This window comes from Bacillus norwichensis, from assembly GCF_014836955.1.
Classification (GTDB): Bacteria; Bacillota; Bacilli; order Bacillales; family Bacillaceae_C; genus Siminovitchia; species Siminovitchia norwichensis.
Genome location: NZ_JACSPV010000013.1, coordinates 54,114 through 108,312, shown reverse-complemented (window position 1 = coordinate 108,312; position 54,199 = coordinate 54,114). Strand labels below are relative to the sequence as shown.

Sequence of the window (54,199 nt, the reverse complement as noted above, 5' to 3'; positions counted from 1 at the left end):
ACTTGAGCAGTGGTTCTCTGGCCTTCCCAACTACATCAAGGCTTATTTGCCAATTTCTCTCTGCGAAAGTTGAGTTACTAAGATTATACAATCCAGTACTAGAAAAACTTTTAAAAACAACAATTTGTTGTATAACTACTTTACAAACAACATTTAATTGTTTATAATCCCGAATAAGGGTACTTTATGTTCCTTTTTGTTGTTTGATAGAGTTTTTTGCCCATGAAGGTAGAGGGGGTGACATTAGGTATCGCATTATTCTGAACCATCAAAACAAAAATGTCAGCGTAAGGGGGTTAATAATTAAAGGCTTCCTATAAACATTTACTTTTTTCAATACAGAAAAAATAGTATCGATCATATTTGTTATACGACATTACATTTATGGCTTTTTAATTAAAATAAAATTCGGAGGTTTATTATTAATGAAAATCTTAAACCGTGTCGCAAACAAACAACTAACACCCAGCTTGAGAAGAAGGTTTGAAGTAGTGGAGCCGGCAACCATTGGGCATCATCTACATTATGGTTTTATGGATAGCCGGGTTCGCTCCATGCTGCAAGATGTCAAGGTAGTAGGTACGGCATTTACTGTGAAAACGAACTCCAATGATTCAACGATGGTTCATAAAGCGGTCAGTCTTGCTGAAGAAGGAGACGTGATTGTCATTGATCGGACGGGAGACACCAAGCATGCCTGCGTTGGTGAAATGGTGGTCTATGCTGCGAAGTCGAGAAATGTGGCAGGAATTATCATCGACGGGCCATGTACAGACATTCAAGCGATTCGTGAAATCGGGGTGCCAGTATTTGCCACTGGCCTTTCTCCTATCACAACCAAGCTTTATGGAATAAGCGGCGAAATCAATACAATCATTCAATGTGGCGGAGTAGCGGTTAAGCCTGGTGATTTTATTATAGCAGATGATAATGGTGTATTAGTGCTTTCTCAGGATCTAAACTACGAAGAAATTTTGGAAAAGGCGGAATTCAGCGAAAGAAACGAACCGAATTTCAAGCGCCTCCTGGACATGGGGAAACCTTTAAGCAGTATTACGAAAGCAGATCAATTGCTGGAGCAAACCAATGATGAATATAAGGAGAGCGATAGATGAAAATGAAAGTTTTTTTCATTCCCCTTGTATCATTTATGGTTCTCATCAGTGGCTGCGGAAAGAATTTGACTGCCAATGAAAAGAAAGAGTCAATCAATCATCCGGTAGAATTAAAACTTGGAACAAAAATGCCGGATGAGTCTGTTGAAGGGAAGGCTTTTAACCTATTTGCCAATCTGGTGAAGGAAAAAAGTAATGGTGAAATCATTGTTGATGTATATGCCGCTGAACTATTGGGAAAAGGCAAGACCCAAATCGATAATATGTTAATGGGCACTCAAGATATGTATGGAGAGGGCGCTACCTATTTCGATGATTTTGATTCTAGGGTTCAGGTAAGCAGCATCCCATTTTTATTCAGGGATTTTGAACACTTTCAACAATACAATACGGGGGAATTGGGGCAAGAAATCCACGATCAAATGATTTCTAAGGGTGTTCGCTTCTTAAATACGGAAAGAAATTTTGTTCGGGGTCCATACCGGGTTTTACTATCCAAAAAACCTATAAAATCTGTTGAAGATTTAAAAGGATTGAAAATCCGTTCATTCGAATCGGAATTCTATTCACAGGCTTATGAATCAGTAGGTGCTAATCCCACGGTTGTGGCCTGGACAGAGACGTATTTAGCTATGAAACAAAATTTAGTGGATGCGGTCACATCACCCATATCTTTGGTTTGGTCGATGAAATTTACAGAAGTGGCCCCTTATATGACAATCATTGATGAGTATCCGCAGGATATCGTGATTGCCATAAGCGAAGACAAATTCTCCGAGCTTTCTAAAGAACACCAGGATCTCTTGATCGAGGCGGCAAATGAAGTGGGAGTGGAGGCTGTTAAGCTATTGGAAAAGGAAGTAGAAGAACATCTGAGGTTAATGAAGGAAGAACATGGTATTGAAATCTTTGAGATTGATAGAGACGAATGGCTGGAAGCTTTCTCCGGCTTTCACGAGCAGGTGGAGGAAAGCGGCGTATTCCCCAAAGGATATCTTGAAAAGATCAAAGTGATCGAGTAATGAAGGTGACATGTATGAAAAAAATAATTCATGCAGTAGCAAATATATATCTGGCCATTGCTTTTCTATGTTTACTGGCTTTGATCAGTGTATTGACGGTAGAGATTATTTCCAGATATTTTTTGAGCAGTTCCATCATCTGGTCACAGGAATTTTTCTCCATACTCATTTGCTGGATTACGTTTCTGGGGTTTGGCAAATTGGTCGTTGACCGTGAAGACATTTCCATCACGTTCTTGGTGGACAAGCTTGATCCTGTAAAAAGAAAAATCGTCAATGCCGTCAACGCTTTTCTCTTAATGATGACATCCGGTGTGATGTTGGTCTATTCTATCAATTTAACCATCAACCATCTTAACAAAAAGACGATTATTATGAAAGCGCCAACATCTTGGTTTTATGCACCGTTGGTATTGTTGCTAGCATTGGTTGTTTTAACGTCCTTGCATCATATCATGTTAACGCTCAAAACCTGCAAATCACAGGAGGGGGAATAAGTCATGGTATTGGCGCTCACATTGTTTACCGTATTTCTGTTATTGTTGGCGATCGGCTTTCCAGTTTCTTTTTCCATGGCTTTATCCACTTTGGCCGCTTTAATATTGGGCGGGTATACACTGGATGTTCTTTCCTTGCAGTTAGTGGAGGGAATCAAAGGCTATACCCTTCTTTCGATTCCACTTTTTATCATTGCTGGCAACTTGATGAATTCAGCTGGAATTACTCAAAGGATTTTTGATTTTTCCAATGCCCTGATTGGCCACATACGGGGCGGGTTGGCTCAAGTCAATATTTTTGCCAGCGTCATCTTTGCGGGAATATCGGGAACGGCGGTTGGGGACCAGGCAGGGCTCGGGGCTATTGAAATGAGGGCTATGGTAGGAAAGGGGTATGAAAAGCCGTTTAGTGCATCTCTGACGCTCGCGTCATCCGTCATTGGCGCTATTATACCGCCTAGTGTGCCCTTAATTGTATATGCATATTTAGCGGAAGTTTCAGTTGAAAAGCTATTTATTGCGGGAATCATTCCGGGGCTGCTCATCGCCGTTGCATTGGCACTTTACGTATATGTTGGGGCCACACGGGGCTATATTGTCACCCCGTCACCGGAACCTTTTTCAGTGAAATCACTTAGTCATACTTTTAAGGATGGATTTTTTGCATTGCTCGCTCCTGGTGTGATTCTGGGCGGCATGTTGGGGGGCATTGTCACCCCGACAGAAGCCGGTGCCATTGCGGTACTTTATTCTCTATTTTGTTCGATGATATACAAAGAATTGAAATGGGACTCGTTGAAGGAAGCTTTGAATGCCAGTGTAGGTTCTACAGCGCTCATCATGTTTTTAATTGGCATCGGCACCGCCATGGGATGGATCATATCAGCGGAACAATTGCCGTATATACTGTCCGATTTTTTGCTGTCACTAACAGAGAACAAATATATGATGCTGTTGATTATTAATATTTTATTGCTCATCCTTGGCTGTATTATGGAAGGCATCCCCATCAAATTAATTATGCTGCCTATTTTACTGCCCATTATTGACAGCTTGGGGATTGATCGGATGCACTTCGGCATTGTGATGTCATACAACTTATTGCTGGGAATGATCACCCCACCGGTAGGATTAGGGCTATATGTTATAAGCCGGGTTGGTAAGGTTTCCATCGAAGAAGTTGTCAAAAGCCTATTGCCGCTTTACTTGCCATTAATCATCATGCTTGTCATTCTGACTTATTTTCCGCAGCTGTCACTTTGGCTCCCTAGTCTATTGGGTTAATCAGCAGGTTTTGAAAAATAAAAACCTAGTTTTTAGATTGAAAAAATTATATTAAGGAGAGGTAAACATGAAGGTTGCAGTTATTCAGTTAAATTCCAAGTCAGACAAACAAAATAATTTGCAGACTATATCCATTTTAATAAACCAAGCAGCCCAGGGTGGGGCTGAACTCGTTTCTTTGCCCGAGTATTGCAACTTTTTGGGGGAAGATAGTGAGAAAATAAACCATGCCGAACACGTACCGGAAGGTGAAACGACAATACTTTTAAGCAATTTGGCCAAACGACATAAACTGTTTATCCACGTTGGAAGTATTGTAGAAAAGTATAATGAGGAAAAATCCTATAATACTAGTTTTGTCATTGATCCCAGTGGTAAGCTGCTAAACAAATACCGAAAAATTCATTTATTTGACATCGGTATCAAAGGATTACCCTCATATAAGGAATCAAACACGATTCAAAGCGGAGAAAGTCCCGCAATGGTTCAGCTGCCTTTTGGCAAAGCCGGATTAAGTATTTGTTACGACTTACGCTTTCCAGAGCTTTATCGCAACTATGCACTGCATGGAGCAAGGATTTTATTTATTCCGGCAGCCTTTACACGTTATACGGGAATGCTCCATTGGGAAGTCCTTTTAAGAGCGCGTGCCATTGAAAATCAGTGCTATGTCATTGCGGCTGGTCAATTCGGAAGCTACTTGCCTGGAAAGGAAAGCTACGGAAACAGCATGATTATTGACTCGTGGGGAACTGTGATTGCACGGGCATCTGAAAAAGAAGGAGTCATTATGGCCGACATCCAGGAAAATATTGTACATGACGCCAGAGAAAGTATTCCCTGCTTTGGACATCGAAGACCGGGACATTATGACAAAGTGCCTGTTATATAAGAAAACTCTCACCCCTCTCTTTTAACAAGATCCCCGGATTTCCAATCTCGGGGATCTTGTTTTGGTGCGTCCAGCATGGGTGCAGTCTATAGGGGGCAAGTCCCGAACTGTGAAGGCAGAAGTAACAATGGTGCAGCTACTATGCTTTAGCAGACACCCCCAGAAAGTTCAAAAAATTTGATGAATGGATTAAGAAGAAGACTACGCATGATTGAGTGGAAACAGTGGAAGACCCCAAAAACTAGAAAATTGATAGGTTTAGGAGTCCCAGTAGCAAAAGCTTATGAATGGGAAACTCCCGAAGAAATACTGGAAAATCTCACATAGTCCAATTCTTCACAAAACCCTTGGCCTTTCCTATTGGAAAAGCCAAGGGCTCAAAAGTCTATATGAACGATACGAATTTCTACGTCATACTTAATTGAACCGCCGTGTCCCGAACGGTATGCACGTTGGTGTGAGAGGTCGGGGGTTAATCCCCCCCCCCTCCTACTCGATTATAGTGAACTCTGTTTATTTGTTTATTTAATTGCTTAAGTATTTTAATGTTATTCAATTGATAGCCGAGCTTTTGCTTCAATGTCTTTTTTCATCATATATGATCAGTATTTTTTAATTCTGTTTTAGAATCCATAGAAATCAAGTATATCGCTAATAGCACTAACGCCATTCCCACGATATGAATCCATAATAAATTTTCCTTTAAAATAATGGATGACAGTAACACAGCACTTATGGGCAATACACCTGTTAATACACCTGCTGTACTAGCTGGAACTTTTTCGATTCCTTGATACATAAGGATAAAAGCGATAACTGTAACTACGATCCCAAAATACAAGATCATTCCCCAATCTTTTATGGATGCTTCAGTAAATGGAAAGCTTGTGGCTATATATATAGCAAGAGGTAGAAAAAGAATCGCTCCAAATATACTAACCATAGTAGAAATTGTAAGTGGTGTGACTCTTTTTGAGATAGACTTGCCAAAGATAATAAATAATGCTTCCCCTATAACGGCGCCAATGATTAACATGTTTCCTAGTAATGGGGCTACACCACGTTCAACGCCGGAAAATGTTCCAGATATATTAATCGCTAAAGTTCCAAAAAACGCTAGTAAAATACCTATTACGGCACTTCTGGTTGGTTTTTCTTTCAGAATTAAGAAGGCAATGATAGCAACAACTGCAGGCAGGGTACTTGTGATGATCCCCCCTTCCATTCCGTTCCAGGAACTCTGCCCATTTTTCTTGCGATATCTGCATAACTACCATCTTTTTTGTCAGCTTCATGTCTGATATCCTTAATTTCGGCCACTGTCAATATCTCCTAAAACTTCCTGCTAACTTATCCCAATAGGAAGTATGCTTTTATTTTGGATTGTTGACAAGTGGTTTTTTCAATTTATTGTGCCATAAACAAATTTTTCGGAATTTGATGAAGGCATCTTGGTACTTTCTGAAGGATGATCCAAAAAATTAAATATATGATTCAAGCACCATCATCAATTTTGTTATAATAGTTTCATATTTTTAGAAGGGGGAGACAAAGGTGGCTCATTCACAGATTAATCCCTTACTGATTCAGATGCTGACCGGCAAAGATGCGGGAGAATCGCCAACGAGGAGCGCGTTGCCGGGTGCTTATGTAAGAGAAATTTTTCGAAATAAAGAGCAGTTGTCGCCGATTTATGAAAAGAATCATCATATGTTTACATGCAAAAGTTGTAGTAGAAAAGGAAAGTATGATGTCGGCATATTATCTGTGAACTCGGAAGAAGTGGTAAAAGACGGGGACACACAGAAACATATTCAAATGACTGGGTATTTTCGCTGCAAGCATTGTAATGAAGCTGGGAATTGGGAGCTGCCCAACAGCATTTTAATCAGTATCATGGTCGGTTCACTTCCATTATTGGGGGGATCAGAGTCGAATCCCAATGTTTCCTTTGGGAAGAATCAGCTTTTTGATGGGACGTCGCACCAGTATGCAACGGATGCTGAAGAGCATCTTTTACAAATACTAAAGGAAAGTCCTGGAGATGCTTATATTTGGAATCGGCTGGGTAATTTGTATCAGAAAGGAAACCGCCCGGAATTAGGAGTAAGTGTATTTGAGCACTCCGTCAGGCTTGATCCAAAACAAGTTGAATCCCACTACACATTAGGAGATATGCTGGCGCAAATCGAGGATTTTCCAAATGCAGGCTATCATTTCCGCCAGATGCTGCTACATGCGAGGGAGTACAAAAGACTACCTGCAGAAAAGTTAAGGGACATGCTTGCTATAGGGTTAAGAGAATTATTCATAATGTCAGACCACACGGATGGGGAAGTCTCCATTTTGCCGACACCGGAAGAACTTGAAGCGTCTGCCCAGCAGGAAATTCAGCCCGGGCCAATTGTAGGCATGGAAATGGAAGTTTTTCCGGATGATGTTGAAACCTTCTATCCGCTCGCCGAAATATTTATGGGCCTCCGCGCTAAAGAAATTCCATTAAGGGAAAGAACGCTTAACGTGCCCAAGGTATCTAAGGCGCCAGTAAAAAAGAAAAAGAAAAAGCGGAAAAGGAGAAAATAACCGGGCGGTGCCTTTCCGGTGCCCGCATTATCCGGGAGATTGTCATACATGATCTTTTTAAGAGGGCTTGATGCGAAATTGGTGGAACGACCGATGGCCCTCTGAATAAGGTTACGAAACTTTTAAGGGAGAAAGATGAGTAGTTTTAGAAAAAATATCATCCCTCTTTTTAGCAGGATAATCCCCAAGATTGGAAATCCGGGGACTTTTTTAGTGCGGCTAACCTGGATATCTCCGGTGATGTTGAATTTGAAGGAAACGAGCGGCAACGAATTAGCCTTACGATGCTGTAAAATTTTAAGTAAAAGAATATATAATAATATCAACGGAAGGAGTTGATATTATTGCCAAATATTAAACCCGTTTCTGATCTAAGAAATTATAATGAGGTTTTAAAGGATGCTGCTGCAGGAAAATCTGTTTTTAAAAAGAAAGATGGTCGAGGTAAGTTGACTATTCCTGAGATTGAGGAATATGAAAAAAATCAAGCTACAATTCAGCTATTATCAAAACTTCTAGAAGCAGAGAAGAGGATTAAATCCGGGGATAAATGGCTGACTGATGAACAAGTTAAAAGAAATTTGGGAGTACATGCAGTGGGAGGGGGAAGGAGTTGATCCAAAAATCTAACTTATTCTTGTTTATCGAAGGCTTATAGGAATATATTGATCGAATGATATAAAAACATCCATTCTCTGCAAGAAATGGACTGAATCACTTTCCAATTTGAACAAAATAGTAGCTTTGAAAATTTCAAGAAAAATAAAGTTGAATAATTAGACAAATTAAACAGCTTGTGTATAATGGGTGTCAAAGGTACCGGTTAGTAAGTATTGGATACATGGAAATCAATAGACAATACTGTGCGAAGTGAACTTTATAATAGGACAAAAGAATTGTGATGTGTGAGTTTCACAGGGGCATAACGTGTAAAAGAAATGCTGGCATGGTTCAAGTGTTTCTTTATGTATGCGTTTTCGTTTATGGGAAGGAGCTGTGAGAAGGCATTATAATAAGAACAAGGTGATTTGAATTTGGTAAGTGCTCTATCTTGAATTACAACCAATCGAATATCGAGTAAATGGCGAAATGGTTGGACCAGCAAGGGAGGTGAGGCTGATGTGATCAAACGTACATATGAAAACCCTTGGATTATGGAGTCGTGGAGGACTAAATCCAAGGGTTTTTTATGTCGGAGTATACCGACTAGTGTTAGTATATCCTTTTCAAAATATATGAGTAGGAGGATTAAGATTTGAAAAGATTGGACGAATATATCATTCAAATGGAAACAAAGTGTATTCTGAATCATTATGATGAAAGTGGCAAGCTGTGTTCGATCGTCGTTGAGGAAGAAGAAGTGTATGAAGTGAACGAAAGTCCTCTTGCGATTATCAAAAAAAGCATCCAATATTACGGGGGCAGTCTGAATGGAGCGATTTTAAGCGCAAAGGAAGTGTTGGGCAACATAAGTATGCCACCTGTTATGATCAGTGGAAGCAAAGGGATTTATTGGTTCCCCAGCAAGTCCATTGCGCACGAAGATTGCGCATGGTTTTCAGTTGATCATATCAGAGACTATGAACCTATTGAGGATCGGATGCTCAGAGTGAATTTTTACACTGGCCCCTCTATTACTATTGACAGTACATATTATCGATTTGACAAAAAGGTCAATAGAGCGCATAAATTCAAGAACATCATGGAAAGAAGAGCCCATAGTAAGTGGCTCTATCTGCACATACCCACGAAGTCATTTAGCATTATAAGAGATGGGGCTAGAAACCACTATAGGATTGCGGAGAAAAAGGAGTAAGGAGTGAGGGACAATGGTGGGGGCTGTTGTTCCTTTTATTATTATTGATATAAGTTGAGATTTGCGTTTTTTCTGGATCAAATTTAAACATGTGCAACAGATTTCAAAGATTTGGATAGAATTTCGTATTCTGGACAGCAATTTCCGGTTTTCGGATAAAATTTTCGTAATCCGGATAGTAATCTCTAGTTCTCGGAGAGAATTTATGAGATCCGGGACAGTAATCTTCGGTCCGCGAACAGAATTTTCATATCTAAATAGTTAATGTTTTCCAATTGTAGTCGTATATATCGGGTTTGTTCCTAACAGTACGCCACCGCGGGTTTGTCAAATAAAGTGTGTAAGTTCCAATTTACTCAAGGTACTTTAACACCCTATCTTTTAGCTCATCATGAAGAAGAAGTTGGTTCATAACCATTGCCCAGTTTTGGATGTGGCCACCTTCCCATTTGGTTTCGAGTTCTTTTACCCGTAAAAATAATACTTTTAATAGAGCGTTCTCGTTTGGGAATGCTCCTTTTTTGGTCACTTTTCTGAAGCTGGAATGGATACTTTCTACTGCGTTGGTTGTGTACATAACTTTACGAATGGCACTTCCATAATCATAAAGTTGCTCAACATGGTGGAAATTTCTTGTCCAAACGTCAATAGCTCCTGGATATGCAGCCCATTGTTGTTGAAAAGATTCAAAAGCACTTAGGCAAGCCTTGAGGCTTGGTGCACCATAGACTTTCTTTAGGGCTTTGGTGAATGCCTTATAATCCTTACTAGGAATGTATTTAACGGAGTTACGAATCAAATGAACCATACATCGTTGTACAATGACATCTGGAAAAATAGCACGTGATCCTTCTTCCAAACCACTTACACCATCCATGGATATAAAGAAGATATCTTCGACGCCTCTTGCCTTGATTTCATCGAAAATCTGCATCCATTTATGCTTACTTTCCGTTTCATTTAACCATAAGCCAAGAATTTCTTTATCGCCCTCGATTGTGTATCCAAGGATTGTATAGACGGCATATTTCTTTGTCTCATATTGATTGCGAATGGTTGTATACATGCAGTCAACGAAAACAAATGCATAACATTCTCTTAACGGTCTGGCCTGCCATTCCTCCAGTTCAGGAAGCACTTGATCTGTAATATCGGATATCATTTCATGAGATACTGAAAAACCATAAATGTCTTCAATAGTCGATGAAATATCACGCTGCGACATTCCGCGTGCATACATGGAGATCACTTTACTCTCAATTGCAGAAACATCCTTTTTACGCTTCGGTATCAGTTCAGAATTAAAGGACCCATCACGGTCTCGGGGCATCTTAATATCTACTTCACCTGAAGCTGTTTTGATGGATTTCTTTCCATACCCATTGCGTCGGTTTTCTGTTTCTTTTTCTCCTTTATCATTGGAATCATAGCCCAAATGATTATTCATTTCGCCCTTTAACATCGCTTCAAACAGGGGACCGAATATATCCTTCAATGCATCCTGCATATCTTCAACAGATTCTGGTTGATAATCTTCAATAATTTTATTTGCTAACTTAACTGATTTCGGGTCTCGCTTTGACTTCGTCATTACCTAACCTCCTATCAATTTAATTCCATTCTATCAAAATTAAAAAACTGTGTAAGCAAGAACCGTACGCATTCTTTACTTACACAGTTAATATTACACTCCCGCCACCGCTAAGAACAAACCCGATATTGCCCCTTCTCTTTTTGTCTAATGCCTCGATCAAATCTTCATCTGTCTTTTCATTCTTTACACAATCTTAATGTAACTTCCTTTTCTTTACACAATCTTAAAAAAGTCTTACAGAACATTTATATTTATTTAACATTACTTCTCTACTATTTAGTTAACACTCGTTTACACATAGTGAAACGCGTACTGCAGTACGTGTCCGGTTTGGCGTGAGGACGGGTTAAATGCCCAATAATCCGGAAACTCTTTCGAAAATAAAATAGCTGAGAAGGAAAGTGAGAGATGAAAAAGGTACTCTTGATTTCTCAAAATTTTTATCCGGAGATTGGCAGTGCCGCGAACAGGATGAAAAATATCTATGAACTCCTCAAAAACAAGGGTTATTTGGTTCAAGTGCTGACGACGGAGCCATCCTACCCGAATAAAAAAACATATGAGGATGCTTCTTTTTGGGATGATGAAGATTTAAACAATGATCGGCATATTACCCGTATCCCAATCAGAAGTCGCAAATATTCCGGGAATTCCGTGAGCCGCTTATTTTATTATCTGGAAATGATGTGGAGGATGATTTTCGCCATCCTGAAAGACCGGCAGCAGTATGATGTGATTTTTGTGTCGTCTCCGCCGATCTTTGTGGCTCTTGCGGGGCTATTGGCAAAATGGAAATTTAAAAACAAGCTTATTTTGGATATACGAGATTTGTGGCCTGAATCATTGAAAGGTGTGGGAGTGTTTCATCATCCCTTTATCATGTATATATTTTCCATGATTGAAAGAATCCTTTACCGAAAAGCCGACTTTATCATCATCAATAGTCTTGGTTTTCAAGATTATATAAAAAAACAGCTGGGGCCTGTTTCAGCGGAGATTGTGTATTTGCCCAATGCAGCACGCCAATGTGAAATGGCAAGTCAAACCGTTGAAAAGGCGCGTAATCAGGTGATTTATGCAGGGAATTTGGGGCGGGCGCAAGATGTTTCCTTGTTAAAAGAGCTAGCTGTCAAACTTTCGGAAAATGATATCGGCCTTACGGTGATCGGTTACGGGGTCGAAAAAAATCAATTTTACGAATTTGCACAGCAGAACGGTTTAAAGAACATCTCCTTTTTATCACCTACAACACGCAAGAAATGTTTAAACCTAATCGGGCAATCAGATGTAGCCATCGTTACATTAAAACAGAAGGACGTGTTTCACACGGTGCTTCCCGGAAAAGTGATAGATTATATGACTTGCAAAGTTCCAATCGTCGGCTCTGTCTCGGGATTTTCCAAATCATTGATAGAACAGGAAAAAGTAGGTTTGGTCAGTGAGGGCGGGTCAGCAGCCGATCTGTTTCATAACATCATCTATTTATTGAAAAGCAAAGAACTGCGCCAGGAAATGTCAAGAAATGGCGAAGCCTATATCAGTAAATCTTTTATATGGGAGAAAAATATTGAGACGCTTGTCGATTGCATTGAAAAGTAAATGGATAAGGCCGGGATGGAAATATGAAGAAAAAAGTTTGTATGTTTGTATGGAATCATTTCACGAATGATGCCCGTGTGTTGAGAGAGTGTACGGCACTGTCGACAAATGGTTATAAAGTGGATCTCATTTGCATCCATGATCCGAATGAAAAGGGATTGCCTCGATATGAGGAAAGAAGCCCTCATTTTCATGTCTATCGTGTGAGAAGATATCCAGTTGTCTGGGACCTTTTCCAAAAAGGGATCCGGCTTGTTCGGCAAAATAAAATGATGCTCATTCCCTTATTGGCTGTGGGTGGTGCTTTATTGTTTTATGCGCCTTACATTACTCTCATTTTGTTCTGTCTATTAGTATTGCTCATGCAGAAAAAAATTCGAACGCTCTGGTTGAGGGGGGGCATCTTTTTAAGAATGACTTATCACGGTTTTAAAAAAGATTATGATATTTATCATTCAAATGATTTAAATACCCTTTCTCAAGGATATATTTGTGCAAAATGGAGATTTCGCAAGAAAAAGCTAGTGTATGATTCCCACGAAGTCCAAACGAGCAGAACGGGTTATGACTCGGCGCTGTATGGAAAGATGGAGAGCTTTTTCATTCGAAAAATAAACACCATGATCGTAGAAAATCACACAAGGGCTGAATATAGCGAAACTCTTTACGGCTTTTATCCAAACGTGGTTCATAATTACCCTTTTAGAGAAATACAGAAATCGGCGGAAAAAGCGCCATTGCACGAACAATTGGGATTGCCGAAAGGTGAAAAGATTCTGCTGTACCAGGGAGGCATTCAAACAGGACGGGGACTGGATAAACTCATTAAATCGGCCCCCCTGTTCAAGGAAGGGACGCTTGTACTCATTGGTGATGGCAGGCTCAAACCGGACCTGATCCAACTGGTACAAGAGATGAGTTTGGAAGAAAAGGTGAAATTTTTGCCTAAAGTACCGTTGGAAGAATTGCCCAAATATACGAGAAACGCTTATCTCGGGTTTCAGGTGCTGAATAACGTTTGCTTTAACCATTATTCCGCATCATCCAATAAATTATTTGAATACTTGATGGCAGGCGTGCCTGTGGTGGCTTGCGATTTCCCGGAGATTAAAAGAATTGTAGAAGGGGAACAAGTCGGATTATGTATCGACTCGCACAGTGAGACAGAGATTGCCAGGGCCGTCAACGAGCTGCTGGAAAATCAAGCTTTATATCGCAAGCTTGCGAACAATTGTATAGGGGCAAGACAAAAATACAATTGGGAGCAGGAGCAAAGAAACTTTTTATCCGTATATGACTATTTAATCGCAAACTAGATAACTTGAACAAAAGATTTTCGGTGTATACAGAATCAAAATGAAACATGTGCAACAGAATTTCCAGTCACGGATAGTAATTTCGAGTTCTGGACAGTATCCGCCGGAAACGGACAGTAAATCCGTATTCTGGACAGTAATCGCCGGAAACGGACAGTAAATTCATATTTTGGACAGTATTCTCTAGCCGCGGACAGTAAATCCGTATTCCGGATAGTATTCGCTGGAAACGGACAGTAAATTCATATTTTGGATAGTATTCTCTAGCCGCGGACAGTAAGTTCGTATTCTGGATAGTATTCGCCGGAAACGGACAGTAAATTCATATTTTGGATAGTATTCTCTAGCCGCGGACAGTAAATCCGTATTTTGGACAGTAATCGCCGGAAACGGACAGTAAATTCATATTTTAGACAGTATTCTCTAGCGCGGACAGTAAATTTATATTCTGGATAGTAATTTCCGTACTATGAACAGTAATCTGCTATTTTCATAAAATTGGAGGAATTCAAATGAAGGTATGTGTAATGGGATTGGGATATATAGGATTGCCGACATCCATCATGTTTGCGCGTCATGGTGCGGAAGTGGTTGGAGTGGATGTGAAAAAAGATGTTGTCACCAAGCTGAATTCAGGTGAAATCCACATCGAAGAACCGGGGTTAAGGGAAGCATTGCTTGAGGTCATTGAAAAAGGGATGTTTAAAGCTTCACTGAAACCGGAAAAAGCAGATGCTTTCATTATATCCGTTCCGACTCCCAACTTGCGCGATCCACACCAATCATGCGATTTGACCTATGTATTGGACGCATTGAACCGTATCCTTCCTTGCATGGAAAAAGGAAATACCGTGATTGTGGAATCGACGATTTCTCCCAGAAGCATGGATGATCATATCAAACCGGTCATTGAAGCTGCCGGATTTGTTGTAGGGAGAGACCTTTTCCTCGTTCATTGTCCGGAAAGGGTTCTTCCAGGTCAAATTATGCACGAACTCATTTACAACAACCGGATTATCGGCGGCATCACACCGGATTGTACCGAAGCCGGTGTGAGAGTCTATTCCATATTTGTCCAAGGTGAAATGATCAGGACGAATGCCAAAACGGCTGAAATGTCCAAGCTGATGGAGAACACCTTCCGTGATGTCAATATCGCATTGGCGAACGAGCTGACCAAGGTTTGCGATCAATTGGAAATTAATGCTTTAGATGTCATTCAAATGGCAAATAAACATCCGAGAGTGAATCTTCATCACCCGGGTCCCGGTGTCGGAGGACACTGCCTTGCCGTAGATCCCTATTTCATTGTTTCCAAAGCGCCTGAAACGGCCAAAATCATTCAAATGGCACGCAGTGTGAACACCTCCATGCCGGCCTTTGTAGTAGAGAACATTAATGCTTTAATGCAGAAGGTGGACGGAAAAATTATCACATTGTTCGGCTTGACCTATAAAGGAAATGTGGATGACATGAGAAAAAGCCCGGCAATGGAAGTGCTGGAAAGACTGAAGTTCGAGGGAAGATACGGCGTAAAAGCGTATGATCCCCATGTCAATAGCCGACTTGTTACCAAAGACATTCGGGAAGCGGCAGCCGATTCCGACTTGATTGTTGTGCTAACTGATCACGATGAATTTAAGGAGCTGGACTTTTCCCAACTATCGGGTATGGCAACTAAACGGATGTTTGACACGAAAAATGTCGTTCAAAATCGTTCGGAAGTCTTTCAATATATCAATTTCGGCAATCTCTATCATTTCAAAAAGCAAACCATGGTGGGAACACGTTAGTCGTGTGTCGTATAGTACTGCTGGAAGGAGTTTTTCCCGGCAGTACTAGGACGTCCTGTCGCTTCGCTTGCACTAGGACATCCTGTCCGTCGAAGCTGAACAAAGCAGATACTTTTTTCGGTCTTATATTAAGGAAGACTATACTGTCTTCAACAGTAAGAAAACCCGGGAGTCTGATATCGTGAAAAACACTTTTGATTATATGGAAAAAAAGGAGCATGTCGACCTTATCGAAAATTGGATTTGTGAGAAATCGAAAGGCGGTCTCATTTTAAAAATTGGATGTTCCCAAGGATTGGATTCCAATTTTATGGAAGGGGAAAGAGACAGCGGGATTGATCTCTCCGAACAATCGGTTCAATGTGTGAATCCACTGCTTGATCATGAGGGCCCGTCAGACTGGAGCTGCAACAATATGATGACAGATGATGTTGAAGATAAGACATTTGACTCCGTGATTATAAGGAATATCTTCCAGTATGGAACGGGTGCCCGGAAATTAGTGGAAAAAGCTTTTGGATTGTTAAATGAAGATGGCCGCCTTGTCATAACGGTATCCTATGAATCAGACCGTTCATTGAAACTTTTTTATGCAACAGAAGTCTGGCAGTTTCAAACGGAATCTCTCCAAATTATTGAGATGCAATTTTTCGGCAATGGGATAGGTGCTGTTTTTAAAAAAGTTTCCAGGGCATGGCCGCTGCATCGGGATTTGAATAGCACTCCGATAACAATGGAAGAAGCATGGCAGCAGGAAAAGCAAGCCAGCATAGACCGGATCATGAAAAATATTTACTTGCAGGAACATTTGGAAGCAGCTTACTCGAGAGAGGAAAAGCTGCTCATTTCTTACAAGGAATTATTGCGAAAGTATCAAGCGCTCAGCAACTCCAAGCTTGGAAAATTTGCTTTATATTATTGGAAAAAACGCAGAAGTCTTTTTGGGGGGAAATCAAGTGGATGAAGCAGCGATTGACAGAAGAATATCCACATTAAAGCATTTAAAAAAGAAAATAAGAGAAGAAATCAACGAAGACCGGAAAACGCTTATGGATCAATACGGCGCTGTCTATGAAAGCAAGTATGATTTCCTAGATGCATCGATCGGCAGTGTAAAAGATAGAGGAGCCTATTTATCCTATAGGAATCAAGTATCGGACAAACACTTTTTCGAAGAGATCAAACCTTTGCTGGATCAAATTCCGGATAGCAACGGCAGCCGGTTTTATGAAAAAATCAAAGCGAATATCGGAATTATTTGTGATGAGTTTTTATTTCATTCTTTTCAGGGAGTCGCCAACTTTATCTATATAGAGCGGGAAAGGTATAAAGAGATACGGGAAGATCTGGATGTTCTTTTGGTTGTATCAACGTGGAAGGGAATCGATTCAAAATGGAAAGGGCTTGGAAATCCGAACATCCGAAGGCACAGGGAAGATTTGCAGAGAATCATCGACTATTTCCGGGATAGAGGAACGAAGATTGTATTTTACTCTAAGGAAGACCCTGTAAATTATCATGTTTTTCTAGGAATTGCCCAAAAGTGTGATTATATCTTTACAACAGCGGAAGAAAAAATAGACTGCTATAAAGCGGATTGCGGCAATGAGAATGTGTTTTTGCTTCGTTTCGGCGTCAATCCCAGCTACCATCACCCAATTGGCATGCGAAAATTTCCAAAAAGGAAAGAAGTGTTATTTGCAGGCTCTTGGTATGAAAAATACCCTGATCGTCAGGAAGAGACGAGAGTGTTGTTTAACGGCGTATTGGAGGCAGGCAAAGATTTAAAAATTATTGATCGGAATTTTGAGTTGAAATTGGAGCAATTTTTCTTCCCAGAAGAGTATTTGCCGTATGTTTCCCCTTCGATCCAACATCAATATTTACAAAAACTCTATAAACTGTTTGACTGGACTATTAACCTGAACAGTGTGAAATACAGTGATACGATGTTTGCCAACAGGATTTATGAAGTGCAGGCTTTGGGGAACAATTTGCTTTCCAATTACAGTATCGGGGTAAACAATCAATTTCCGAATGTGTTCACCATTCATAATGAAAAAGAAATTCAATCGGTTTTTGAGAGCTTTACGGAGGAAGAAGTTTATCAACATCAGGTTTGGGGCATACGAAGGGTCATGTCTAAAGAAACGAGCTATCATCGAATAGAAGAAATGCTTGAAAAAATCGGCTTTAGGACCGGAACGAAGAATCGAAAAGCAGCGGTGATCGTGAAGGAAAAAACACAGGCAGTTTGTTCAGCATTTAACAAGCAAACTTATCCGTATAAAAAGCTTTTTGCAGAAAATGAAGTGAATGAAGAAACCTTAAAAGAATATGATATCATGGCTTTTTTTGATTCCCATAAGGAGTACGGAGAGTTTTACCTGGAAGATATGATCAATGGATTTAAGTATACAAATTGTGACTATATTACGAAGGATGCGTATGATGAGGGCAATCAGCTGGTGGAAGGCACCGAACATGATTATGTGAATCAAATGAAAGATAAATACAGAACTGTGTTTTGGAAGGACGCCTTCCCCTTATCCACATTATTGAAAATGGAAGGAACTGTCCATATCGAAAATGGATACAGCATCGACAGATTTGAATTTTATAGCAAAAAAATTGAAAAGGTCATTCAGCCAAAAGAATATAAACTATCCGTGATTGTCCCTGTTTACAATAATGGGGACCACTTGCTTAACAAATGTTTTTTGAGCTTAAAGAGAAGCACTATGTTTGATGATATGGAAATTGTCATGGTGGATGACGGATCGACGGACGGTTATACGCCCGGATTCGTGAAAAGAATAGCAAATGAATATGCCAATGTAAAAACCTTTTTCTTTGAAGAGGGAGGCAGCGGCAGCGCGTCGCGCCCAAGAAATAAAGGCGCCGAGTTGGCCACGGCGAATTATATCGCGTATCTTGATCCGGATAATGAAGCGATTCAAGATGGATATTATCACTTATATAAAGAAGTGCAAGGCGGGCGCTATGATATGGCTGTCGGCAACATGGTCCGCTTGGCTCATGATGAGATGCTGTTTGACTATTATCAGACAGCCATTCAATATAATGGAAGCAGCGTGATCTCTGGGAATGTGCATCACTATTTAAGTAGCAGCCAATTTAAGGCCATGAGCATTCAAGCCTTAGTCGTGCGGAAAGAGGTCATCGTAAACAACGGCCTGGAAATGGTCGTCGGTGCCGCGGGCCAAGATACTCTCTTCTTTCACGAGCTACTTTTGCACGCCCGCCGGACAAAAGTGATTAATTTACCCATTCACATTTACTATGCTGCTGTTTCGGGGTCCACTGTGAATACCGTGACGAAACGTTTTTTCGAAAAATATTACCTGCTGGAGAATGCGAGAAAAAAATTCCTCGAAAAGCATGGTTTACTCGAGGAATACATGGAGAAACGATTTAACTATTATTTTAAAAATTGGTACCTGAATAAATTAAAAAACGTTAGAGAAGAAGAGGCCTTCGCATCGGTAATGGTCCTAGAGAAAATTTTTGCGCTGTACCAGGATCACATAGTTTATGAGGATGAAGAGCTTGCCAAATTTAAAAGCATCCTGATTGAACAGGATTATGAGCAAATTTTGAATGAGTTTGTTGAAGACCATCAAAAGGCAATGGTATCCTGACACATTGGAGGGAAATGATTTCTGAAAGAGCCTGTTCATAACGTACGATTATGGAACATATTTTAGTGACATAAAACAAGGGGCTGATCATCATTGAATAACAAAATCAAAGTCATGGCAATTTTCGGAACAAGGCCTGAAGCCATCAAGATGGCTCCGCTTATATTGGAACTGGAAAGACGGCCGGAAGATTTTGAAACGATCGTGACCGTAACGGCCCAGCACCGGCAAATGCTGGATCAAGTACTGGAAATATTTGATATTCAGCCGGATTATGACTTGAACATTATGAAGGACAGGCAAACTCTTGCAGGGGTGACAACGGCTGCACTTACGGGTTTGGATGAGGTTATGAAAAAAACTCAGCCTGATATTGTGTTGGTGCATGGCGATACAACAACCACTTTTGCGGCCAGTTTGGCTGCTTTTTACAATCAGGTTCCAGTTGGCCATGTAGAAGCCGGATTAAGGACCTGGAATAAATATTCCCCGTTTCCGGAAGAAATGAATCGCCAGTTGACAGGCGTGATGGCCGATCTGCATTTCTCTCCGACCCAACAATCCGCCAATAATTTACTGGAAGAGGGAAAAAAAGACGAAACGATTTTTATTACCGGAAATACGGCCATAGATGCCCTGAAAACAACAGTAAGGGATGAATATACGCACCCGGTGCTTGAAAAAGTCGGGTACGACCGCCTCATTCTGTTAACGGCCCACCGGCGGGAGAATCTGGGAGAACCCATGAGAAATATATTTCGGGCCGTCAAGCGTCTGGCAGAGGACCATCCTGACGTCCAAGTGGTCTATCCTGTTCACTTAAATCCTGCAGTGCGGGAGACTGCGAATGAGATTTTGGGAAACGATCCCAGAATTCATTTAATCGAACCGCTGGATGTGGTTGTCTTTCACAACTTCGCGAATAAGGCCTATTTGATACTCAGTGATTCCGGCGGGGTACAAGAAGAAGCCCCGTCATTGGGAGTTCCTGTCATGGTATTAAGGGATACGACGGAGCGTCCAGAAGGAATCGAAGCGGGGACTTTGAAACTAACCGGACTTCAAGAGAGGACGATCTATCAATTGGCAAATGAACTATTAACAGATCCATCAGCCCATGAAAAAATGGCCAAAGCGGTTAATCCATACGGGGATGGGGAAGCATCAAGACGTATTGCTGAAGCGATTCGCTATTATTTTAAACAAACGGACAAGAGGCCGGTTCCGTTTTCGGGAATTTCCAGTTTACGGTGATACTGGAATTGGTCTTACCTGTTCCGTTTCTAAGTTGATATATAAAGATTCCAGTGACAACTTTCTAGTAGTATGTTAATCTGAAAAAAATGAACAATTTACCCACTGGAGGTGCCTTTGAAAAGGGCTGAGATCAAAGTGTTTGACTTTGGGACTCCTGGAACCTGATCCAGTTCGTACTGGCGGAGGGAAGTGGCAAAACGTAAATCAATTGTATGTTATACACTGTTTACATGAAGCGCTGCTTTCTTTTAGGAAAGCGGCGTTTTTTTATTTCCTAAGTTTACAGATTCGCACTGTTGTTCAATTGCTTCAGCACTTTAGCTTCATTCAGCAGAACCCTTCCATTTCTGTAAATGGTATGGGGGTTTAAACCTCGCTAAATAAAGTTGAAGTCTCCGGCGGATGCCACAGATTTTCAGAGGAACTTATCGAGTTAAGCTCGATAAAATCTGGGCGAAAATCCGCTAATGCGCATTTGATTGACCCATAAGGAGTGGAGATATTGAAAACATATGACCATATTATTATCGGCGGCGGTGTAATTGGCTGTTCTATTGCCTATCGGTTGGCTAAGGAAGGCTTAAGTGTGGCTATATTTGATGCAGGTAAAGCCGGAAAGGCCTCTATGGCAGCTGGCGGTATGCTGGGGGCGCAAAACGAGTTTGAGCGGGAGAATCCATTGTTAAAAATGGCACTGGAAAGCAGGATGATGTTTCCCACCCTTCGCGATGAATTGCTGTTTGAAACGGGCATCGATATTGAATTACGAACGGCTGGCTTAATAAAAACAGCCGCCACGGAATCGGAGCGGGATGATTTGCACCGGCAATTTCGCTTTTTATCTGAAAAAGATCCATCCATTCAGTGGCTTGAGCCGAAGGAAGTGCCGGAAATCGAGCCTTGCATGACGTCACGAACAGCAGGTGCGATTTTACTAGAAAAGGACCATCAAGTAAAAGCTCCACTGCTCGCTCAGGCTTTTTTGAGAGCGGCAAAGAATTCTGGCGTACATGTGTACGAGGAAACGAAAGTTCGTCGACTCGTGATTCAGCAAGATCAGATAACTGGAATCGATACCTCAAGTGGCTGGTTCCATGCAGCTCAAGTTTTGGTTGCGGCTGGTGCGTGGAGCAGCAGTCTCTTGAACGAAACAGGCTTTTCCCTGCCGGTCATTCCCGTTAAAGGCGAATGCCTATCGATTCGTTTGGCCGGCCCTGCACCGGTTAAAACCGTTTTTGCTGTTGATGGCTGTTATATTGTCCCAAAGCGAAATAAAGAAATGCTAATCGGAGCAACGTCACTTCCCGGTTCCTTTGATACGTCTGTAACAGCTCGTGGCATTCTCTCTCTTTTGAAGCGGGCTTCCCGCCTGTTGCCCGTGCTTCAAGATGGAGCAGTCGAGCGAACCTGGGCCGGTGTGCGTCCTCAAGCGGCCGATCATTTGCCGGTCATGGGTTCTCACCCGTTTATCGAGGGTTTGCATATATGTACCGGACATTACCGAAATGGTATTTTGTTAAGCCCTATTACAGGTATACGAATGAAGGAGTACATTAAAGGCTGTCAGAAGGCGAAAAAGGAGCTTACCCCTTTTGCACCGGAACGGTTCTCTGTTAAAAGTCAGGAATGAGCAGACCTGGTATGGCTATGGAGTAAAAAGATGCTTGCCAGCCAAAAAATTTGACACTCAATTAGTTCTACACAAGTTGAATCAGTTTTGCCTCTTAAGGCATATTCCTATAAACGGTGTTATCTGGCAGGCTTGGCTTCTGTGTTCTCCGCCATTATTTTCTTTATATCAAGTACATAATTGGTGCTATGAAAAAATACCAAAGCTGATGTGAGACTAAGAGCCAATTCTGCGGTTTATTGAGTAAATATATTTTGTTATTACCTAAAATTGAATATAAAGGAATTAAAAAAGCCTCAACCCGTTAACATTTGGATTGAGGCCTATTCCATTTTTCACTAAGGTACCTCTTTGATTTTCTTCCAAAGGGTTGTCCGGCTGATGCCAAGCTTGTTTGCAACAATGGTTTTGTTGTTGTCGAATTTTTTGAGAAGCTGGTCATAGATCTCCGTTTCCATTTCTTGTAAGCTTCTCACCCTTACTCGAATATAATCATCCGTTATAGCGTCTTCTTCTAATTTTGGTTGAAAGGCATGCTTGATCATGGTGAGGGGGACGTCTTCATGGAGATGCTGTTTGATTGTGATGATTCGTTCAATAAAATTCTCCAGTTCTCTAATATTGCCTGGCCAGTTGTATCTCTTAAAGTCTTCTTTCAAATGATTTGTACAGTATATGATGGCATTGCAACACCCGATATTTTTCCCTCCGATGATTTATCATCTTATGTTGTCCAAACTTATCGTGACAATGAGAAGAATGAAAAACTGTATTATTCGCTCGAAAAAAAGACATGTTATTTTCTATTTAAGGCAGGGTCATATGTTTTTTGCTTTCATCTTCCATTATTAGGGGGATGGGATCATTATAAACTTCAGACTTATCAAGAGCATATCTTTAATGCTATACTTGAATCAAAGGGCTACACATATTGTTACCTTGTGAAAACATTATTTGGAGGTCTGGTAAATGAGTAATAAAGAAAATGTTATTTTAATTGCCTCCGCCCCAAAAGAATATGGAAAGAAAGTTATCACCAATCGAATGAATCAAATGAAGCAGGACCGCGCCAATTTAAAAAATAAACTTGCACACATTAAAAGTTTATCACGACATATCAAATAAACTAGCCAACAAATGGACTCACTTTACATTACTGTAAGGTGGGTTTTTATGTTTAATCCACAAATGGGGGTGAACTTGAAATAGGTGCCTTTCATTCTTCGAAATTTTCGAGAGTGGACATTTTATGCATGAGATATTTCTCTCTGTTCTAAAAAAGTTGCGGCGGCTCCCATATTACCAACACCCGCTCTACCATAAACAAGTGTCATATTGCGCTTAGCTAGTTCTTTTCCTAGTTTTTTATATAAACCTCAGATGTCTCGTTACTGGAACCGCAAAATGCAGTTATCTTTTTCATTACAAAAAATCCTGATGCTTTGTTAAACTTTAACAAACTGGAATTTTAGGAGTGAGGAAAATGGATGTTAATGAATTTCAACAATGGGTAGATGATTATTATAAGAATAGGGGCTGGTCAGAATTAGATATTTTCATTCGAATCGGCTTTTTAGCAGAGGAAACGGGAGAAGTAGCACGGGCTATAAGAGCCCTTGAAATTGGAAGAGACCGGCCAGATGAGGCAACAGAATCATTCGAAGAGAATAGACAAGCGTTGGTAGAGGAGTTGGGAGATGTATTAGGTAACGTTATGGTAATTGCGAATAAATATAACATTTCTTTGGAAGAAGTATTTCATTCTCATAAGACGAAGCTTTCAAAGCGCTACTCTGATGAATAAGCTTTATTAAAAGTATCTTATTCGCTGAATGTCCACAATGAAGATATGCAAACTTTACTAATCTACTTTTTTCCTATTTCCAAATGATTCAAAATGACTAATTTTCATAATAATTAGTGGCGCAGTAGCGCTGTTCGAACGTTTTTTAACGATGCTCATGCCGTTTAAGTGAGATGAATTCTCATTTATCTGTTGACTCTTTCTCGGGTGATGCTATAATGAAATACGAGCTCAGGTGATAACGATTATCATTTTCGTTAAAATGGGGCAGGTGAACTTGGAAAATGTTATCTGGTTAAGTTTGGATGTAAGGCTACTAGTTATTAGTAGATATGCAGTTTGACATCAGACATATTGTCTGTTGGCGGTCCTTATACGGATTTCATTTTACATATTTCAACGGATTAAAGGAGAATCAACCAATGAAAAAGTGGACTTTGTTCATCATACTTATGGTGATGGCGGTTGTTTTTGCAGCTTGTGGTTCCAAGGAAACAGGCGAAAACAGTGGGGAGAAAGAGAAGAAAGAGCCGGAGAAGCAGGCGGAAGAAGTAACCATCAGTCATGAATATGGTAATGCAACAATCAAGAAAAATCCTGAAAAGATTGTTGTCTTCGATTTTGGTGTGTTGGATACATTAGATGAATTGGGAATCAAGGTAACTGGATTACCGCAAGCAACACTCCCTGCTTATCTTGAAAAATATACAGGAGAAGAATATACAAACGTTGGTAGCTTGAAAGAGCCGGATTTTGAGGCAATCAATGAAATAAAGCCAGATGTCATCTTCATTTCTGGACGCCAAGCTGATTTGTATGACCAATTTGCAGAAATTGCTCCTACTGTATATATGGGAGTCGATACTAATAGTTATATGGAATCCTTTGAGAAAAACATGAATACAATCGGTGAAATTTTTGGTAAGGAAGACCAAGTCAAAGCTGAGTTGGAAGATGTCGAGAAGCAAATTTCAGATGTAAATGAAAAAGCAGGGTCTATGGATAAAAAAGCGCTTATCGTTTTGGCCAATGAAGGTAAAGTGAGCGCTTATGGATCTAAATCAAGATTCGGTTGGATCCATGATGTTCTAGGATTTAAAGAAGCTGATGAAAATATCGAAGTGTCCACACACGGACAAGGAATTTCTTTCGAATATATTCTAGAAACAAATCCTGACATTCTGTTTGTTATTGACCGAGGTGCAGCAGTTGGCGACGATGAGGCACCAGCAAAAGACGCAATCGAAAATGATCTAGTGAAAAAGACAAAAGCGTATGAAGATGGAAAAATTATCTACTTGGATGCAGACTACTGGTATCTTTCTGGTGGAGGACTACAATCTATTAAAGCAATGATCAAAAGTGTTGAAGAAGCGTTTTAATCTCTAAAGGTTTTGTTCAGCGTGTCAAGGCTGGATAAAATTGCTCAACAGTTGAAAAAGCCATATATCAATTACCCCCTTTTATATGGATCCGGCAGAGAGAACAATTCGTTCTTCTCTGTCGGATTTTGTGTTTGCGTAAGGGCGTGGCAGGGACCTCATATTCACCGATTTGTAATCTAAATCTAGCATCCTACCAACTTGCAATAGTGCCGTTCGTAATATAAAGCTACTAAATTTTGTAGATGCTGCTTAGTATAGTTTACCTTTCGTCAGTATCATTGCTTTTCCTCCTACCACAACTCTTGGATTATTTTTATTTATTAATTTTGTAATGATATTAGAAGGTCTGTGCATACTATAACCCTGTAGGAAAGAGTACTCTTGATTAAACTTAGTTAATACGTGGTTATGAAAAAGATAATAGGTTAAGGCACCATTCGAAGTACCTGTTGCAGCTTCTTCATCAATACCATAAAGTGGGCAAAAATTTCTACTTTCTGCTATACCTTCTTTTGTATCAAGCGTAAATGCATGGACTCCTCCCACTAAATTGATCTTTGTAAATTCAGCAAGTGCTTTAAAATCGGGATTTAGAGCGTACAAAGCATCCTTTGTTTTTATTGGAAGCATGATATCCCAAAGACCAGTGCTTGCCGCCTGAGGTACTAGATTAAAATTTACATCCCCTATTTGGCTTTTATCAATTTTAAAAAGGTCAGATAAATAATCATAATCATCAAATACTTTCCCTAGCTTAGGTTCAGCTTGCTCCATCATTATAAATGATTGATTCACCTCAACAGAAAGTGTTCCAGCGAGTGTTTTTATAAAATAAGTATTGTTGTCTTCAATAGCATGGCTGTCCAATAGAGCTTTGAAGGAGGCAATGGTAGCATGTCCACAAAGTTCAACTTGCGAAGTCGGTGTGAAAAACTTTATTTCGAAATTTTTATTGTCTATTTTTTTGACAAACGCTGTTTCTGAAAAGCGAACTTCTGCAGCAAATTTTTGCATAAACTCTTCGTCTAAATTTTCATGGATTACTACGCCTGCTGGATTCCCGCCAAATTTTGTTTCTGTAAAAGCATCGATTACATAATATAGCAATTATAAATCTCCTTTATTTAGTAAATTCAAAAAATCTGTGTCTCTGTTAGAAGTATTAAAATAGAGACACAGATCATTTAACTTTGACAAATTTATCAACCAATCTAAAACTTAAATATCGAAAAAACCCATCCTTTTTACATCATTTAAAGCATAGAGATAATCGTCAATCATGTAGTCTTTAAATTTTGTCTTACTAATATCTGGAAGTCCAGCAAAGTAAGACGCTAGATTGTATAAACGATCGATATTTCCACCTATATAGCATCCAGATATTTTAATAAAGTCATCTGTTTCTAAAATAACCAACGAACCGATGGTAAGTATTGTATCTATATCTGTGACATACTTTCTTTTTGTAGATAACTGAGAAAACTTTATCTCGTGAATACTTGTAATTTTTCCTTGAAGGAGTTGAATGATTGCTTGGTCATAAATGCCATAAATTCCACAAATTTTTTCTTCGGAAGGTATTTCTCCTTTGATTAAAAATGGTTGCAGATCAGGGTCTGATAATTGTATTGATAAGGCTCCTAATTCCGAATGAAAAAAGTCATCGACCTCGTTTATTGTCCAAGAAGGAACTGTTTTTTGGGTATGTATAAAAAGCTCATATTTATCCATATTATAACCCCTTAGGCGACTTAATGTCCTGCTCCAATAACTTTACAAATCCCGTGAGAATGAGGAGATTTGAATGTGGATTAATATCCATTTACTTTCCAGTATCAGCTTTAACAACCTTGATTCATATTAAGTCCATCCAATGTTCTTTTTAAAATATTCGATTCAGTGTAAGCCGGGTGTTGGGATAGTACTCGTCCTTTGCTGTTTCCATTAAGAGTGGACATCAATGGTGAAAAATACTCGTCATAAGTGCCATTTTTAAAAGCAGTCACCGATGCGGTAAAAGATCTCCACTATCCTAGGTTTTCGTCAAAGCCAATTATTGATGGGGGATAGCCGCATGGCATACTGGTTTTCAAAAAGCCTCAAATATGAAAGCAGGCTCCTCGTATCCCCGAATTGACTATGACCGCCGAGAAAATCATTTTCTACTGATTTTTTCGACGGTCACTTTAATGAACATTTCTTACACTCGTTCATATTGAATGTGATGGAGCTTAGCAAATATGCCATCAAGGCGGAGTAGTTCGTCATAGCTTCCTTGTTCGGCAATGCCATTTTCGGTGACAACGACAATTCTGTCCGCATTGCGGATGGTCGCCAACCGGTGGGCGATAATCAATGTTGTTCGGTTTTGGGCTAGTTCATTCAAAGCGCTCTGAATGATTTTTTCTGATTCTGTATCAAGGGCGGAAGTCGCCTCGTCTAATATCAGGATTGGCGGATTTTTTAAAAACGTCCGGGCAATGGCGATACGTTGCTTCTGGCCTCCAGACAGTTTCAATCCCCTCTCACCAACCTCGGTTTCATACTTTTGCGGCAATGTATGAATAAATGTTTCCAAATGGGCTCGTTTTGCCGCTTCATGAATTTCTTCATCGGTTGCGTTTAAGTTCCCATAGGCAATATTATCTCGGATGGTTCCTGCAAACAGAAATACGTCTTGCTGGACAATCCCGATTTGTGATCGAAGAGAATGCTTAGTGACATCGCGTATATCCAAATGATCGATGGTGATTTCCCCATGATTGACATCATAAAAACGGGGGATCAATGAACAAATCGTCGATTTTCCAGCGCCCGAAGGTCCTACGAAGGCAACGGTCTCACCTGCTCTAATGGACAAATTGATCCCTTGCAGCACAGGTTGCTGCGGGTCGTATTGAAAGTGGACATCATTAAACCGGATATTTCCTTGAAAAGCAGGGGCAACGATGGCATTCTTTTTATCCTGAATGTCCGGTTGTTGGGCAATTAAATCGAGAAATCGTTTGAATCCCGCCATTCCACGGGGATAAAGCTCCATTAAGGCACTGATTTTGTCAACAGGTTTCATCAATACATTGACATACAGGACAAAGCTGACTAATTCCCCATATGACAGCTGTTTTTGGAAGGTCAGCCAGGCTCCAAATACCAACACGACAAGTGTCACAAATCGTGTCATCATATAAATGTTGGATGTGGTAAAGGCCATCACTTTATAGGCAGCCAACTTTGCCTTGCGGAAATTCTTGTTGTTCTTATCAAAGCGCTTTTGTTCAAATTGTTCATTTGTGAATGATTGTACAACTCTGGCGCCGGAAACACTGTCTTCAACACGTGCATTGATATCGGCTATCTTCGTGTACATCTGTCCCCAGGCCCTGTTCATGCGAACGTTGCAAAAGGTGATGACCCAAACAAGAAACGGTACGATGAAAATGGTCACCAATGCGAGTTTCATATTTATTGAAAACATGATTAAAAAAGTACCTACAAAAGTCATAATGGCGATGAAAAAATCTTCCGGACCATGGTGAGCAAGCTCCCCAATTTCAAAGAGGTCATTACTGATCCGGCTCATAATATTGCCAGTCTTCGTATTATCAAAAAATCGAAAAGATTGCTTTTGAACATGATAAAAAAGCTCTTGACGCATATCCGTTTCGATATTAATGCCTAATTTATGGCCCAAATACCCTACGATATAATGTAAAAAGGTGCTTACTAGGTAGACTAACAGCAGTAAAAAGCTGACTGTCACAATCATGGACCAGTTCCCGGTTGGAAGTAGCTGGTCAATAAATTTTTGCACTGCGATTGGAAAGGCCAATTCGAGAATGGCAACGATTACCGCACTGGTAAAGTCCACAATAAATAATCTTCGGTGTGGTTTATAGTAAGAAAAAAATTGGCGTACCAACTTTTATTCAGCTCCTCTCTTTATCTCAGAATCGTATCTTTGGCAGTATGAGCTGTTCTTGCTCGCGGAAAGGAAATTTAGTATAAAAAGGAGCTGCCCCCATAGGTTGACTGTTGTTTTTGCGCATAGCAGCTTTATGTCTATCATGTTAATTCAAAACATTTTAGTCTTTAAAATTGTTTTTGATAAATTCTGCTTCCTCACTTTGAGACATGATTCCAAATGCCTTGCCAATTGTACCGCCTTGGTAGGTCCAAAAATAGTTGTGATCTTCATCGGCTTTGGAGAAGTCTTCATTTTTCCATCTATCGAGGATGTCAAGGAGACTTTCTTTTCTGTCAAAATTGCTTGTAGAAACGATTTCAAAAACATCGTTAATGGTTTCAGGGATCATCGGAATCGCTCCCCATTTCTGCTCGGCTCTCACCTTCTGATGCGTCATTTTGTGCATCACGTCAATCACTTCTTCTTGGGTGGAGTTCCTATCAAGATCAACCTCGTAGCTTATTCCTTCAATTTTCTGTGTTTGTTCGATGAATTCTTCTTCTGTGACACCTACAGCCGTTGCCTTTTCCTTCACTTCAAGATCTACTTTCTCTTGTTTGCTGGATAAATATTGGAATCCTCCATATCCAGCAAGAATCAATACAGCTGCGGAAACCGCAATCAAGACAAATATCCGTTTCAAAGTGAATACCCCCGATTCCATAGTGGCTTTTCATTTGAAATGATAAATCTAATTAAACATTAACATCTGCAAGAGATTTTTGATACCCAAATATTATTTCTTTACTATTGGCTTTTGCTTAGGATTTCGCAGGCAGGCCTTTCGGTTTGCATGAAATTGTTCCAGGCCTAATTGCATCCTTTGTAGTTTTGGCTATAGTAAGCTTAAAGCATTTCGAGGATGAAGATGTTACCGCATATTATATTTCCATGAAAGACATCGGGGTAAATATATCTGCCAGTGTAACTTCGTCAGCTAAATAATTATAGAGCGGTGAGTCATGTAATGAGGGATAAAATTGGCTGACATAGGCAAGAATGAGAATGGTGGAATAACAAGGTCGATTTGATTCGTTAACCGTTGATATTCGGCGTTCTTCTCAAAGAGTTTGATAAACTAGTTGTTACTTGAAGAAACAGTAGTGACTTATGAACGTATTCGTTAAAAGAGATGGAAACACACCGCCCACTCGTTTTATTGAAATTGTAGAGGAACGGTGCTGCAATCTTGGCTTCCAGAATGTTTGTGGTCATCAATGAACCGGGTGTCATGATAGAAATTCATAAATTAACAGCGGAAATATATGGGGAAGCGAAGACTTCAGTTACCATAATGAGAGGAAAAAGGCAGATCTTCTCTTCCTTGGTAGGAAGCATTAATGGTTCAGTGGAAGATCTTTCCTAAAGCGTTTAAAAAGAAATTAAATAGGGCCTCTCCCAAGGAGATGGAGAGGCTTATTGCTTGATAAAAGTATTAGTACTGTAGAAAATCTCTTTAAATCGTTCTTGTATAAAAATTATTGCGAAATGAAATCTCGGTATAAATTCCAAACCTCTTCTCTTCTTTGTTCATATTTTTCACTATCATATAGATTTTGTTCAACTAATAAGCCATCAATGAGAGTGAAAAAAAGTGAAATCAGTTGTTCAGTATCCTCATTTTTAATCCATCCTTCTTCTCTTCCAATCTGGAAAAACTCGGATAATTGAATTGAAATTTCTTTTTCTAATTCTTCAAAGTCCTTTCTTAAAATTTGAAGTAGGGAAGCTGGGGGATGCATTAATATTTGCTTTAAAATAATTTGCCAAGAAGCAATATTATTTGAATCTGTGTAAAAATAAAAAAAAGCTCTAATGACCTCATCAATCGGTTTTTTCCTAAGTTCTAAGACAAGTTTCATTAATGATTCACGTTCTTTTAATTTTAAATCTTTTATAATACTAAGGAAAAGTTGCTCCTTAGAATTGAAGTGAGAATAAATGGAAGGTGTTTTAATACCTACTTTTTGAGCGATATCCTTAAGAGTAGTTCCTTCATAACCATATTTAGAAATGTAAAATAATGCTGTTTTCTTTATCTTGTTAACTGTTTGGCTCATCAATTGATCCTCCTCTTCACTTATTATAAATAATATTGCTCTTCCTAACAAACATTAGGCATAAAAATATAAAAAAATTAAAGTTAAATCTTTTTTTAAAAATGACATTCGCATGATTTTCTTATGAAAAAGCCCGGTATAATCGGATGTTATAGTTAATTAGTCATTTCATCAATTCTTTATTTCCGATATAACTAACTAATAATAGTTAGTTTACAAGTAAAAAACATAGTGATATACTCTATCGTACATCACTAATAATTCCAACTAACTAATATAAGTTAGTTAGAATCTATTGAGAAAATAACAACATTGAAAATAGAACTAAAGGAGGAATATTTTATGTGACTTTTTTTCTGCATAAAAGAAAGGGCTATCATTTAGTAGGAATGCTTAAAACTACGTATACAATCTGTTTGGAGTTAATATTCAGATTATTTAGGTAAGGGGAGGCATATATGGCTGCTATTAAAAAAGAACTTCTAGAGGCTAATGAATGGGTAAATGATGAAGATGATGTAGTAAACGACATAAGAAAAGTTGATCATTGGTTACTTTTTGGAATCGGCATATTGCCACTTTTGGTATTTTCTATCTGGTATTACATCGTTTATTAAAAAATAGATAAGGTAAGGGAGGAGAACAAGATTAGAGATAGAGCAGATTACTCTAGCAGCGTTTTACCTATTCCATCAAAAGCTAGACATGCTGGACCAATAACAATGTTTTGGCTATATGCTGGGGGAAATATTATATTAGCTTCATTTGTACTAGGGAGTACTTATTCAGAGTCATTAGGATTTATCCCAGCGGTGATCATGACTATTGTCGGAAATTTAGCTGCATATACTATTTGTGCGTGGTCAGCACAAAAAAATGTTAAATATGGTATCGATGAAATCGTCTCTCACAGACCGGCGTTTGGTTATTATGGTTCAGTCTTTGGAGTCTTTCTAATTCTAGCTATTACCATTGGATGGACAGGAATTTTATCGTCGCTGATGGGATCAGCTGGAGAATTGTCTGTTACTATTTTAACGGGTTCCAGCGGTTTCGCAGGAGAGTATTATGCTTATGCTATCGTAGGTGGAATTATAATTCCTATAATTCTATTACTTATTGATCCCAAAATAGGTTTCAAACTCTCAAATATAACTGTACCTATTATGCTAGCTTTTAGCATCTATATGTTAATAAAACTGTTAAGTGCAGAGAATCTTGCAGCGTTGATAAGTTTTAAAGCAACGCGAGAGACTAGTTGGATATTTGCATTTGAAGCCATATTTGCATACGCAGTTGTGTGGCTGCAATATATAGGTTCTTGGAACCGTATGGCTAAAACTGAAAGGGGTGGTGTTTGGGGAACATATATTGGTTTAGCCTTAGCAGGAATGTTGCTTGGAATTGTGGGTGGAATGGCCACAATACTGACAGGTGAAGTAGATCCAACTCTATGGATGCTTGAACTTAATTTAAGCGTTATGGCATTTATTTGTATTATTGCTGGTACGATTACAACGATTACTATATTAATATATTCCGGAGCTATGTCTCTATTGACTGTATTTCCAAATTTAAACTTTAGAATTGTTACCGTTTTAATCGCATTACCAGCATTGCCATTTATCTTCATCGGTTCACTGCGCGAAGCTTTTGATTTTATTTTGATTTTTGGAGCTATGCTAGCAGGACCATATTGGGCGATTATATTAATTGATTATTTCTTATTAAGAAAGCAAAAAATTAATGTAAAAGCTTGCTTTGACAAAGAAGGACCTTATAAGTATTTTAAGGGATTTAATCCTGTTGCTATTTTTTCACAAATCGTTGGTATGATTGTTTGGCTATTCCTAGGCGGTTGGATGACAGGGTTTACATTTATTACTAGTTCTATTGGGATGACTTTGTTTAATACGCTTGGAGCTACATTACCTGCAATAATCGTCTCAGCACTTGTTTATTATGGACTGACGAAATTATTTCTAAAAAAATATAGTTTTGGAGATTATCGTTATTCCAAAAAAAATCTTGGAGGGGTATTAAATGAAATCAAATGATACTTGGAGCTCAGTTTTACATAAAGGACCTGCAACATTTTTAAATAGTCCTGTTATGGAGCCAGATCAAAATAAGATAAAGAAAGAAGGAGTAAAAGCAGCCATACTTGGAGTTCCATTTGATGGCACAACCATTACCCGTACAGGTTCTTCCATGGGACCAAGAAAAATACGTGACGTCTCATCGATGACCATCCCTTATCATTTTGATTATGATGTAGATATTATGGAAACATATAATATTCGCGACTGTGGGGATGTAGACGTAAAAATTGGAGACGCTTTCGGCACAATTGAACGTGGTGGAGAGAATGTAATAGAGATCTTAAAAGGTGGAGCTCTGCCAATTCTGGTTGGTGGGGATCATGTTATTACTGTTACTTCAACAAGAGCGTTGAACCAATTTGATCCAACTAAAAAATATGGTTTCATCCTTTTCGACTCTCATTTGGATACTGCCGAAGATGTAGGCGGAGATCCGTGGAACCATTGCTGCCCTGTACCTAGAACAATGGAGTTGGATTGTTTTGATCCTAAAAATGCCGTCATTATTGGTGCAGGTGGACCAATGAATCCCAAAGCTGAGCTTGAATATGTGAAAGAAAACGGAATATCCCTATATACAATGAGAGATATTTATAAAAGAGGTATACAAAAAGTAGTTGAAGAAGCTATTAAAATTGCTTCTGACGGCACAGATGGTGTATATATTTCCTTTGATATGGATTCATTGGAAGCTTCCCAAACACCTGGTACGTGTGCCCCGACTCCAGGTGGAATTATGGTTAGGGAAATGATACAAGCAATTGAATTGCTGGGACAAGTAGATCTTGTTGGATTCGATGTTGTAGAAATCGCACCTCCATATGATCACTCGGATATAACAGCAATTACAGCAACACGTTTTATTGTAGATATGCTCGCATCTCGTGCAAGATACATTAACAAATAATATCTGTAAGGTTCTAAATGGTGTAACCCTGAAGTTATTTTGTTGGAACTGCGGAAAATGAAAGCCCCTTACCACTAAGGGGCTTATCATTTGTTGCTGCTAACCGAAGTTTTGGAAAGAAAATTAACTAATTGAAGGACCTTACTAAAAAACGCCCATTTAGGAGAGATGTTTGTGAATGAAATCAAAGTATCTGTCGCTCAACTTATACCAAAACTGGGTGATAAACAAGGTAATCTGGAGCGTATACAAGAATCGATAGTGAAAGCAAAGAGTGAACAATCACAATTAGTCATTTTACCGGAATTGTTTCTCACCGGTTACTCAGTTGGAGAAAATGTAAGTGCACTGGCTGAAACGATTGATGGCCCATACATGACAAAGGTACGCAATTTATGTAAAGACCATGAAATTTATTTGGTTATTAGTTTTCCTGAGGATGGGCAAGACGGCAACTATTACATTTCATCAGCGCTGATTGATTCACAGGGGGAAGTGCTGGGAGTCTATCGAAAAGTTCATCTGTTTGATAGTGAAAAGAATTATTTCCAACCCGGATCAAGATTTGAAGTAATCGATACTCCACTGGGGTCAATGGGTATGATGATTTGCTTTGATGTGGAGTTTCCTGAAATTGCACGTGCACTGAAGCTAATGGGAGCAGACTTCATTGTGATTGTAAACGCGAATATGCAACCTTATGAACTCCAACATCATCTATTTTCACGATGCCGTGCAATGGAAAACGAAATCCCAGTCATTATTTGTAATCGATTAGGAAAAGAAGGAGAGCTTGATTTCTGTGGAGATAGTATGGTGATTGATGCGACAGGAGAAATTCTACTATCGCTAAAAGATAAAGAACAAGTTCAAACAGTTATATTACCCATTAAGCAAGAACTTGATCCAAAGATGAGTTACACCGCAAACCGAAGAGGCGATATGTACGGCATACTTGCAGAATAATTAAGTTGTTAATATTATGGTTAGCTTGTAGAGAGAGTGAGTGTTTTTTCTCTATGGGCTTTTTTTTATTGGTGTTTCAAGCTTTAAGTTTGTTTTTTTCGTTAATGAAGGTGTGATTTGCAGGTTCTATACAACTGAATGTGGTGGTCTTCCTTACTGTTAAGTAGTTGGGAGCATATCTAAAAAAACAAAAAAATACACCCGTATTCTCTTTTTTGGCACCTTTAAATTGCGACATAAAAAGGGTTGGAGAGAATATGAATGCAAACTGATTTTATCACACAATTATTAGGAATTTAAGAGTCTGATATTCAAGTAGAACTCGCAGAAGTAATGGATCATGCTTTTCACATTGAGATTGGAACCAAGGTTAGAAGAGTTACATGTCCCAATTGTAAGAAGAAAACTAAATATGTTCATGGGTACCGTATGAAACGTGTCCAAGGACGCCTGATAGAAGAAAGGCCTGTTGTGTTCCACTGGAGGTACAAATGCAAGGCTTGCCGCAAGACTTTTATGAGAACTTGGGGTTTGTAGGGCGTTACCAGCGAAGGATGTCTCAAGTTCCAATATATGTTTCAGAATTTATACAAGCTATTCCAGTGAAATTTAAACAGTAACGCCTGGAATCAAGGATTCCGGGCGTTAATTTGGTACATTATAGCTGATCAATCATGTTATTATGACTCTATTTCAACCGCTTGCTCTTCATCGTCGACAGACAGCTTCATGATAGTAGGCTGTTCACTTGTATTTAAAGCAGAATATTTCTCCTGATTCAATACGAGCTTTGTTACATCGGGGCGGGCATAATGACCAGTGCAATCAATCATGTGCTTGGCATCTAAAATCTGATCCAGATCAATTTCACCATAGGCAATGCCTTCTTCATTGATAACAGGAGGGGAAACATATTCTCCGTATGGAGAAATAATTCCTGACATGCCCCCACCCAGATCAAAACTGTCCTTGATAGATGGATCCAGCGTTGTATAGAAGTCCAATTCTTCTTGGCCTATGCAAGAGGAAGAAGCGATAACAAATAACTGCCCTTCAAATGCAACGAATTTCGATACTGTTTCAATCGTTTTTGTTCGATCTCTTGGTTGGCTTCTATAGTTTGATCCCGGCCAGTTAGCGATATGAATTTGTTCTCCCATTGAGTAGAGGGCGTAACGTGAAAGGGTCATTGAATTTTCGTAACAGATCAATCCGCCCATTTTTCCGAAAGGAGTATCTAATACGAATAAGTCACTTCCATCCCCGCGGCCCCAAACTGTTCTTTCTTCACTTGTAGGAACGAGTTTTCTTCTCTTTCCGATGATATCGCCTTGGTCATTGATAAACACCTGCGTATTATATAAGGTCCCTCGCTCTCTTTCGTTAATCCCTATGACGATATAAACCCCTTTTTCTTTTGCTTTTCTGCAAATTCTTTGAAACGGCTCCTCTGCAACTTCTACAGATTCGTAATATAGTTGCTTGAAAAGTTCGAGCCGCTTTTTATTGTCTACGGACATCCATAGCCACCAAGGATACATGGGAAGGAACGTTTCAGGAAATACTACCAACCTAGCTCCATTGTTGGCTGCTTCCTCGATAATGGATAGACATTTGTCCACCGTTTTATCTAAATCAAAAACATATGGTGAAGCGTTTACAGCTGCTACTTTGACTTTTTCTTTTTGATTGTACATTATTAATCACTCCTATTGAGATTCAGCTACATTCTTTGTGTTGTGATAATCTTCTTTAGTCGATGGTTGAAAATCACCATTTATACATTTTCGAGTAATGCTATGATAGGCGATGGTTCTTTCTTTCAGGTGGTTTTTCTCTATTTGAGCGATAGCAAAGAATAGAATCACCTGTATTAACAATGCGTACCCGCCGCCATAAACTCCTCCAGGATCACGGACAATATATGTTGTAAAGAGAAGTGTTAAAAAGCCCGCGATCAAACTGATATTTGCAGCATACTTTCCAGCTTTAGGGTAAAAAAGTACGCCGAAGAGGGGCATAAATAAAAGGGAGCCGCAGGTAAAGGCAATCATGGATAAAGCTACAATGGATCCTTCAGCATAGAGTGTCCAGACCACGGAGATCGCCATTAAAATAACCATAGAGATTCGTCCAATCCATACAAGGGTCTTTTCACTATTTTCCTTCTTAATGAATGCTTCCCAAATATCTTTTGTAAAAATAGTCCCCATCGCCATTAATTGTGAATCCACAGTCGACATCGCTGCTGCAAAAGCGGCTGTGATTAACACAACTGCAAGAACAGGAGAATATTCCAAGACAATAGCCGGGAAAATTTGGTCGACTACTTCAATGTCCGGTAAGAATAATTTTCCGAGCATACCGACGATGAGAATGGGTACGAATCCCCAACTTGCAAACAAGACATGTCCAAGCGGAACAACTTTAAATGCACTCATATCTTTAGCCATATAATAACGTGTCCATAAATGTGGAAGACCAATTCCTGCTGTTACATAAATAGCGATGTAAGCAAACCAGTTTAAAGGAGTAAAATATCCAGATGAACCAGGGTATTTAAGGAAATCCGGGAAGTTGTCGTTGACGGCTGAGAACAAGTTCCCTAGCGATCCGATGCCAGTAACTCCTTTGCTGAGCATCCAAAAGGCGAGTCCCCAGGTGAGCAGCATATAGAAAACTCCTTGTACAGCATCCGTCCAGGCAACCGCTTTCATTCCGCCGACTAAACTATAGAGCGTTACCAGAACAAGCATACTTCCTACGCCAAGCCAAAAGGAACTTCCGATCAATTCGAATGCGACGCCAGCACCTAATAATTGAATTCCAATATAAGGAAATAATAAATACATTCCGATTACACTTGAAATGAGCCGAGTAAATTTGCTGTTGTAGTAATGCTCCAACATATCGCTGGGGGTCACATAATTGTACACTTTGGCAAGTGCCCACATTCTGCGCCCGAATACGAACATAAATACACCGAGTACAATATTTAGGATGAAAAATGAATTAAAGCCGACGCCGTGAAGGAAGAAGGAACCCGGAGCTCCAAGTAAAAACCACATACTAAACCAAGAAGCACCAATAGTAAGAAACAAAACAATCGGTCCTAAATCTCTTCCGCCTAAATAAAAATCATCCATAGAGGATTGATCTGTTGCTCTATAACCCAAGTAACAAATAAATAAGTATACAATCATAGAAATACCTAGAAATACAAAGACCATTGTTGGTAAACTCATTATCTTTCGACCTCCAATCCCTGATTAATAGCTTCTTCTTGAGCTTTTTTAACATCAATGTCGTAGGTTTTCCAAACTTTTATTGCACAATATATCAAATAGACCGAGATCAGAAGGTTCAATGACCATATCCAGAGTAAGTTAAACGGTATGCCAAAAGCAGAGGGTTCTAACCTGTTTAATGTAGGGATAAATTGAGAAGCATTAACCAATATGAACCAAAGCACCATAATCACAGTAAAAGAATTTCTCATTTTCTCACCTCCAGTCTTGCCTTATATAAAAAGCAAATATCGTGCCAAAGAAAAAAGCTGGTTTCATTGGCTTTTTACAGAAGCTGTCGATGCATTTTTACATTAAAAATTCAAAAAATAAACTTAAATTTGATGATTAGTTTATTAAATAAAGAAAGATGCGACATTGCATTAAATGTAGAGTTGCATTAAATCTGTATAAGATTACATTGATAAGTGATATTTCTTCATTTTTCTTACGATAGTTGATTGATCAACTCCCAATAAGGAGGCTGCTTCGTAAGTAGTAGTACTTACTCTTAAAGTGTTTTGCAATAATTCTTTCTCATATTGGGCCAGTTGTTCTTTTAGGGAGCCATTTTTATACGACGCTTTAGGCTTTGCATGGCTTAATAAAAAGTCCGGTAAATCCTCAGGATGGATCGTATCTGAGGAAGTTGTTACAAACATTCTCTCCACAATGTTTTTTAGTTCCCTTACATTTCCAGGCCACGGATATTCAATTAACATCCGGATGGCTTCAGGAGAAAAACATTTTTCTGTATGGTAGTATTTGTTAAAAGTATTCGTAAAGCTTTCAATAAGCTTTGGTATATCATCTTTTCTGCTTCTCAAAGGAGGGATTGTAACGGGAACTACATGTAGACGATAGAATAAATCTTCTCTAAATGCCCCGTTGGCAACCATTTCATGTAAATTACGGTTTGTAGCTGCAATAATTCTAAAGTTCACCTTAATTGGTGTTACGCCGCCAAGTCTCATAATCTCTTTCTCTTGGATCGCTCTTAGAAATTTCGCTTGAATGTTTAAGGGCAATTCTCCAATCTCATCCAGGAATAAAGTGCCATCATGGGCCAGTTCAATGAGACCGGGTTTTCCTGATTTTTTTGCTCCTGTAAAAGCGCCTGATTCATAACCGAACATTTCTGATTCAAGTAATTCTGCTGGGATTGCACTGCAATTTACCCGGATGAATTCGCCCTTTTCTTTTCTTGGACTTGAATCATGAATTAATTGAGCCATGACCTCTTTTCCTGTTCCGGATTCTCCTAGCAGCACTGCGGTAGTGTCGTATTTGGCAACCTGCATGACTTTTTCAATGACTTGCTTCATATTAGGAGATTTAAGGACAATATCATTGACCTCTTCAATGTGGTGAAGCAAGCTGTTTAACTCTGATTGATATTTATTTTTCTCTTCTTCCAGCTTTTGCAATTGTTCTCTTAGTTGGATTAACTCAGTGATGTCCCTTACATTGGAAATGACTTTTTTGATATTACCGTCTTGATCGAAAATAGGATTAGCCGTTACGATAGTTGAAATTCCGCTAATGACCTTTTGCATGATGGTAACTGTATTTTTATCTTCCAGTGCTTTTAAAGTGGCACTTTGATCAAAAATACCTTTCTCGACCAGTTCTATCATATTTCTTCCTGTCACTTCTTCCTTCTTTAAGCCCGTAATCCTTTCAATCGCCTTGTTTATGCTAAGAGTCACTCCCTCAGAATCACAGATCCAAATACCATCGTAGGAGCATTCAAAGGCTTTCTTAAGATCCTCATTTTCATTTTTCAGGGCTTCAATATGTGCCTGCAAATCGAAGCTATTGATTTTGGAGATATCCATAAAACTCCTCCCGGTTGTATTATTTTTTTCTATAATAGCATTTATAGGATGATTAGATACGTAGAAAAAACTGGACTATGAAGGTGACATACGAATTTAGATAGGATTGCCCGCGGAATATGTTAGCGACTTGATCCAAATCAACGAAATCGAAGACTTATTCGTGTGCAGTGAGGGGGCTAAATAGAAGCTGGTAACGCAGATAGGATTGAAAACAATCATTGATTAAAATAGAAAAAGCCCCTGGAATTAGGGGAAATATCCAGGGGAGTGTTTGGTAACCTAGGAAAGGTTACTTATAGCATACCTCATGATTATTTGATAAAAAGTGTTTTTACACAAATTTTACAGGCTCTTAAATAAAATTTAACAGACGGAAATAAAAACTAGGTTCGGTACTGAGCGAACCTAGTTTTTCAAGGTAATGACATTTTGTGCCACTGATTTTTGAAGACCTCTGGTAGAAGAATGAATGTTTTTGGAAGGGGCTGATGAGAAATAGGATAACTATATAGGCTGAATTTGAAACTGGTGCATCAGGGTTTTCCAGGTTTCGAACAGTATTTTCGTATTACGGATAGTATTCTACGAATTTTGGACAGTATTACCGGATTACGGATAGTATTTTTGAATCCTGGGCAGTATTTTCCATAATTCGGACAGTATATGCCTAAATTCAGATAGTATTTTCGTTTCATGGACAGTATTTTTATAGCCTATATCGTTTTGACCGAAAAATCTTTGATTGTACGGAACCGAATCCAAACATGCGCAACAGGAGAAGGAAAACTTTGCTACAACCTATATATTTATTCTAGTGCTGATGTTCTCTATATTATCGGCTATTCGTTATCCTCATTTCCGTTGATAATTTCCCACACTTTCCTCAGTTTACGCAAATCCTCTTCATCGGATTTAGGTAATTCCTTATGCCAACGCTCAAGTTCAGGGTCCTTAATGATTATTGGAAATTCATTGTCTTCTTTAGTAGTTGCAGGGTTATCAGTAATGCCTAATAGATAATCTGTTGTCACTTCATATAATAGAGCCAATTTTTTTAGGGTTTCGGTGTCAGGATCCCGATAGTTCCGTTCGTAGTTTGACAGGACCGCGTTGGTAATTCCAATTTTTTCAGCTACAAAAATCTGCGACCAGTTTCTTCGTTCTCTTTCTTTTTTCAAGCGAGAGCCTAAACTCATCATACATCACCGTTTCATATATTATACAGATAGTTTACATCAAATAAACGCTATGTTAAATATTTTAAACAAAAAGTTTATTTTTGGCTTGACATTAAACTCTTTGTGTATATAATTGAGTTATCAATTTAAACTTTACGTTTATTTGTGGGCGGTGATGATATCTGAAAAACTTAAAATATAGGAATAGCTAAATACATAAAATGAGCTTAAGGCTATCCTGAAAAAACAAGTTGTGAAGGGGGTTTAATAGGTTCCCCGTGATCACTGAATTTGAGTAGCTCTTTACAGAGCTAGTTGTATTATGTGAATATCTGCGAATTAAATAAACGTAAAGTTAAAAAGGGTAGGTGTTTAAGGTGTAGGATGGATAGAGGGTGCTAAGGATAATTTCTACCATGAATATTTAGAAAAAACAATAATTATTTATTTCAACAAGGGGGCAAAGGTATGGGTGCTATTTATGGTCAAAAGGTTGCTGATTTGAATGCAAGAATTGATAGATTACCTACATTGGGTTTTAGTAATCTTACCTTTTTAATCATAGGGTTATCGTATTTTTTTGTATACTTTGATATTAGTGTGATCGGTTTTACGTTACCGAAAATAACTGAAGTGTTTCAATTAACTGCAACCGAAGCTGCTTATCCAGTTACCTTGTACTTAATTGGATATGTGATAGGGGATTACCTGTTATCATTGGTTGCAGATCGCGTTGGGCGTAGAAAAGCCCTTTTATATACTGTATTAATTGTAGCCATAGGTGGGTTTCTTTCGGCATTTGCCTGGGACTTATGGTCACTATCTATATTCCGGTTTATAACAGGGGTTGGAACAGGAGCTGAAATAGCTATAGCATCCACAATCATTACGGAATTTTCCCCATCCAAAAGTAGAGGGAAATATCTTCAGTTAATGTATTTTTGGGGAGCTGCCGGTTTAACCGTTACGCCTTTCATTTCGATAGCGTTGATTAATCTGGAGAATGGATGGCGAATTATTTTCGGTTTGGGAGCTTTAGTTGCCGTCGTTCTGATATTTATGAGAGCGCGTTTCCTGCCTGAATCGGCAAGGTGGTTAATCATAAATGGAAAGGCAGAGGAAGCAGAGAAATTAGTAGCTGATATGGAAAGAAGAGTCAGGATGAAAACGGGTAAGGAATTACCGCCAGTTCCTGTAGTTCCGCCGGAAGACGAAAGTAGTGGAAGCGTAACCAAAACTTTATTTTCACCTCCATATTTGAAACGAACCGTTATTACGCTGGCATTTTGGCTAGTTTGGCTTATCACTACCTATGCTTATCTAAGTTATGCACCAACAATATTAATTGAATCTGGTAATACTGCTTCTTCTGGACTTCTTTTTACTGCCTTAGGTTATTTGGGTACCCCAGTTGGTGCTCTAATCGCTTTAATTCTAATCGATAAGGTAGAAAGAAAGTATTTTATGTTCTGTGTGACAGTAGTGTTCGCGGGTGCACTATGTCTGATGACCATTGTGTCAAGCAACTTCATGGTGATATTAGGCGCTTTTATGTGCTCTATGATGATTGCCGCGAATTCGGCAGGCTATGTTTATATGGCAGAGATATTCCCAACTCGTGTTAGAACAACCGGAGTGGCGATCACTGAGGGAGGCGGTCAAATAGGTGGAATTATTGCTCCTTTCTTGACAGTGGCTTTATTAAACGTGATAGGCGGAATAGGCACTTTATACGTATTGGCAGCAATTGTTCTAAGTTCGGGTCTTATCATTCTCATTGGAGGGATGAGGACCACCGGTCTGGAGCTTACAAAAATTGCGGGTGATCCTGCAAGTGCATCTCGGCATACAAAAAATATAAGTGGTGGATTGTAAGAGGAATTTTAAGTCTTTCTGTTGCATGAAAATATTGTCATCCGTAAGGCGCCTCTTTTTAGGAAAATATAAGGCTTTAACAGGGTTCGGTTCCAAAAAGGGGCTGCTGTATTGATTTAGACATCAATTTTGAAAGCGTTTTTAACATTAGCATCTGAGTTCTGTACAAATTTCTGACATGGGAAGTGAGCATAATTTTTTCCATATCAAATATTTATATAGTTACTGCTAAATTCCCTTTAAAGTCGTGAAAAGTAAATTAATTGTAAATTGATGCCTATAGTACTTTGGTGTACTGCTTGACCATACAAAAATTTAAAATCGTCAGGGGAAAGACAGGCAATTAATTTTTGAGGTGTTTGTCTAGGCATGAAGGCAAAAAATTGTCTCTCAGCAGAAAGAAGACCAAAACTATTCGAGGGAGGATGTTTCGTGCAGATTTCTGGTAAATTAAGATTGCCCGAAGGAAAGCGTGTAGCAGTTAATATTGGGTGCGATTTCGATGCGGCCTCTGTTTGGTTGGGAACCTATAAGCTTTTTTCTCCTGCTTATATGTCGAGGGGAGAGTTTGGAGCAGCAGTAGGGGCTCCCCGATTGCTCCGATTATTTGAAAAGTATCATGTACAAACGTCTTGGTGTATTCCTGGCCATACCATCGATACATATACCGATATTTGTAAAGAGGTAGTTACTAAAGGTCACGAGATTTGTCATCATGGGTACGCTCATGAGAATGTAACGGAATTAACTTATGATGAAGAAAAAACTATTATGGAAAAGGGCCTAGAAGCATTACAAAAAATCGGTGTTACACCAAGGGGCTATCGTTCCCCTGCGTGGGATTTTAGTGAGAATACGCTCGGTATACTAGAGGAATATGGATTTAATTATGATAGCAGTCTAATGGGGAATGATTTTTACCCTTATTGGATTCGTCCAGTTCAGGTAAATGTAAACAAAGGGAATGTATATGGCGCCCCTAGTAAAATATTAGAAATACCAGTGTCATGGTATTTGGATGATTTTCCTACACAAGAGTTTGTGGGTGATCATGGAGAAGATGGATTAAGATCTGTTCACGAAGTTTTTGAAAGATGGAAATCAACTTATGATTATGCTTGTAAGCTAGATGGCGCTTGTTTCATCTTAACATTACATCCTCAAACAAGTGGTAGAGCACATTTTATAAAAGAATTAGAACGTTTTATTCAATATATGGAGTCTAATGGTGCATGGTTTACTACCTTAGGGAATATTTATAATGTTTTTGAGAGGACGGATGAAAGCCAAAAAAACTACGCTAGAGAATGCTCATTGAGAAGTAGTTGATGGGATAAAAATGATAAAAAAATTGTCAAGAGAATGACGAAATCAGCATGATTTAGTATACAAACAGCTGTGTGTTAAAAGGTGGAACAGGGGATCCTTTACGTTGGATTGGGGCAGGGATCCGTCTGTCCCCCGATCGTAAGGGATTTATTGTTTCGGGTAAAATCGGTTAGTCATTGTCTCCCTTACTTTTGATAATCTCCCACATTTGCCTCAGTTTACGCAAATCCTCTTCATCGGATTTCGGCAATTCCTTATGCCATCGTTCAAGTTCAGGGTCCTTAATGATGGTTGGAAATGTACCATCTTTTTCATAGGCAATGGGGTTATCGGTAATGCCAAGTAAATAATCGGTTTTCACTTCATAAAGTAGAGCTAGTTTCTTTAGGGTCTCAGTATCAGGATCACGATAATTCCGCTCGTAGTTAGATAAGACTGCATTGGTTATTCCGATCTTTTCGGCTACATAAATCTGCGACCAGTTTCTTCTTTCTCTTTCTTTTTTTAAACGAGATCCTAAGCTCATCATACATCACCGCTTTATATTATATATAAGTAGTTTACATCAAATAAACGCTATGTTAAGTATTTTAAACAAAAAGTTTATTTTATTACTTGACTTTAAACTTTTTGTATATATAATGAAGCTATATATTAAACTTTTCGTTTAATAACGGTGGTGATCTATTCTTGTTACATGAGAGAATTAGAGAGGTAAGAAGATCCAAAAATGTAAAACAAGCCGTGATAGCCAATGCTCTTGGTATTACTGTACAGGCCTACAGTATGAAAGAAAGAGGGAGACGCCCTATAACGACAGTTGAGTTAGAAATGATTGCTGCTGTGCTGGATGTACCAGTATCACTATTTTTTCGAGAGGAAGAATAATAAACGTAAAGTTAAAATGTGGAGTGTGTTGAGTATATCCTTCCCTAATTGAACGCAGCGATACATCCCAATTTGCAGTTAAAAGAGCCGTTTTCGCAGTAGCAAATGGTTAAGTTTTTGCAATGACCGGTTTAACTTCATTCAGCAGAAGTTTCCCACTTTTGTAAGTGGTGAGATGAATGCATCTAGGTATTCCATCCAGTGGGTTTCAAGCCACAGCTGAATAAAGTTAAAGCCTCCGGTGGATGCCACAATTTATTGGGCTCAAATACGCTAAGACGCATTTGATTACAAAGTTTAAGTGACTCTCCTTTCATGAATGTAATTGTTCGAACATCCATATAACCAAATGATTGTATTTTTTTCAGAAGGAGTTGAATGAAGTGAGAGAAAGACTTTTTTCAGAGTTGCCGGAAAAAGTCATTCGCTATTTATTCGAACCTGCGATTGAGAACGAGATGGAGCGTTCCTTTCAAAATATGATGGATGTGAACAAAGCGCATTTAAGCATGTTGATGTCTGAAGGCATTGTGTCTGAAACAGCAGGTCACACCATTATGCAAGCACTGATAGAAATACAAGCTGCTGGAGTTGAGCAGTTGAAGATTGGCCATCATCTGGAGGACTTGTATTTCAATATTGAACAGGGACTGATTGATAGAGTCGGCATAGAGGTTGCCGGACAATTATCCATAGGTAGAAGCAGGGATGATTTTGATGCTGTGGTTATAAGGATGAATAGCCGTGACGGATTACAGAAGGTTTGTAAGCTTGTATTAAAGCTACGCGCTATCCTTATAGAACGGGTTGACGATTATTGTGATTTAGACTTAAACGGTTATATACATATGCAGTCATTGGAGCCGGTTACTCTAGGGAATTATTTTTCAGCGACTCTTCATGCATTGGAGCGGGATTTTACTCGTATTCAAAAGGCATTGCAACAGTCTAATGTATCACCTTTGGGATTAGGGGGAATGGCGGGCACAGCTTTTTCCATCAATCGAGACAAGGTTGCCAGATTATTAGGATTCACGGATACGATGAAAAACTCGTTAGATGGCATTGCTTCATGTGATTATATTCTGGAGTCTTTATCTGCAATGAACATTTTTATGAGTCACATCAATCGCCTAAGCTATGATTTGTACATGTTGTCGAGGGAAGAGTATGGAATTGTTGAATTTGGAGACGCAGATACTGTGACCGACGGAATGATGCACAAGAAAAAAAGTCTGATTACTGCTGAGCATATCAAAGCAAAATCATCTCATGTATTGGCTGCAGTTGTTTCGGCAACTCATATACCTTATGGACATTACCGGGGCCTGGCGGGGGAAAGTACCAAGTATTTCTGGGGCGCATTAAATGAAGTGGAAGCTGCTGTAGAATTATTATTAGAGGCCATGCAGACGATGGAATTTAAAGAGCCAGAAATGTTAGAAAGGGCTTCTGATCACTTTTCAATTGTAACGGAATTAACAGATCTGCTTGTTGGAGAAGCCAGAATTTCGATACGGCGGGCACACCAGTTGATCGGCCATCTGATCAATCATATCTTTCAACACCAAATGTCATTCAAACAATTGGATGCTGAGTTGATTGAACAATTATCCATCCAAATGTTTGGAAAGAGAATTTCTGTTCCTCAAGAGAAAATTGAAAATGCCCTGCGCTCTGTTACTAAAGTAGAAGCAAAAAAAGTTCAAAGCGGATCAGTCTCCCGAGAGGTGAAAAATCAGCTAGAGAGACTTAAACATAAGCTCTTACAAGACGAGATTTGGATGACTCAACAAGTGCAGAAAAATCATTGGAGTAAGGATAAGTTGAAGAATAATCTGCGACAGACGCCGTAGTCAAAAGTAACATGTGATGAAAGCGAATTCATTGTGTGGGTTGATTCTACAGGGGGAAGGGGAGATTAGACTCTGGATGCCAATTGGAATGCTCAATTCATTTACGAGACACCTATACAAAGTAGATTGGGAGAAGGAGCGCTTTTAGACGAAATGAGGTCTGGCTAAATAAATTTAGGTAGGACAAGTTATCAATATGACTTTCAGCTAAGGCCTGAGTTCGGTTTAGAACCGGGCTTTGGCTATTTGAAAGATTAGTATAGACTACTCCAAACTTCGATGCTGCAGTGTTTTTGGAGGGTCTTTTGGGCAAAGGGGCTATTGTGGTGGCAAGTGCGAAATATGGTCACTAATTGCCATTATAGATACCTATAATTGAAGGAGAGTGTGTACTCTTGGAACGAATCTCAGTTAAAGATGCCCAAGTATGAAGAGAAGTGCGCCTTATAGTAACGAATCTTTGCTGATATTTGAAAGGGAGAGGCTTGGTGACATTGTAGAGATAGTCTATATTTTCACTATACCTCTTTCCTATGAAAGTTTCATTGCTGAATAATCGTTAACCGCAATAAAAAGAGAAGCCTCCATTCGGGCTTCCCTTTCAAAAGCTTTAATTCGCTGAATTAAGTTGTTTTTCTCTTATGATGAAATTAATAAAATCAATTATTAATCTAGCAGCAATCTGTGAAGTCACTCCGGTAGGATCGTAGAGTGGATTAACTTCCACAAGGTCAAAACCGATCACTTCACCTTTCTTTGCCACAGCCTCTAAAATCTCACTTACCTCGTCGTAATAGAATCCGCCTGGTGAAGGAGAACCGGCCCCAGGTGCAATAGAAGCGTCTAAACCGTCAATATCAATGGTTACATAGTATTTTTCACCTTCCGGCATATCCTTTAAAGCGTCTTCGATGCCGATTTTTCTAACTTGTTTTGGTGATAAAATGGTGCTGCCATAGGCGCGGGCATCGTCAAAGTCTTCTTTTTGGCTACTTCCAACTCCTCTTATTCCAAGCTGTGCCATTTTATTGATATGATCCATTTCAGACATTCTTCGCATTGGATTACTCAATGTAAAGCGTTGGCCAGATGCATCTTTTAACCAGTCTAAATGGGCATCAATTTGGACGACATTAATTTTTTCTTTACTCTCTTCCAAAGCAAATGCAATCGGGTTTGTTACTGAGTGATCCCCACCTAAAACAATTGGAATGGCACCTTTGGAAATGATTTTTCTAATCGCTTCTTCGGTATTTTCATGGCTTTGCTCAACATCTCCATTAATAATTGAAACATCACCACAGTCAACAATTTTCCAGCCATCATTATTGTAAACAATGTCTTTTTCATGATCATAACCTGAACCAAACGCATACAGGGATGATTGTTCACGAATGGATCTTGGTCCCATACGGGCTCCGGAACGCCATGCAGTTGTCATATCATTTGGAACACCGATAATGGCAAAGTCAGCGTCTAATTCTTCTAAATCAGTGCAGATTGGATACTTTCTAAATGATGTAATCCCTGTGAAGGGCATATCAAGTTTTACTCTTGTGTAATCTGGATGTTTAGCATATTTACTCATAAATTTTCCCTCTCAGTTTCCCATTTTTTCGTTATATTCTGCAAATCATAAGATTGATTTCCCGTTTTCCCCTTGTTGATAAATTGTCGATAAAGCATTCCAACCATTAAGATTAATCCAATATATCCAACAATCGGATATACTAAATCAATAATCTTGGCAAAGGGTAATAATCCGCCGAAAAACCCAAGTATTGTTAAGCCAATTGTAATGATTCTATACTTTAATATGTTGTCTTTTGAGAATTGAATTGAAACAGTCCATAGCATATCCACTGCGGTTGTATAAATGGCAATGAGTAAAATAATAGAAAAGAAAAATGCTAGTGCAGAACTGATTTGATCCGCCAGGAATAAGGTCGGAATATCTTTTGTATGAAGTTTTTCGATATTTGACAGGATGCCAATATAGATGGCAAAGACTCCTATCAGCATAATAAGTCCACCCAAACTCCCGCCAATGATCACATTTTTTCTCCTGACCTCATCCTTGCCCAGATTAGCCAGGAACGGCAATGCTACGAGTAAAACAAATGAAGAGTAGACAAACCCTGATTGCCACCAGTATTTGGTTGCTGATGATAAGTCGAGTTCCTTCATAATTTCATTTGCCTGTGAAAATCCTGCTGGATCAAAGCTGCCAGCCCCTACAATAACTGCAAAAATGACTATAATCGGCCCGGCAATTCCTAATATTTTAATAATCGTTTCCAGACGTAATAAGGCAGTAGTTAATACCAGGATGGCCATAATGGCTCTACCAGTGACAATACCTGTACCAAAGTACTCTGAAACAGTGGCACCAGCTCCAGAAATCATGACGACAAAAACAACTAAGATGAATAACTGCGAGAACCAATAGAAAAAGGTGCCGAGATATTTACCGCAAAAATAGCTGAAAACAGCTTTTGAGTCATCAGCTTTCAATCGGAGACCTACATCCATTGCATATGCACCAAACCACATATGCAAAACGGCTGCAATGATGATAGCGCCAATACCGTAGTATCCATGTGATACGAAAAATTGCAGTATTTCTTGCCCTGTCGCAGTTCCTGCACCTAGGATAAATGATACAAAGGCCCCTGCCAGAACAATGATTTTAAATGTATTGTTCATGTTACCCTCCTTTATTAGAAAAATTTTGAAAATTCATTTGTGGTTTAACCTTGCTTTCATAGAAAGCAAAATCGCGGGCAAGATTTGTTTACCAATTTCGGCAACGCTCAGACTTACAATCTTTCGGTTCCTAATTAAAATTTTTCAAACAATTCATTCTCGAGTATAATAATAGAATATATTAATGATCATTTACATACCAAAATGAAGTTGTTTTGGATTATAAGACTTTTATATGAAGAGAATTTATGTAATCAGTATTCATTTTGAAGGAGTGGGTGAAAGGTGGATCAAGTGGATAGAAATTTGATCAAGTTATTGCAGTTAGATGGACGAATGTCGATCAGTGAGCTATCAAAGAGATTGGCTCTCAGCCGACCCAGCGTGTCAGAGCGTTTGAAACGCCTACAAGAAAAGGGCATTATTGAAGGTTTTGTTGCCCAAGTGTCTCCAGCATCTGTTGGAAGAAAGCTATTGGTTATGATTGAATTTAGTGAAATTAAGGTCCCCCTCTCTGAGTTTGAACAAATGATTGAAGGTGAACCTGAGGTTATTGAATGCCATCGGGCCACGGGCCACGTCCATTACTATATTAAGGCAGCATTGAAAGGAATGGATGAATTAACACGGTTGATTGAAAAGCTAATTCCTTACGGGAATACCAAAACTTCCATATTGTTGGGAACACCGGTGGCTACACGTGTAATCTTGCCGAGTGATGAGTAGAAAAGGAATAACAACGCTACGCAGTTACCATCCTCCATCGGATTGATTCGTCAGCTACAGGTTCAAATCAACTTCGTGAAGGACAATTGTGTTCTAGAGTGATTCTTTTTAAGATTCTTATCCTGCATGTATAAAAATCTTCCTTTCTTTCATACTTTTTGATAATTTTAAAATATTGCATCCTCCCTTAACATTTAATGTAACTTAAAATAGTGGAGGTAAATCTATGTTAGCGGGTATCGCAGATCGTTTCTCACGAGTTGTACAGCGTTATTTACCAGACGCTTTTGTCATTGCAGTGCTTATGACGATGCTTGTCTTTGCCATCGCATTAGCAATGAATCCAACGGAACCCGGTACTATTTTTTCAGCATGGGGTGACGGATTTTGGACGTATTTGGCATTTACAATGCAGATGGTCCTGTTATTGATGACTGGCATGGCGTTGGCAGCAGTTCCCTTTGTGAGCAGAGGGCTGGAGAGTTTAGCAAAGCTAGCGAACAAACCGTGGAAAGCTTATTTGCTTACTTTCCTAGTTTCCGCGGCGGCCTACTACATAAATTGGGGCTTGGCAGTTGTTGTCGGAGCCATCATTGCTAGAGAAATTGGAAAAAGAAATAAAGATGCGCATTTTCCACTTTTAGTGGCATGTGCTTATTCCGCGACAGTGCTGTTTCCTGGAGGAATCTCGAGTTCGATTGGATTGACAATTGCCACAGAAGGGCACTTTTTAGAAGAAATAATGGGAGTGATTCCGACATCAGAAACATTATTTCATTATTCAACGATTATAATTTTCCTAACTTTAGTTGTGATCATGTCCATTTTCATTGTTTTAATGTCACCTAAGAAAAATATTATCAGTTATCATACTACGGAATTGGATCAGCAACCGGAAACCGAAACTGCAGTCGCAAAAGATTCGCTCAGTCCTGCCTTAAAATTAGAATATACCCCTATTTTAGGAATGTTAATTGGAGCAATTGGCATCGTTTACACGGTTATATCGATTTGGGGCGGCAGGGATTTGGATTTGGATATTATCAATCTTTTCTTCTTGTCGTTGGGAATGTTTTTACATCGCTCTTTGGGCCAATATGCAAAGTCCTTTATGGAAGCCTCTAAATCTATTTCGCCCGTTATCCTGCAATTTCCCTTTTATGCTGGGATCATTGCGATATTATCCGGTTCAGGTTTAGGACAGCTTATTATAGACGGGATGATTTCTGTAGCCACACCTGAAACATTCAATGTTTTCACTTACTGGGTAGCTGGATTTGTTAATATTTTTGCTCCATCAGGTGGCGGACAATGGGCATTGCAAGGGCCTTTACAAATCCCTGCAGCAATGGAATTGGGGGTCGATCCATCCAAAACCGCAATGGCTGTTGCATGGGGAGATGGATGGACTAATTTAATACAGCCATTTTGGGCATTGCCAATACTATCAGTGGTTGGTCTGCACATCCGTGATATTATGGGATATTGTATTCTATTGAGTGCAGTAGTAGGAATTGTCACAAGCGTGTTAATTTTCTTCTTGTATTAGAAAGGCCGAGGCTGGTTCAAAACCCTATAAAAATGAATAAAACCACATGAAATCAAATTAAACCTTGATTTCACGCGGTTTTATTTTCACGATTTGTACTAAAATCAATTAGGTTTCAACTTATGTTCCAGCCTCATTTTTATTGGAAAGGTGGGGATTCCTTATTAATGAGGAGCACCTTTGATTCAGTGATAACCTTAAGTTTTGAGAGATACTATTCGGACTTAGGAGCATACTCTTGGCTTTTGAGAAATACTCTCGACTATTGAAAAATACTCTTCGGATTTAAGAACTACAATTAGCTTTTTGAAGGTTCCTCCCGATTCGAAGAGCACGGTCTTTTTTTCAACCATTGCATGTTGGCATTCCCTTTTTATTAAATCCACTTTTTCAACGCATCTAATGATAAATGATATTTTCTATCCTTAAAGGTTCCTTCAAAGGGCAGATTTAGTGATCCCAACAGATGGGTGGCAACAGTAACGGAATCGAATTGCAAAAAATAGCGGAATTGAGAATTTGTAATGGTGTTTCCATTCAAAAGAAGGTGATCAATTAAAGCCTGAACGTGTGCCATTTTATCTGCAAATCCGCACTTATTGCATTTCCATGTTCCAAACGCCCTTTTAAAAGACAAAAGCTTGCATTTATCACAATAAACGCCTGGGTGAATGTCACTTTTATCAACTCGAAATTCTTGTAAAATATCGGGTTTTGAAGGAGTATCAAGCTTTAATAGGAGTTGGGAAATCTTTTGAAGGTCAGCGTATGATATGAGATGCACCTGTTGTTTTGTCCAAAACAACTCGGAATTTTGCCGAATAGCAGCTGCACGTATTACTTTTTTACTGGCGATCTTCTCATATTGGGGATCAAATTTGATAATGGAGGAAGGGTTTGTGACGACAACAAACGAGGTGCCGGGAAGAATAATATCCAGGTTTTTTCTTATCAGATTTTCCAAATGATATTGTTGGTTCTCCGCCTGAGTAATGGGATTGGGATACGATTCTGTTCGACCTTCATACGTTTGGAGCATCTGCTGCTCCTCGAAGGTCAACGTGCCGGTATGATTTTTCGCTTCATAATTTGTGAAATAACGTCTCGATAAAAGGAGAGCGTCTATTTGAAAAAAAGTGTTATTCCACAGGGGGAGCCGAAGATCATGGAGGATAAAGTGTTCGTTTTGAGGCAACTGTGACAAATGATAGTCGAGGGACAATTCCCCGCGGTAACCGGCTTTCCTAAATCTTAGCTCTTTCTCAATGTGGAATTTACTCGGATGATTTGGGGGGATTCTTCTTAAAAGTGCTTCCATTATCAGGATTTTTAAGGGCATTCTCCTGAATTTCTTAATCATTTAAACACCTCAATTTGATTTATTATGAAATAATTCGACGGATTTCGGTAAAATCCTTTATTTACGGGATTTTGACTTGCTCGGAAAGCTATTTAGTTTTTCGGTTTGCCGGGACATTCTCAAATTTTAATGATACTATCCAGTTTGCCGGGATACTCCTCAGATTCAAGAAATACTCCCAATTTATCGCAGATACTCCTCAGATTCAAGAAATACTCTCAACTTATCGCAGATACTCTTCAGATTCAAGAAATACTCCCAACTTATTGCAGATACTCCTCAGATTCAAGAAATACTCCCAACTTATTGCAGATACTCCTCAGATTCAAGAAATACTCCCAACTTATTGCAGATAC

Annotated in this window: 47 protein-coding genes, 2 pseudogenes and 1 riboswitch; of the genes and pseudogenes, 31 read left to right on the top strand and 18 right to left on the bottom strand. The window is 39.2% G+C overall.

Annotated features, from left to right (window positions below):
• Nucleotides 1-425 precede the first annotated feature (425 nt).
• The 6 genes and pseudogenes from H9631_RS09980 to H9631_RS22330 all read left to right on the top strand — a co-directional run.
• Nucleotides 426-1,115 carry an RraA family protein gene (locus H9631_RS09980; RefSeq protein WP_191812333.1) on the top strand — a complete coding sequence of 230 codons (690 nt, stop codon included), beginning with the start codon at nt 426-428 and terminating at the stop codon, nt 1,113-1,115.
• Entirely contained in the window at nt 1,112-2,137 is a 1,026-nt protein-coding gene (locus tag H9631_RS09975) for a TRAP transporter substrate-binding protein (RefSeq protein ID WP_191812331.1), read from the top strand. The genes H9631_RS09980 and H9631_RS09975 overlap by 4 nt, the downstream gene beginning before the upstream one ends.
• Before the next feature lie 14 nt (nt 2,138-2,151).
• Nucleotides 2,152-2,634: a TRAP transporter small permease gene (locus tag H9631_RS09970; protein WP_191812329.1), complete on the top strand. Its 483-nt coding sequence runs from the start codon at nt 2,152-2,154 to the stop codon at nt 2,632-2,634.
• A gap of 3 nt (nt 2,635-2,637) precedes the next feature.
• Nucleotides 2,638-3,918 (top strand): TRAP transporter large permease, encoded by a 1,281-nt coding sequence (locus tag H9631_RS09965; RefSeq protein WP_191812327.1) that lies wholly within the window; start codon nt 2,638-2,640, stop codon nt 3,916-3,918.
• 67 nt (nt 3,919-3,985) lie between these two features.
• Nucleotides 3,986-4,810, top strand: coding sequence for a carbon-nitrogen hydrolase family protein (locus H9631_RS09960; protein ID WP_191812325.1), 825 nt, complete (start codon nt 3,986-3,988; stop codon nt 4,808-4,810).
• A gap of 128 nt (nt 4,811-4,938) precedes the next feature.
• Nucleotides 4,939-5,231, top strand: a pseudogene (locus H9631_RS22330) (group II intron maturase-specific domain-containing protein); the annotation flags it as partial.
• Between the two features lie 171 nt (nt 5,232-5,402).
• Here the strand turns inward: H9631_RS22330 and H9631_RS09955 are convergent.
• Complete coding sequence (locus H9631_RS09955) at nt 5,403-5,846, bottom strand: DMT family transporter (protein ID WP_263600709.1); 444 nt, start codon at nt 5,844-5,846, stop codon at nt 5,403-5,405.
• Nucleotides 5,847-5,912: 66 nt separating this feature from the next.
• A pseudogene (locus H9631_RS22580) lies at nt 5,913-6,041 on the bottom strand (EamA family transporter); the annotation flags it as partial.
• A gap of 323 nt (nt 6,042-6,364) precedes the next feature.
• On the opposite strand from H9631_RS22580, the gene H9631_RS09950 reads away from it, so the two are divergent.
• The 3 genes from H9631_RS09950 to H9631_RS09940 all read left to right on the top strand — a co-directional run bounded on the left by H9631_RS09950 (nt 6,365) and on the right by H9631_RS09940 (nt 9,209).
• Entirely contained in the window at nt 6,365-7,393 is a 1,029-nt protein-coding gene (locus H9631_RS09950; protein ID WP_191812322.1) for a tetratricopeptide repeat protein, read from the top strand.
• A 344-nt stretch (nt 7,394-7,737) separates the two neighbouring features.
• On the top strand, nt 7,738-8,010 hold the full coding sequence (locus H9631_RS09945) for a prevent-host-death protein (RefSeq protein ID WP_191812320.1): 273 nt from the start codon (nt 7,738-7,740) through the stop codon (nt 8,008-8,010).
• Between the two features lie 638 nt (nt 8,011-8,648).
• Nucleotides 8,649-9,209 (top strand): competence protein ComK, encoded by a 561-nt coding sequence (locus H9631_RS09940; protein ID WP_191812318.1) that lies wholly within the window; start codon nt 8,649-8,651, stop codon nt 9,207-9,209.
• 352 nt (nt 9,210-9,561) lie between these two features.
• Here H9631_RS09940 and H9631_RS09935 read toward each other — a convergent pair whose 3' ends face one another.
• Nucleotides 9,562-10,800: an IS256 family transposase gene (locus H9631_RS09935; RefSeq protein WP_191812316.1), complete on the bottom strand. Its 1,239-nt coding sequence runs from the start codon at nt 10,798-10,800 to the stop codon at nt 9,562-9,564.
• 411 nt (nt 10,801-11,211) lie between these two features.
• Between H9631_RS09935 and H9631_RS09930 the strand changes: the two genes are divergently transcribed.
• The 7 genes from H9631_RS09930 to thiO all read left to right on the top strand — a co-directional run bounded on the left by H9631_RS09930 (nt 11,212) and on the right by thiO (nt 22,060).
• Nucleotides 11,212-12,402: a glycosyltransferase family 4 protein gene (locus H9631_RS09930; RefSeq protein WP_191812314.1), complete on the top strand. Its 1,191-nt coding sequence runs from the start codon at nt 11,212-11,214 to the stop codon at nt 12,400-12,402.
• Nucleotides 12,403-12,425: 23 nt separating this feature from the next.
• The gene (locus tag H9631_RS09925) at nt 12,426-13,718 is read left to right on the top strand and encodes a glycosyltransferase (protein ID WP_191812312.1); all 1,293 of its coding nucleotides are present in this window, start codon (nt 12,426-12,428) and stop codon (nt 13,716-13,718) included.
• A 512-nt stretch (nt 13,719-14,230) separates the two neighbouring features.
• On the top strand, nt 14,231-15,511 hold the full coding sequence (locus tag H9631_RS09920; protein WP_191812310.1) for a nucleotide sugar dehydrogenase: 1,281 nt from the start codon (nt 14,231-14,233) through the stop codon (nt 15,509-15,511).
• A 181-nt stretch (nt 15,512-15,692) separates the two neighbouring features.
• Nucleotides 15,693-16,475, top strand: coding sequence for a class I SAM-dependent methyltransferase (locus tag H9631_RS09915; protein WP_191812308.1), 783 nt, complete (start codon nt 15,693-15,695; stop codon nt 16,473-16,475).
• Nucleotides 16,468-19,173, top strand: coding sequence for a glycosyltransferase (locus H9631_RS22700; protein ID WP_191812307.1), 2,706 nt, complete (start codon nt 16,468-16,470; stop codon nt 19,171-19,173). Before H9631_RS09915 ends, H9631_RS22700 begins: the two co-directional genes overlap by 8 nt.
• A 93-nt stretch (nt 19,174-19,266) precedes the next feature.
• A complete protein-coding gene (wecB, locus tag H9631_RS09905; RefSeq protein WP_318246794.1) occupies nt 19,267-20,427 on the top strand; it encodes a non-hydrolyzing UDP-N-acetylglucosamine 2-epimerase in 1,161 nt (386 codons plus the stop codon).
• Between the two features lie 97 nt (nt 20,428-20,524).
• A riboswitch (TPP riboswitch) is annotated at nt 20,525-20,635 on the top strand.
• Between the two features lie 297 nt (nt 20,636-20,932).
• The gene (thiO, locus tag H9631_RS09900) at nt 20,933-22,060 is read left to right on the top strand and encodes a glycine oxidase ThiO (RefSeq protein WP_191812306.1); all 1,128 of its coding nucleotides are present in this window, start codon (nt 20,933-20,935) and stop codon (nt 22,058-22,060) included.
• A 338-nt stretch (nt 22,061-22,398) separates the two neighbouring features.
• Here the strand turns inward: thiO and H9631_RS22970 are convergent, their stop codons facing one another.
• Nucleotides 22,399-22,719, bottom strand: coding sequence for a helix-turn-helix domain-containing protein (locus H9631_RS22970; protein WP_449727653.1), 321 nt, complete (start codon nt 22,717-22,719; stop codon nt 22,399-22,401).
• On the opposite strand from H9631_RS22970, the gene H9631_RS09890 reads away from it, so the two are divergent.
• The 4 genes from H9631_RS09890 (at nt 22,624) to H9631_RS09875 (ending at nt 25,246) form a co-directional block, all read left to right on the top strand.
• The gene (locus tag H9631_RS09890; protein WP_191812303.1) at nt 22,624-23,037 is read left to right on the top strand and encodes a hypothetical protein; all 414 of its coding nucleotides are present in this window, start codon (nt 22,624-22,626) and stop codon (nt 23,035-23,037) included. The two genes, H9631_RS22970 and H9631_RS09890, sit on opposite strands and share 96 nt — an antisense overlap.
• Nucleotides 23,030-23,185: a hypothetical protein gene (locus tag H9631_RS09885; protein ID WP_191812301.1), complete on the top strand. Its 156-nt coding sequence runs from the start codon at nt 23,030-23,032 to the stop codon at nt 23,183-23,185. The genes H9631_RS09890 and H9631_RS09885 overlap by 8 nt, the downstream gene beginning before the upstream one ends.
• A gap of 358 nt (nt 23,186-23,543) precedes the next feature.
• A complete protein-coding gene (locus tag H9631_RS09880) occupies nt 23,544-23,864 on the top strand; it encodes a MazG nucleotide pyrophosphohydrolase domain-containing protein (RefSeq protein WP_191812299.1) in 321 nt (106 codons plus the stop codon).
• A gap of 422 nt (nt 23,865-24,286) precedes the next feature.
• Nucleotides 24,287-25,246 carry a siderophore ABC transporter substrate-binding protein gene (locus H9631_RS09875; protein ID WP_191812297.1) on the top strand — a complete coding sequence of 320 codons (960 nt, stop codon included), beginning with the start codon at nt 24,287-24,289 and terminating at the stop codon, nt 25,244-25,246.
• Nucleotides 25,247-25,498: 252 nt separating this feature from the next.
• Here the strand turns inward: H9631_RS09875 and H9631_RS09870 are convergent, their stop codons facing one another.
• The 4 genes from H9631_RS09870 to H9631_RS09855 all read right to left on the bottom strand — a co-directional run bounded on the left by H9631_RS09870 (nt 25,499) and on the right by H9631_RS09855 (nt 29,856).
• The gene (locus tag H9631_RS09870) at nt 25,499-26,356 is read right to left on the bottom strand and encodes a PhzF family phenazine biosynthesis protein (protein WP_191812295.1); all 858 of its coding nucleotides are present in this window, start codon (nt 26,354-26,356) and stop codon (nt 25,499-25,501) included.
• A 111-nt stretch (nt 26,357-26,467) separates the two neighbouring features.
• Nucleotides 26,468-26,980 (bottom strand): hypothetical protein, encoded by a 513-nt coding sequence (locus H9631_RS09865; RefSeq protein WP_191812293.1) that lies wholly within the window; start codon nt 26,978-26,980, stop codon nt 26,468-26,470.
• A 469-nt stretch (nt 26,981-27,449) separates the two neighbouring features.
• A complete protein-coding gene (locus H9631_RS09860) occupies nt 27,450-29,168 on the bottom strand; it encodes an ABC transporter ATP-binding protein (RefSeq protein WP_191812291.1) in 1,719 nt (572 codons plus the stop codon).
• 163 nt (nt 29,169-29,331) lie between these two features.
• On the bottom strand, nt 29,332-29,856 hold the full coding sequence (locus tag H9631_RS09855) for a DUF6241 domain-containing protein (protein WP_191812289.1): 525 nt from the start codon (nt 29,854-29,856) through the stop codon (nt 29,332-29,334).
• A gap of 546 nt (nt 29,857-30,402) precedes the next feature.
• Here H9631_RS09855 and H9631_RS09850 point away from each other — a divergent pair.
• Complete coding sequence (locus tag H9631_RS09850) at nt 30,403-30,579, top strand: hypothetical protein (RefSeq protein ID WP_191812287.1); 177 nt, start codon at nt 30,403-30,405, stop codon at nt 30,577-30,579.
• A gap of 112 nt (nt 30,580-30,691) precedes the next feature.
• Here H9631_RS09850 and H9631_RS09845 read toward each other — a convergent pair whose 3' ends face one another.
• Nucleotides 30,692-31,273 (bottom strand): TetR/AcrR family transcriptional regulator, encoded by a 582-nt coding sequence (locus tag H9631_RS09845; RefSeq protein WP_191812285.1) that lies wholly within the window; start codon nt 31,271-31,273, stop codon nt 30,692-30,694.
• Nucleotides 31,274-31,731: 458 nt separating this feature from the next.
• Here H9631_RS09845 and H9631_RS09840 point away from each other — a divergent pair, with 458 nt between their 5' ends.
• The 4 genes from H9631_RS09840 to H9631_RS09825 all read left to right on the top strand — a co-directional run bounded on the left by H9631_RS09840 (nt 31,732) and on the right by H9631_RS09825 (nt 35,248).
• Nucleotides 31,732-31,890, top strand: a complete 159-nt coding sequence (locus H9631_RS09840) for a hypothetical protein (RefSeq protein ID WP_191812283.1) — start codon at nt 31,732-31,734, stop codon at nt 31,888-31,890.
• Nucleotides 31,891-31,893: 3 nt separating this feature from the next.
• Nucleotides 31,894-33,330 carry a purine-cytosine permease family protein gene (locus H9631_RS09835; protein WP_318246795.1) on the top strand — a complete coding sequence of 479 codons (1,437 nt, stop codon included), beginning with the start codon at nt 31,894-31,896 and terminating at the stop codon, nt 33,328-33,330.
• The gene (locus H9631_RS09830) at nt 33,317-34,282 is read left to right on the top strand and encodes an agmatinase family protein (protein ID WP_191812279.1); all 966 of its coding nucleotides are present in this window, start codon (nt 33,317-33,319) and stop codon (nt 34,280-34,282) included. Before H9631_RS09835 ends, H9631_RS09830 begins: the two co-directional genes overlap by 14 nt.
• Nucleotides 34,283-34,450: 168 nt before the next feature.
• A complete protein-coding gene (locus H9631_RS09825; RefSeq protein WP_225220963.1) occupies nt 34,451-35,248 on the top strand; it encodes a carbon-nitrogen hydrolase family protein in 798 nt (265 codons plus the stop codon).
• Between the two features lie 680 nt (nt 35,249-35,928).
• Here H9631_RS09825 and H9631_RS09820 read toward each other — a convergent pair.
• The 5 genes from H9631_RS09820 to H9631_RS09800 all read right to left on the bottom strand — a co-directional run bounded on the left by H9631_RS09820 (nt 35,929) and on the right by H9631_RS09800 (nt 41,572).
• Entirely contained in the window at nt 35,929-36,945 is a 1,017-nt protein-coding gene (locus H9631_RS09820; protein ID WP_191812275.1) for a carbon-nitrogen hydrolase family protein, read from the bottom strand.
• A gap of 12 nt (nt 36,946-36,957) precedes the next feature.
• Nucleotides 36,958-38,493 (bottom strand): sodium:solute symporter family protein, encoded by a 1,536-nt coding sequence (locus H9631_RS09815; RefSeq protein ID WP_191812273.1) that lies wholly within the window; start codon nt 38,491-38,493, stop codon nt 36,958-36,960.
• Nucleotides 38,493-38,747: a hypothetical protein gene (locus H9631_RS09810; RefSeq protein WP_191812271.1), complete on the bottom strand. Its 255-nt coding sequence runs from the start codon at nt 38,745-38,747 to the stop codon at nt 38,493-38,495. The genes H9631_RS09815 and H9631_RS09810 overlap by 1 nt, the downstream gene beginning before the upstream one ends.
• A 204-nt stretch (nt 38,748-38,951) precedes the next feature.
• Nucleotides 38,952-40,373, bottom strand: a complete 1,422-nt coding sequence (locus H9631_RS09805) for a sigma-54 interaction domain-containing protein (protein ID WP_191812269.1) — start codon at nt 40,371-40,373, stop codon at nt 38,952-38,954.
• An 842-nt stretch (nt 40,374-41,215) separates the two neighbouring features.
• Nucleotides 41,216-41,572 (bottom strand): helix-turn-helix domain-containing protein, encoded by a 357-nt coding sequence (locus tag H9631_RS09800; RefSeq protein WP_191812267.1) that lies wholly within the window; start codon nt 41,570-41,572, stop codon nt 41,216-41,218.
• A gap of 450 nt (nt 41,573-42,022) precedes the next feature.
• Here H9631_RS09800 and H9631_RS09795 point away from each other — a divergent pair, with 450 nt between their 5' ends.
• Together H9631_RS09795 and H9631_RS09790 are read left to right on the top strand one after the other, a co-directional pair.
• On the top strand, nt 42,023-43,429 hold the full coding sequence (locus H9631_RS09795) for an MFS transporter (RefSeq protein WP_191812265.1): 1,407 nt from the start codon (nt 42,023-42,025) through the stop codon (nt 43,427-43,429).
• 432 nt (nt 43,430-43,861) lie between these two features.
• Entirely contained in the window at nt 43,862-44,758 is an 897-nt protein-coding gene (locus H9631_RS09790) for a polysaccharide deacetylase family protein (protein WP_191812264.1), read from the top strand.
• A gap of 169 nt (nt 44,759-44,927) precedes the next feature.
• Here the strand turns inward: H9631_RS09790 and H9631_RS09785 are convergent, their stop codons facing one another.
• A complete protein-coding gene (locus tag H9631_RS09785; protein ID WP_191812337.1) occupies nt 44,928-45,284 on the bottom strand; it encodes a helix-turn-helix domain-containing protein in 357 nt (118 codons plus the stop codon).
• 164 nt (nt 45,285-45,448) lie between these two features.
• Between H9631_RS09785 and H9631_RS09780 the strand changes: the two genes are divergently transcribed.
• Both H9631_RS09780 and argH read left to right on the top strand, forming a co-directional pair.
• Nucleotides 45,449-45,646, top strand: a complete 198-nt coding sequence (locus H9631_RS09780; protein WP_191812261.1) for a helix-turn-helix domain-containing protein — start codon at nt 45,449-45,451, stop codon at nt 45,644-45,646.
• A 383-nt stretch (nt 45,647-46,029) separates the two neighbouring features.
• Nucleotides 46,030-47,502, top strand: coding sequence for an argininosuccinate lyase (argH, locus tag H9631_RS09775; RefSeq protein WP_191812259.1), 1,473 nt, complete (start codon nt 46,030-46,032; stop codon nt 47,500-47,502).
• A 610-nt stretch (nt 47,503-48,112) separates the two neighbouring features.
• On the opposite strand, the gene speB is transcribed toward argH, so the two are convergent.
• Nucleotides 48,113-49,090: an agmatinase gene (gene speB, locus H9631_RS09770; RefSeq protein WP_191812257.1), complete on the bottom strand. Its 978-nt coding sequence runs from the start codon at nt 49,088-49,090 to the stop codon at nt 48,113-48,115.
• On the bottom strand, nt 49,087-50,208 hold the full coding sequence (locus H9631_RS09765) for a YkvI family membrane protein (RefSeq protein ID WP_191812255.1): 1,122 nt from the start codon (nt 50,206-50,208) through the stop codon (nt 49,087-49,089). Before H9631_RS09765 ends, speB begins: the two co-directional genes overlap by 4 nt.
• Before the next feature lie 285 nt (nt 50,209-50,493).
• Here H9631_RS09765 and H9631_RS09760 point away from each other — a divergent pair, with 285 nt between their 5' ends.
• A complete protein-coding gene (locus H9631_RS09760; protein WP_191812253.1) occupies nt 50,494-50,934 on the top strand; it encodes an Lrp/AsnC family transcriptional regulator in 441 nt (146 codons plus the stop codon).
• A 226-nt stretch (nt 50,935-51,160) separates the two neighbouring features.
• Nucleotides 51,161-52,483: a short-chain fatty acid transporter gene (locus H9631_RS09755; protein WP_191812251.1), complete on the top strand. Its 1,323-nt coding sequence runs from the start codon at nt 51,161-51,163 to the stop codon at nt 52,481-52,483.
• Between the two features lie 376 nt (nt 52,484-52,859).
• On the opposite strand, the gene H9631_RS09750 is transcribed toward H9631_RS09755, so the two are convergent.
• Nucleotides 52,860-53,843: a nuclease-related domain-containing protein gene (locus H9631_RS09750; protein ID WP_191812250.1), complete on the bottom strand. Its 984-nt coding sequence runs from the start codon at nt 53,841-53,843 to the stop codon at nt 52,860-52,862.
• Between the last annotated feature and the right edge of the window lie 356 nt (nt 53,844-54,199).

Bases quoted from the DNA above. Each gene is read 5' to 3' on its own strand.
- H9631_RS09890 (WP_191812303.1), top strand. From the start codon at position 22,624: ATGGAGATGCTGTTTGATTGTGATGATTCGTTCAATAAAATTCTCCAG.
- H9631_RS09785 (WP_191812337.1), bottom strand. From the start codon at position 45,284: ATGAGCTTAGGATCTCGTTTAAAAAAAGAAAGAGAAAGAAGAAACTGG.
- H9631_RS09880 (WP_191812299.1), top strand. From the start codon at position 23,544: ATGGATGTTAATGAATTTCAACAATGGGTAGATGATTATTATAAGAAT.
- H9631_RS09865 (WP_191812293.1), bottom strand. From the start codon at position 26,980: ATGGATAAATATGAGCTTTTTATACATACCCAAAAAACAGTTCCTTCT.
- H9631_RS09965 (WP_191812327.1), top strand. From the start codon at position 2,638: ATGGTATTGGCGCTCACATTGTTTACCGTATTTCTGTTATTGTTGGCG.
- H9631_RS09920 (WP_191812310.1), top strand. From the start codon at position 14,231: ATGAAGGTATGTGTAATGGGATTGGGATATATAGGATTGCCGACATCC.
- H9631_RS09930 (WP_191812314.1), top strand. From the start codon at position 11,212: ATGAAAAAGGTACTCTTGATTTCTCAAAATTTTTATCCGGAGATTGGC.
- H9631_RS09975 (WP_191812331.1), top strand. From the start codon at position 1,112: ATGAAAATGAAAGTTTTTTTCATTCCCCTTGTATCATTTATGGTTCTC.
- H9631_RS09955 (WP_263600709.1), bottom strand. From the start codon at position 5,846: ATGTTAATCATTGGCGCCGTTATAGGGGAAGCATTATTTATTATCTTT.
- H9631_RS09750 (WP_191812250.1), bottom strand. From the start codon at position 53,843: ATGATTAAGAAATTCAGGAGAATGCCCTTAAAAATCCTGATAATGGAA.
- H9631_RS09765 (WP_191812255.1), bottom strand. From the start codon at position 50,208: ATGAACAATACATTTAAAATCATTGTTCTGGCAGGGGCCTTTGTATCA.
- H9631_RS09805 (WP_191812269.1), bottom strand. From the start codon at position 40,373: ATGGATATCTCCAAAATCAATAGCTTCGATTTGCAGGCACATATTGAA.
- H9631_RS09925 (WP_191812312.1), top strand. From the start codon at position 12,426: ATGAAGAAAAAAGTTTGTATGTTTGTATGGAATCATTTCACGAATGAT.
- H9631_RS09875 (WP_191812297.1), top strand. From the start codon at position 24,287: ATGAAAAAGTGGACTTTGTTCATCATACTTATGGTGATGGCGGTTGTT.
- speB (WP_191812257.1), bottom strand. From the start codon at position 49,090: ATGAGTAAATATGCTAAACATCCAGATTACACAAGAGTAAAACTTGAT.
- H9631_RS09960 (WP_191812325.1), top strand. From the start codon at position 3,986: ATGAAGGTTGCAGTTATTCAGTTAAATTCCAAGTCAGACAAACAAAAT.
- H9631_RS09935 (WP_191812316.1), bottom strand. From the start codon at position 10,800: ATGACGAAGTCAAAGCGAGACCCGAAATCAGTTAAGTTAGCAAATAAA.
- H9631_RS09970 (WP_191812329.1), top strand. From the start codon at position 2,152: ATGAAAAAAATAATTCATGCAGTAGCAAATATATATCTGGCCATTGCT.
- H9631_RS09840 (WP_191812283.1), top strand. From the start codon at position 31,732: ATGGCTGCTATTAAAAAAGAACTTCTAGAGGCTAATGAATGGGTAAAT.
- H9631_RS09820 (WP_191812275.1), bottom strand. From the start codon at position 36,945: ATGTACAATCAAAAAGAAAAAGTCAAAGTAGCAGCTGTAAACGCTTCA.
- H9631_RS09825 (WP_225220963.1), top strand. From the start codon at position 34,451: ATGTTTGTGAATGAAATCAAAGTATCTGTCGCTCAACTTATACCAAAA.
- H9631_RS09980 (WP_191812333.1), top strand. From the start codon at position 426: ATGAAAATCTTAAACCGTGTCGCAAACAAACAACTAACACCCAGCTTG.
- H9631_RS09885 (WP_191812301.1), top strand. From the start codon at position 23,030: ATGAGTAATAAAGAAAATGTTATTTTAATTGCCTCCGCCCCAAAAGAA.
- H9631_RS09845 (WP_191812285.1), bottom strand. From the start codon at position 31,273: ATGAGCCAAACAGTTAACAAGATAAAGAAAACAGCATTATTTTACATT.
- H9631_RS09800 (WP_191812267.1), bottom strand. From the start codon at position 41,572: ATGAGTTTAGGCTCTCGCTTGAAAAAAGAAAGAGAACGAAGAAACTGG.
- H9631_RS09755 (WP_191812251.1), top strand. From the start codon at position 51,161: ATGTTAGCGGGTATCGCAGATCGTTTCTCACGAGTTGTACAGCGTTAT.
- H9631_RS09795 (WP_191812265.1), top strand. From the start codon at position 42,023: ATGGGTGCTATTTATGGTCAAAAGGTTGCTGATTTGAATGCAAGAATT.
- H9631_RS09830 (WP_191812279.1), top strand. From the start codon at position 33,317: ATGAAATCAAATGATACTTGGAGCTCAGTTTTACATAAAGGACCTGCA.
- H9631_RS09810 (WP_191812271.1), bottom strand. From the start codon at position 38,747: ATGAGAAATTCTTTTACTGTGATTATGGTGCTTTGGTTCATATTGGTT.
- H9631_RS09815 (WP_191812273.1), bottom strand. From the start codon at position 38,493: ATGAGTTTACCAACAATGGTCTTTGTATTTCTAGGTATTTCTATGATT.